Annotated in this window: 51 protein-coding genes (1 of these 51 cut by a window edge); 30 read left to right on the plus strand and 21 right to left on the minus strand. The window is 73.0% G+C overall.

The annotated features are described in order from the left end of the window. Positions 1–876 precede the first annotated feature (876 nt). The gene (locus tag ACWDYF_RS32570) at positions 877–1206 is read left to right on the plus strand and encodes a hypothetical protein (protein WP_037895017.1); all 330 of its coding nucleotides are present in this window, start codon (positions 877–879) and stop codon (positions 1204–1206) included. A 171-nt stretch (positions 1207–1377) separates the two neighbouring features. On the opposite strand, the gene ACWDYF_RS32575 is transcribed toward ACWDYF_RS32570, so the two are convergent. The 3 genes from ACWDYF_RS32575 to ACWDYF_RS32585 all read right to left on the minus strand — a co-directional run bounded on the left by ACWDYF_RS32575 (position 1378) and on the right by ACWDYF_RS32585 (position 4640). Next, complete coding sequence (locus tag ACWDYF_RS32575; RefSeq protein WP_389473628.1) at positions 1378–1911, minus strand: DinB family protein; 534 nt, start codon at positions 1909–1911, stop codon at positions 1378–1380. A gap of 61 nt (positions 1912–1972) precedes the next feature. After that, positions 1973–3265 (minus strand): cytochrome P450, encoded by a 1293-nt coding sequence (locus tag ACWDYF_RS32580; RefSeq protein ID WP_389473624.1) that lies wholly within the window; start codon positions 3263–3265, stop codon positions 1973–1975. A gap of 19 nt (positions 3266–3284) precedes the next feature. Continuing rightward, a complete protein-coding gene (locus ACWDYF_RS32585) occupies positions 3285–4640 on the minus strand; it encodes a glutamine synthetase family protein (RefSeq protein WP_389473622.1) in 1356 nt (451 codons plus the stop codon). A gap of 334 nt (positions 4641–4974) precedes the next feature. Here ACWDYF_RS32585 and ACWDYF_RS32590 point away from each other — a divergent pair, with 334 nt between their 5' ends. The 10 genes from ACWDYF_RS32590 (at position 4975) to ACWDYF_RS32635 (ending at position 15171) form a co-directional block, all read left to right on the plus strand. Then, positions 4975–5163, plus strand: a complete 189-nt coding sequence (locus ACWDYF_RS32590) for a ferredoxin (protein ID WP_018566121.1) — start codon at positions 4975–4977, stop codon at positions 5161–5163. A gap of 3 nt (positions 5164–5166) precedes the next feature. Then, positions 5167–6375, plus strand: a complete 1209-nt coding sequence (locus ACWDYF_RS32595) for an NAD(P)/FAD-dependent oxidoreductase (RefSeq protein WP_389474112.1) — start codon at positions 5167–5169, stop codon at positions 6373–6375. A gap of 12 nt (positions 6376–6387) precedes the next feature. Further along, positions 6388–7194, plus strand: a complete 807-nt coding sequence (locus tag ACWDYF_RS32600; RefSeq protein WP_389474110.1) for an acetoacetate decarboxylase family protein — start codon at positions 6388–6390, stop codon at positions 7192–7194. 32 nt (positions 7195–7226) lie between these two features. Beyond that, on the plus strand, positions 7227–8690 hold the full coding sequence (locus ACWDYF_RS32605) for an aldehyde dehydrogenase (RefSeq protein WP_389474108.1): 1464 nt from the start codon (positions 7227–7229) through the stop codon (positions 8688–8690). After that, a complete protein-coding gene (locus ACWDYF_RS32610) occupies positions 8683–9621 on the plus strand; it encodes a 3,4-dihydroxyphenylacetate 2,3-dioxygenase (RefSeq protein ID WP_389474106.1) in 939 nt (312 codons plus the stop codon). Before ACWDYF_RS32605 ends, ACWDYF_RS32610 begins: the two co-directional genes overlap by 8 nt. Positions 9622–9635: 14 nt before the next feature. Further along, positions 9636–10481, plus strand: coding sequence for a fumarylacetoacetate hydrolase family protein (locus ACWDYF_RS32615; RefSeq protein ID WP_381736977.1), 846 nt, complete (start codon positions 9636–9638; stop codon positions 10479–10481). 28 nt (positions 10482–10509) lie between these two features. Then, on the plus strand, positions 10510–11190 hold the full coding sequence (locus tag ACWDYF_RS32620; protein ID WP_381736976.1) for a TetR/AcrR family transcriptional regulator: 681 nt from the start codon (positions 10510–10512) through the stop codon (positions 11188–11190). A gap of 171 nt (positions 11191–11361) precedes the next feature. After that, positions 11362–12819 carry an APC family permease gene (locus ACWDYF_RS32625; protein WP_389474103.1) on the plus strand — a complete coding sequence of 486 codons (1458 nt, stop codon included), beginning with the start codon at positions 11362–11364 and terminating at the stop codon, positions 12817–12819. A 127-nt stretch (positions 12820–12946) separates the two neighbouring features. Next, positions 12947–14431, plus strand: coding sequence for an aldehyde dehydrogenase (locus ACWDYF_RS32630; RefSeq protein ID WP_389474101.1), 1485 nt, complete (start codon positions 12947–12949; stop codon positions 14429–14431). Then, positions 14428–15171 (plus strand): gamma-glutamyl-gamma-aminobutyrate hydrolase family protein, encoded by a 744-nt coding sequence (locus ACWDYF_RS32635; RefSeq protein WP_389474099.1) that lies wholly within the window; start codon positions 14428–14430, stop codon positions 15169–15171. Before ACWDYF_RS32630 ends, ACWDYF_RS32635 begins: the two co-directional genes overlap by 4 nt. 23 nt (positions 15172–15194) lie before the next feature. Here the strand turns inward: ACWDYF_RS32635 and ACWDYF_RS32640 are convergent, their stop codons facing one another. From ACWDYF_RS32640 to ACWDYF_RS32670, 7 genes are all read right to left on the minus strand, one after another. Beyond that, positions 15195–15767 (minus strand): MarR family winged helix-turn-helix transcriptional regulator, encoded by a 573-nt coding sequence (locus ACWDYF_RS32640; RefSeq protein ID WP_389474097.1) that lies wholly within the window; start codon positions 15765–15767, stop codon positions 15195–15197. Between the two features lie 160 nt (positions 15768–15927). Continuing rightward, entirely contained in the window at positions 15928–17652 is a 1725-nt protein-coding gene (locus ACWDYF_RS32645; RefSeq protein ID WP_389474095.1) for an amidohydrolase, read from the minus strand. 87 nt (positions 17653–17739) lie between these two features. Further along, complete coding sequence (locus tag ACWDYF_RS32650; RefSeq protein ID WP_389474093.1) at positions 17740–18720, minus strand: alpha/beta hydrolase; 981 nt, start codon at positions 18718–18720, stop codon at positions 17740–17742. A gap of 79 nt (positions 18721–18799) precedes the next feature. After that, on the minus strand, positions 18800–19873 hold the full coding sequence (locus ACWDYF_RS32655) for a phosphotriesterase family protein (protein WP_389474091.1): 1074 nt from the start codon (positions 19871–19873) through the stop codon (positions 18800–18802). Further along, the gene (locus tag ACWDYF_RS32660) at positions 19870–20988 is read right to left on the minus strand and encodes a phosphotriesterase family protein (protein ID WP_389474089.1); all 1119 of its coding nucleotides are present in this window, start codon (positions 20986–20988) and stop codon (positions 19870–19872) included. Before ACWDYF_RS32660 ends, ACWDYF_RS32655 begins: the two co-directional genes overlap by 4 nt. A gap of 219 nt (positions 20989–21207) precedes the next feature. Then, positions 21208–21891 carry a GntR family transcriptional regulator gene (locus ACWDYF_RS32665; RefSeq protein WP_381736968.1) on the minus strand — a complete coding sequence of 228 codons (684 nt, stop codon included), beginning with the start codon at positions 21889–21891 and terminating at the stop codon, positions 21208–21210. 112 nt (positions 21892–22003) lie between these two features. Further along, positions 22004–22777, minus strand: coding sequence for an alpha/beta fold hydrolase (locus ACWDYF_RS32670; protein ID WP_389474086.1), 774 nt, complete (start codon positions 22775–22777; stop codon positions 22004–22006). Between the two features lie 239 nt (positions 22778–23016). Between ACWDYF_RS32670 and ACWDYF_RS32675 the strand changes: the two genes are divergently transcribed. The 4 genes from ACWDYF_RS32675 to hpaD all read left to right on the plus strand — a co-directional run bounded on the left by ACWDYF_RS32675 (position 23017) and on the right by hpaD (position 28124). Next, the gene (locus ACWDYF_RS32675; RefSeq protein ID WP_389474084.1) at positions 23017–24453 is read left to right on the plus strand and encodes a fumarylacetoacetate hydrolase family protein; all 1437 of its coding nucleotides are present in this window, start codon (positions 23017–23019) and stop codon (positions 24451–24453) included. 132 nt (positions 24454–24585) lie between these two features. Next, entirely contained in the window at positions 24586–25506 is a 921-nt protein-coding gene (gene dapA, locus ACWDYF_RS32680; RefSeq protein WP_389474082.1) for a 4-hydroxy-tetrahydrodipicolinate synthase, read from the plus strand. A gap of 71 nt (positions 25507–25577) precedes the next feature. Further along, positions 25578–27077: a 5-carboxymethyl-2-hydroxymuconate semialdehyde dehydrogenase gene (gene hpaE, locus ACWDYF_RS32685; RefSeq protein WP_389474080.1), complete on the plus strand. Its 1500-nt coding sequence runs from the start codon at positions 25578–25580 to the stop codon at positions 27075–27077. Between the two features lie 21 nt (positions 27078–27098). Beyond that, entirely contained in the window at positions 27099–28124 is a 1026-nt protein-coding gene (gene hpaD, locus ACWDYF_RS32690; protein ID WP_381736963.1) for a 3,4-dihydroxyphenylacetate 2,3-dioxygenase, read from the plus strand. 72 nt (positions 28125–28196) lie between these two features. Here hpaD and ACWDYF_RS32695 read toward each other — a convergent pair whose 3' ends face one another. The 4 genes from ACWDYF_RS32695 to ACWDYF_RS32710 all read right to left on the minus strand — a co-directional run bounded on the left by ACWDYF_RS32695 (position 28197) and on the right by ACWDYF_RS32710 (position 32689). Continuing rightward, the gene (locus ACWDYF_RS32695; protein ID WP_389474077.1) at positions 28197–29474 is read right to left on the minus strand and encodes a multidrug effflux MFS transporter; all 1278 of its coding nucleotides are present in this window, start codon (positions 29472–29474) and stop codon (positions 28197–28199) included. Next, the gene (locus ACWDYF_RS32700; RefSeq protein ID WP_389474075.1) at positions 29471–30499 is read right to left on the minus strand and encodes an alpha/beta hydrolase; all 1029 of its coding nucleotides are present in this window, start codon (positions 30497–30499) and stop codon (positions 29471–29473) included. The genes ACWDYF_RS32695 and ACWDYF_RS32700 overlap by 4 nt, the downstream gene beginning before the upstream one ends. 2 nt (positions 30500–30501) lie before the next feature. Beyond that, the gene (locus tag ACWDYF_RS32705; protein WP_389474073.1) at positions 30502–31464 is read right to left on the minus strand and encodes an aldo/keto reductase; all 963 of its coding nucleotides are present in this window, start codon (positions 31462–31464) and stop codon (positions 30502–30504) included. Between the two features lie 115 nt (positions 31465–31579). Continuing rightward, positions 31580–32689 carry a zinc-binding dehydrogenase gene (locus tag ACWDYF_RS32710; protein ID WP_389474071.1) on the minus strand — a complete coding sequence of 370 codons (1110 nt, stop codon included), beginning with the start codon at positions 32687–32689 and terminating at the stop codon, positions 31580–31582. Between the two features lie 100 nt (positions 32690–32789). Here ACWDYF_RS32710 and ACWDYF_RS32715 point away from each other — a divergent pair, with 100 nt between their 5' ends. The 3 genes from ACWDYF_RS32715 (at position 32790) to ACWDYF_RS32725 (ending at position 35505) form a co-directional block, all read left to right on the plus strand. Continuing rightward, positions 32790–34247 carry an amidohydrolase gene (locus tag ACWDYF_RS32715; RefSeq protein WP_389474069.1) on the plus strand — a complete coding sequence of 486 codons (1458 nt, stop codon included), beginning with the start codon at positions 32790–32792 and terminating at the stop codon, positions 34245–34247. A 398-nt stretch (positions 34248–34645) separates the two neighbouring features. Next, entirely contained in the window at positions 34646–35158 is a 513-nt protein-coding gene (locus ACWDYF_RS32720) for a DUF6232 family protein (protein ID WP_389474067.1), read from the plus strand. Next, positions 35155–35505: a hypothetical protein gene (locus ACWDYF_RS32725; protein WP_381736957.1), complete on the plus strand. Its 351-nt coding sequence runs from the start codon at positions 35155–35157 to the stop codon at positions 35503–35505. The genes ACWDYF_RS32720 and ACWDYF_RS32725 overlap by 4 nt, the downstream gene beginning before the upstream one ends. Before the next feature lie 201 nt (positions 35506–35706). Here ACWDYF_RS32725 and ACWDYF_RS32730 read toward each other — a convergent pair whose 3' ends face one another. Further along, entirely contained in the window at positions 35707–36447 is a 741-nt protein-coding gene (locus tag ACWDYF_RS32730; RefSeq protein WP_389474064.1) for an SDR family NAD(P)-dependent oxidoreductase, read from the minus strand. Between the two features lie 92 nt (positions 36448–36539). Here ACWDYF_RS32730 and ACWDYF_RS32735 point away from each other — a divergent pair, with 92 nt between their 5' ends. From ACWDYF_RS32735 to ACWDYF_RS32780, 10 genes are all read left to right on the plus strand, one after another. Continuing rightward, a complete protein-coding gene (locus ACWDYF_RS32735; protein ID WP_026252252.1) occupies positions 36540–37508 on the plus strand; it encodes an aldo/keto reductase in 969 nt (322 codons plus the stop codon). Between the two features lie 68 nt (positions 37509–37576). Next, on the plus strand, positions 37577–38566 hold the full coding sequence (locus ACWDYF_RS32740) for a methyltransferase (protein ID WP_018566091.1): 990 nt from the start codon (positions 37577–37579) through the stop codon (positions 38564–38566). A gap of 262 nt (positions 38567–38828) precedes the next feature. Next, positions 38829–40340, plus strand: a complete 1512-nt coding sequence (locus ACWDYF_RS32745) for an ABC transporter substrate-binding protein (protein ID WP_381736954.1) — start codon at positions 38829–38831, stop codon at positions 40338–40340. 252 nt (positions 40341–40592) lie between these two features. After that, positions 40593–41534, plus strand: coding sequence for an ABC transporter permease (locus ACWDYF_RS32750; protein WP_381736953.1), 942 nt, complete (start codon positions 40593–40595; stop codon positions 41532–41534). Further along, the gene (locus ACWDYF_RS32755; protein WP_389474061.1) at positions 41531–43321 is read left to right on the plus strand and encodes a dipeptide/oligopeptide/nickel ABC transporter permease/ATP-binding protein; all 1791 of its coding nucleotides are present in this window, start codon (positions 41531–41533) and stop codon (positions 43319–43321) included. Before ACWDYF_RS32750 ends, ACWDYF_RS32755 begins: the two co-directional genes overlap by 4 nt. After that, positions 43318–44169: an ATP-binding cassette domain-containing protein gene (locus tag ACWDYF_RS32760; RefSeq protein WP_389474059.1), complete on the plus strand. Its 852-nt coding sequence runs from the start codon at positions 43318–43320 to the stop codon at positions 44167–44169. The genes ACWDYF_RS32755 and ACWDYF_RS32760 overlap by 4 nt, the downstream gene beginning before the upstream one ends. 8 nt (positions 44170–44177) lie before the next feature. Then, a complete protein-coding gene (locus ACWDYF_RS32765) occupies positions 44178–44774 on the plus strand; it encodes a TetR/AcrR family transcriptional regulator (protein WP_381736951.1) in 597 nt (198 codons plus the stop codon). 66 nt (positions 44775–44840) lie between these two features. Beyond that, positions 44841–46289, plus strand: a complete 1449-nt coding sequence (locus ACWDYF_RS32770; RefSeq protein ID WP_389474057.1) for an aldehyde dehydrogenase family protein — start codon at positions 44841–44843, stop codon at positions 46287–46289. A 28-nt stretch (positions 46290–46317) separates the two neighbouring features. Further along, positions 46318–46707, plus strand: coding sequence for a nuclear transport factor 2 family protein (locus tag ACWDYF_RS32775; RefSeq protein ID WP_389474055.1), 390 nt, complete (start codon positions 46318–46320; stop codon positions 46705–46707). 87 nt (positions 46708–46794) lie between these two features. Continuing rightward, positions 46795–47346, plus strand: a complete 552-nt coding sequence (locus tag ACWDYF_RS32780) for a GNAT family N-acetyltransferase (RefSeq protein WP_389474053.1) — start codon at positions 46795–46797, stop codon at positions 47344–47346. Between the two features lie 125 nt (positions 47347–47471). On the opposite strand, the gene ACWDYF_RS32785 is transcribed toward ACWDYF_RS32780, so the two are convergent. Together ACWDYF_RS32785 and ACWDYF_RS32790 are read right to left on the minus strand one after the other, a co-directional pair. Continuing rightward, positions 47472–48056 carry a lysozyme family protein gene (locus ACWDYF_RS32785; protein WP_389474051.1) on the minus strand — a complete coding sequence of 195 codons (585 nt, stop codon included), beginning with the start codon at positions 48054–48056 and terminating at the stop codon, positions 47472–47474. Positions 48057–48172: 116 nt separating this feature from the next. Then, on the minus strand, positions 48173–49846 hold the full coding sequence (locus ACWDYF_RS32790; RefSeq protein WP_389474049.1) for a beta-1,3-glucanase family protein: 1674 nt from the start codon (positions 49844–49846) through the stop codon (positions 48173–48175). Positions 49847–50210: 364 nt separating this feature from the next. Between ACWDYF_RS32790 and ACWDYF_RS32795 the strand changes: the two genes are divergently transcribed. Beyond that, positions 50211–51200 carry a L,D-transpeptidase gene (locus ACWDYF_RS32795; protein WP_389474047.1) on the plus strand — a complete coding sequence of 330 codons (990 nt, stop codon included), beginning with the start codon at positions 50211–50213 and terminating at the stop codon, positions 51198–51200. A 7-nt stretch (positions 51201–51207) separates the two neighbouring features. On the opposite strand, the gene ACWDYF_RS32800 is transcribed toward ACWDYF_RS32795, so the two are convergent. Together ACWDYF_RS32800 and ACWDYF_RS32805 are read right to left on the minus strand one after the other, a co-directional pair. Next, the gene (locus ACWDYF_RS32800; RefSeq protein WP_389474045.1) at positions 51208–51780 is read right to left on the minus strand and encodes a cysteine hydrolase family protein; all 573 of its coding nucleotides are present in this window, start codon (positions 51778–51780) and stop codon (positions 51208–51210) included. Positions 51781–51909: 129 nt separating this feature from the next. Next, positions 51910–53244: a M64 family metallopeptidase gene (locus ACWDYF_RS32805; protein ID WP_389474044.1), complete on the minus strand. Its 1335-nt coding sequence runs from the start codon at positions 53242–53244 to the stop codon at positions 51910–51912. A 267-nt stretch (positions 53245–53511) separates the two neighbouring features. Here ACWDYF_RS32805 and ACWDYF_RS32810 point away from each other — a divergent pair, with 267 nt between their 5' ends. Then, positions 53512–54738: a cytochrome P450 gene (locus tag ACWDYF_RS32810; protein ID WP_381736942.1), complete on the plus strand. Its 1227-nt coding sequence runs from the start codon at positions 53512–53514 to the stop codon at positions 54736–54738. A 137-nt stretch (positions 54739–54875) separates the two neighbouring features. On the opposite strand, the gene ACWDYF_RS32815 is transcribed toward ACWDYF_RS32810, so the two are convergent. Both ACWDYF_RS32815 and ACWDYF_RS32820 read right to left on the minus strand, forming a co-directional pair. Then, positions 54876–56138, minus strand: a complete 1263-nt coding sequence (locus tag ACWDYF_RS32815; protein WP_389474040.1) for a cytochrome P450 — start codon at positions 56136–56138, stop codon at positions 54876–54878. Continuing rightward, positions 56135–56695, minus strand: partial view of a GTP-binding protein gene (locus ACWDYF_RS32820; protein WP_389474037.1) — the 3' portion only. 90 nt of this gene lie beyond the right edge of the window; the window shows 561 of its 651 coding nt (coding positions 91–651); the start codon falls outside the window, past its right edge — the gene reads right to left on this strand; the stop codon is at positions 56135–56137. The genes ACWDYF_RS32815 and ACWDYF_RS32820 overlap by 4 nt, the downstream gene beginning before the upstream one ends.

The raw sequence follows: 56695 nt of genomic DNA on the forward strand, positions 1-56695 counted from the left end.
GCGGGGGGCCTTGACCTGGGGGCGGGGGGGGGCCCCCCCGCCGCCCCCACGCCGCCACGGCGCACCCTCGGAGGATGCGCCGTGAGTACGGTGCGACCGTGCGGATACCGGGCGCCGTCAGGCACTCAGCACTGAGGCCGCCGCCCGTGGTTCGCCCGGTGCTTGCGGCGGGCCTTCTTCTTCCGGCGACGCTTCGAGGACATGCAAACCTCCTGATGAGGCACGCGCGGGTGTTCCCCGGCCCATGCTTCCACAGCTCCCGGCGGTCCGCGATTCATGGAACGGGCCCAGCGTCCGGCCGACCGGGTCCGGTCGCCTCGGCAGTACGACCACGGGAAGGTACCGGCCACCACGGTGGACGCCTGGGACCGGGTCCTCTGGCTGGTCTGCCCCGACGCGGAGGTCCGCACGAGCCGGTACGGCCGGACTTCCCCCGACCGCGCACCGGCTCGTACGACGCGATCCCGGTCATCAGCAGTGGCTCCGCGGTCCGGGAGCATCCCCTGCACGGCATCACCCTGCGGGTGGCCCACCTGGACGCGCTGCCCGCTGCCCGCTGACCGCTGACCGAGGCCCGTGCCGATGGCCGGACGCGGCTACGGGGGACCCCTGTGGTCACTGGTCGTCAAGCCGCTGGCGACGGGGTGCCAAAGACGCGGGCCGCGGTGTACTGCCACAGTCGGGACCGGGCCGAGGGGATCCCGGGATCCTGGAACCGGAGCCACGGAAGCGACCTGGTGCAGGTCCGGCTTGCCGTGACCGGGGTGAGGCCCGTCAGAGCACACCCGACTTGGGGGAAACATGCGTTCACCGATCTCATGGCGCGGCAGGACTGTCCGGGCCGTAGGAATGACGGTCTTCGCGGCAGGTGCAGCCATGACGGCCGCCGGGCCCGCCAGCGCGTCCGACGTCGACTGGCAGATCCTGACGAGCGACTCCGGCCGGCCGGGAGGCATCGCCCAGTGGTCGGGACCGGACACCTTCCGGGTCTGCGACAACCAGGCCGACGGTCTGCGGGCCTGGGGCCGGGCGACCTGGGGAAGCGGCTCCTCCACGACGCTCCAGGACGCGAACGGCGCGGGCACCTGCACCACGGGCCACACCAATTCCCTGAAGGCGGGGGTGCCCCTCACCATGGAGATCTGCCTGCGCGACGGCCCGACCGGACCACTGCGGTACTGCGTGACCAAGACCGGCAAGGCCTGACGACACCGGGTGCCGGACGCCCCGTGGCCCGCCGCGGCGACCGCGGCGGGCCGCTGCGGCGCCACCTGCGGACGTCCGCCCGACCGCATACCGCGCGCCGCCCCTCACGAGTACCGCGTCCGCCGAACCCTCCGCGCGGCCAGAGCCGCTCGCAGGGGCCGCCGTGCCGCTTCAGCCGCCCGTTCTCCCGTCCGTGCGCTCGCGCAGGAAGTCCGCGTGTCCGTTGTGCCGGGCGTACTCCTGGATCATGTGCACATAGAGCCAACGCAGGCTGAGCGCGGTGCCACGCGCGGACGTGAACGTCTCGTCGAGGTCATGGCCGGCCGCAGCGGCGTCGGATGCGGCGATCTCGGTCCGGTATCGCGCGAAGTCCCTTTCCGCGTACGCCTCGTCGGCTCCTTCGATGCCCTCGTCGCCGTCTCCCGGACCGGTGAAGACGTTCCCGATGTCCTCGCCCGCGAAGCGCCGCCGGAACCAGGCCCGCTCCACCTCCGCCAGATGGCGGACGAGGCCCAGCAGGGTGAGGTTCGACGGTTCCACCGTGGTCCGCACCAGCCGGGCGGCGTCCAGTCCCGCGCACTGGGCGAGCAAGGTCTCGCGATGCCAGGTCAGCCAGCCTTCGAGCATCGCGCGCTCGGGCAGGGTCGTCAGATCACCGATCCGGATCGTGCGCTGCGGCTGCGGAGCTGTCCATGCCGTGGTCATGGACCCAGACTGCCCCAGGTCGGCCGTCCGGCGGAACGGGGCGAGAGCCCCGGCCGCGCCCTCAGGCGAGCGTCACTTCCACCGGCAGCCGCTTGACGCCGTTGACGAAGTTGGAGCGGACCCGGGGGACGGCGCCGGTCAGGTGGATGTCCGACAGGCGGGGGATCAGTTCCTCGAACAAGATGCGGATCTCGGTGCGGGCGAGCAGATTGCCCAGGCACAGATGGGGGCTGCCCTTGCCGAAGGTGACGTGGTCGTTGTCGCGGCGGGTGACGTCGAAGCCGTACGGGTCGGGGAAGACCTCCTCGTCGCGGTTGCCGGAGGCGAACCACATGACGACCTTGTCGCCCTCCTTGATGTGCCGGCCGCCGAGTTCGACGTCGCGGGTGGCGGTGCGGCGGAAGTGGTAGACGGGGGAGGCCCAGCGCAGGAACTCCTCGACCGCGCCGGGGATCAGGGAGGGGTCCTCCTGGAGGCGGGCCAGCTGCTCCGGGTGCTGGAGGAGGGCCAGCATCGCGTGGGTGATGGTGTGCCGGGTCGTCTCGTTCCCGGCGACGACCAGCAGCAGGAAGTAGTTGTCGAAGTCCTGCGGGGAGAGCGGCACTCCGTCGCGCGGGGTCTCGTTGACGAGCCGGGAGACCAGGTCCGTGCCGGTGCCGCCGCGCCGCCGCCGGGCCAGTTCGCGCCCGTAGGCGAACACCTCCAGCGAGGCGGGGGAGCGGAAGGGCAGATCGCGGTACCGCTCGCTCTCCGCGCTGTGCAGGAGCACGTCGGCGTAGTCCGGGTCGGTGTTGCCGATGATGCGGTTGCCCCAGTCGATGAGCCGCTGGTTGTCCTCGGGCGGCACGTCCAGGAGGCGGGCGAGGACGTTGATCGGGAAGTCGGCGGAGACCTCCTTCACGAAGTCGAAGGAACCCTTGGCCAGGGCCGCGTCCAGGGTGGTGGCGGTCAGGCCGCGCAGGAAGTCGGCGTAGCTGTTGATGACGCCCGCGCCGAACTGCCGCTGGAGCAGGCGGCGCAGCGCCCGGTGGCGGACTCCGTCCAGTTCCAGGAGGGAGGCGCGCCGGGCGATCTGGTCGTCGTCGACCTCCTCCAGATTGACGAACCGCGTGGAGGTGAACGTCTCGGCGTCGCGGTCGACGCGGGCGATGTCGGCGTGCCGGGTCACCGCCCAGAAACCGGAGTTGGGGGACTCCTCGGGCTGCCAGTGGACGGGGTCCTCGTGGCGCAGGGTGTGGAACATGCGCCAGGGGGTCACGCCGTCGGTGAAGTTGTCGAGGTCGGCGAGGTCGACGTCGGCCAGGGGCAGCGGCTCGCGGACGGCCTCGGACACGAGCGGGGCTGTCGGGGTCATGGGGTGGGCCTCCTCGGGGTCACAGGTGGTAGGCGTACTCGGTGAACTCCCAGTCGGTGACGTGCCGTTGGAAGCGCGCGACCTCGTCGCGCTTGTAGGTGAGGTAGGAGGCGGTGAAGTCCTTGCCGAGCAGGCCGGTCAGTGCCGTGTCCGCCTCCAGCGCGTCCAGGGCGGCGGGCAGGCTGCCGGGCAGCACGGCGGACCGGGCGGAGTCGTAGCCGTAGCCCTCCAGCGGGGCCGGCGGCTCCTCGCCCGCCAGGACGCCCAGCAGTGCCGCGGCGAGGGTTCCCGCGATCAGCAGATAGGGGTTGGCGCCCGCGTCGCCCAGGCGCAGTTCGAAACGGGTCGCCGCGCCGCGCTCGGGCGGGATCCGGACCATGGCGCTGCGGTTGTCCAGCCCCCAGTCGATCAGCCAGGGCGCGAGGGTGTCGGGGCCGAAGCGCTTGTAGGAGTTGACGGTGGGGTTGGCGAGCGCGGCGAGCGCGGGCGCGTGGGCGAGGACCCCGGCCACGGCGTGGCGCGCGGTCGCGGAGAGGCCGTACGGCGCCGCCGGGTCGGCGAAGGCGCTGATGCCGTCCTCGTCCACACAGGACAGGTGGAGATGGAACCCGGAACCTCCCGCGGAGTTGAAGGGTTTGGCCATGAAGGTGGCCAGCCGGCCTTCCTTGCGGGCGAGTTCCTTGACGGCCGCCTTGAAGCGGAAGGCGCGGTCGGCGGCCGCCAGGGCGTCGGAGTGGGTCAGGTTGATCTCGAACTGGGAGCCGTCGTACTCGTGGTTGCCGCCGCTGACGCCGATGCCGAGATCACGCAGCATCCGCAGCGTGCGCAGCAGGTGGTTGTCGCCGTCCGCGCGCAGCCCCGCGGTGTAGACGACGCCCTGGGCCTCGCTGTAGCGGCGCCAGCCGGACGCCGTCTCCGGGGCGGCGTCGCACAGGAAGTACTCCAGCTCGGGGCCCACCACCGGGCGCAGCCCGTGCTCGGCGCACCGCTCGACGACGGCGCGCAGCAGGTCGCGGGGGGACTCGGGCGCGGGCAGTCCGGTGGCCGGGTCGGTGACGTCGCCCAGGCAGGCGGCGACCCCGGGCTCCCAGGGCAGGGCGGTGAGGGTGTCGAGGTCCGGGTGGACGCAGATGTCGGGCAGTCCGGCGTCGAGGCCGCCGGGGACGGGGACCGTGTCGCCCTGGGGGCTGGTGTGGTAGACGGCGCGGCAGAAGGCGAGGCCGTGGTCGCAGGCGGCGGGCAGGTGGTCGAGCAGGACGTCCCGGGCCCGTTCGGTGCCGATGAGGTCGGGATAGGTCACCCGGACCACGTCGATGCCCTCGGCGGCCAGGCGTTCCAGGTGCCGGCGGACGGACGGTGCGTCGGATGCGCTCACCGGTGTCTCCTCTGGAGAAGGGGGGCGCCTGTGACGGCTCGGGCGCCGGGGGAGAAGGGGAAGAGGCGGTCTCGGACTGCGGGAGCGCAGGAGGCCACAAGCTTGTTTGACCGCAAACGGTAGGGCCGGGCGACGCGCTCCCGCAAGAGGGTCGTCCCGGAAATTTATCCATCCGGATAGCTATTGACCAGGGCTCTGCCGCTTCCTATCTTGTTTGAAGCCAAACGAGTTGGGGATCCGGTGTCCCCCCGTGTCCCTTGGCCGGGGCCCGGCCCCCGCGGCCGGGCCCCTTCTCCACCACTCCGACGCCCCCTCAGCCCCAGGAGGACCGGCCATGAAGGTCGTCGTCGACATGAACAAGTGCCAGGACCACGGCCAGTGCGTCTTCGCCGCCCCCGACGTCTTCTCCTTCGACGACACCGGACACCTGGCCCACGTCCCCGACCCCGACGAGACGCTGCGCGACGACGTCGAGGAGGCCGCCGACGTCTGTCCGCTCCAGGCCATCCGGATCGAGGACTGAGCCGTGCGCGCCACCGTCGTCGTGGCCGGCGCCTCCCTGGCCGGCCTGCGCACCGCCGAACAACTGCGCGCGGCGGGCTGGGACGGCCCGGTCACGCTCGTGGGGGACGAACCCCACATGCCCTACAACCGCCCGCCCCTCTCCAAGGAGGTGCTGGCCGGCCGGGCGTCCTTCGCCTCGCTCGCCCTCGGACCCCGCCCCGCCGTCCACGACGTGCGCTGGCGGCTGGGCACCCGCGTCGTCCGCGCCGACCTCGACCGGCGCACCGTCACCCTCGCCGACGGCGAGACCCTGCCGTACGGCGGACTCGTCGTCGCCACCGGCACCCGCCCCCGCCGGCTCGACTGCCCCGGTCCGCGCACCGGCCGGCACACCGTGCGCACCCTCGACGACGCCCGGGGCCTGCGCACGGCGCTCACCCGGCCGGGCGCGCGGGTGGTCGTGGTCGGCGCCGGGTTCATCGGCTGCGAGGTCGCCGCCACCGCCGTCGCCCTGGGCGCCGCCGAGGTCACCGTCGTCGACCCGCTGCCCCTGCCCATGGTCCGCCCGCTCGGCGAACTGCTCGCCACCGCGCTGCTGGCGCGCCACGAACGGCGCGGGGTGCGCTTCGCCCTCGGCACCGGCGTGACGGCGTTCACGGGCGACGACCGCGTCACCGGGGCCGTCCTGGCCGACGGCACGGTCCTCGCCGCCGACGTCGTGGTCGAATCGGTCGGCTCCCTGCCCAACACCGAATGGCTCGACGGCAACGGCCTGGACCTCACCGACGGCGTACGCACCGACGCGCAGCTGCGCGCCGGCGGCCGTCCCGACGTGATCGCCGTCGGCGACGTCGCCCGCTTCCCCAACGCCCGCTACGACGGCGTACCGCGCCGCGTGGAGCACTGGTCGATGCCGGGCGACACCGCCCGGCACGCCGCCCGCACCCTCACCGCCCACCTCACCGGCACCGAAGGGGCCCGCGCGCCGTTCGCGCCGCTGCCCACCTTCTGGAGCGACCAGCACGACCTCCGGCTCCAGTGCTTCGGCGCGCCCGCGCTCGGCCTCGACGACGTACGCGTCCTCGACGGCGACCCGGCCGGGGACCTGGTCGTCGGCTACCACCGCGGCCGTCGCCTGGTGGGCGTCGCCGCCCTCGGCGGACCGGCCGCCGCCGCTGCCGCCGCCCGCCACCGCGCCGCCCTGGCGCAGCCGCCCGCCCTCATCGCGTAAGGAACACCAGCCATGACCACCGTCCGCGGATTCCTCCACCCCAAGACGGCGACAGGTGCCTCGTCGCTGATCCCCGCGCCGCCCTGGCGCTACTCCGGCGACCTGCTGACCGTCGAGTACCGCACCGACCCGGACCGGGTGCGCGCCCTGCTGCCCGAACCGCTCGAACTCGCCGAGGAGGACCCCGGCGCTGTCGCGCTGATCTGGGCCGACTGGCAGTCCTGCGCCGCCTCCGGCGCGGAACTCCTCGACCCGGTGCTCGCCCAGTACAAGGAGGCGTTCGCGGTCGTCCGCTGCCGCTACCGGGGCCGGACCTACAGCCGCTGCGTGTACATCTGGGTCGACAAGGACTTCGCGATCGCCCGCGGCCTGCACCAGGGCTACCCGAAGAAGCTCGGCTCGATCCACCAGACCCGCCCCCACCCCTACGGACCCGCCCCCCGCATCGAGGCCGGGGCCCGCTTCGGCGCCACCCTCGCCGCCGCCGACCGGCGCCTGGCCCAGACCATCGTCACCCTGCGCGAACCCGCCCCGGCCAACGGCTTCGTCAACGCCCACCCGATGGCCCACCACCGCTGGCTGCCCTCCGTCGAGAAGGGCGGCGGCCTCGCCCTGGACGAGCTGGTCGAGTCCGGCGCCGCCTCCTTCGAGGGCGGCCGGTCCTGGGTGGGCGACGCCGACCTGGAGCTGTTCGCCTCGCCCACCGAGGAACTGGCCCACCTGGAGATCCGCGAGCCGATCGCCGCGTACTACCGCCAGGTCGGCGTGGTCTGGGACGGCGGCCGGCTGCTGGAGTCGCACACCTCCGGCGCCCAGTGACCGCACCGTACGACCCCGAGGAGCCCCACCGCATGAGCACACATCTCACCACCGTCGCCGGAGTCCCCGTCGACACCCGGCACTTCATCGGCGGCGAACGCGTCGCCTCCACCGAGACCTTCACCGACGTGTCCCCCATCGACGGCGGCGTCCTCGCCGAGATCTCCCGGGGCACCGCCATGGAGGCCGCGGCGGCCGTCGCCGCCGCCAAGGCCGCGTTCCCCGCCTGGGCCGCCACCCCGCGCGCCGAACGCGCCCGCCTCCTGCACGCGATCGCCGACGGCGTCGAGCGGCGCCTGGAGGAACTCTCCCTGGTCGAGACCACCGACAACGGCGCCCTGCTGCGCTCCCACCGCCGCGGTGTCATGCCCCGTGTCGCCCACAACTTCCGCTTCTTCGCGAACTGGTTGCTCGAACTGGACCACGAGGACTTCACCACCCGCGGCCACACCAACCACGTCACCTGGGACCCCGCCGGTCCCTGTGTGCTGATCACCCCGTGGAACGCCCCGCTGATGCTGGCCACCTGGAAGGTCGCCCCCGCACTCGCGGCCGGAGACACGGTCGTCCTCAAGCCCGCCGAATGGTCCCCGCTCACCGCCTCGCTGCTCGCCGACATCGCCGCCGAGGCCGGACTGCCCGCCGGTGTCCTCAACGTCGTCCAGGGCTACGGCTCGGAGGTCGGCGACCCGCTCACCGCGCACCCGGACGTGCGCCGCATCAGCTTCACCGGATCCGTGCCGACCGCCCGGCACATCGCCGCGTCCGCCGCCGCGAACCTCACCCCGCTCAGTCTCGAACTCGGCGGCAAGTCCCCCCTGCTGGTCTTCGCCGACGCCGACCTCGACCTGGCCGCCGGCCTCGCCGTCGAGCAGTACGACAACGCGGGCCAGGTGTGCCTGGCGGCCACCCGCATCCTGGTCGAGGCCCCGGTCGCCGAGGAGTTCACCCGACGCTTCACCGAGAAGGCGGCCGCGCTGAGGCAGGGCGACCCGAGGGAGGAGACCACCGACATCGGACCCACCATCCACCCCCGGCAGCTGGAGAAGATCGACGGCTTCGTGCGGCGCGCGCTGGAGGCGGGGGCCCGCGCGGTGATCGGCGGCCACCGGGGAGAGGGCCAGTACTACGTCCCCACCCTGCTCACCGATGTCCGGCAGGACTCCGAGATCGTGCAGGAGGAGGTCTTCGGACCCGTGCTGACCCTCCAGACGTTCGAGGACGAGGACGAGGCCGTACGCCTGGCCAACGACACCCGCTTCGGACTCGCCGCCACCGTCGCCACCGGCGACGCCGAACGCGCCGCACGGGTCACCGCACGCCTGGTCGCCGGCACCGTCTGGGTCAACTGCTTCTTCGTCCGCGACCTCAAGGCGCCCTTCGGCGGCTCCCGCCACTCCGGGGTCGGCCGCGAGGGCGGCACCTGGAGCTTCGACTTCTACTGCGACGTCAAGAACACCGTCACCGCGCCGAAGGGATTCAAGGACCATGGGTGAGATCGTCGGGGCGGGACTGCTCGCCCATGTGCCCACCATCGTGCTCCCCGAGAAGACCCGCCGGGAACTGAACGAGGGCAAGGAGGTCACCCTCGTCACCGGCCTCAGGCAACTGCGCCGGGACGTCTTCGAGCGCGACGACTACGACACCGTGGTCGTCCTGGACTCCCACTGGGCCACCACCGTCGAGTTCGTCGTCACCGCGCAGCACCGCCGGGCCGGCCTGTTCACCTCCGAGGAGCTGCCGCGCGGCATGTGCCGCATGCCCTACGACTTCCCGGGCGACCCCGAACTCGCCCGCAACATCGCCTCGTTCGCCGGGACCCACGGCACCTGGATCACCCCGATCGACGACACGTACCTGCCGATCTACTACGCCACGCTCAACCTGTGGAAGTACCTCGGCGAGGGCCTGCCCGACAAGTGCTGGGTGTCCATCGGCGTCTGCCAGACCGGCGACATGGAGGACCATCTGCGCCTGGGCCGCGCGCTGGCCGACGGCATCGCCGCCACCCCCGGCCGCCGGGTACTGCTGATCGCCTCCGGCGCGCTGTCGCACACCTTCTGGCCGCTGCGCGAGCTGCGCGACCACGAGGCCAGCGACCCGGCGCACATCTTCACCCCCGAGGCCCGCGCGGCCGACCTGGAGCGCATCGACTGGTTCCGGCAGGGCCGCCACGACAAGGTCCTCGACACCATGGACGCGTTCTGGAAGTACCGGCCCGAGGCGAAGTTCTTCCACTACCTGATGATGGCCGGCGCACTGGGCGAGCAGGCGTGCACCGCCCCCGGCCGCCAGTACGGCGAGTACGAGAACTCCGTCGGCACCGGCCAGGTCCACCTCTGGTTCGACCGTCCCGAGGACGGCTGGACCGGCGCGGGACTGCCCGCCCCCGCCTCCGCCGCCCGCACCCACCGCGACCGCGCCTAGAAAGGCCCCGCCCCATGCCCGAGTACCGCCGCATCCTCCTGGACGGCCAGGTGACGGAGACCGTCCGCGACGGCGACGAACTGGTCGCCGGGGACGGCCGCCGCGTCGCGGCCTCCGACGCGGTCCACCTCCCGCCGGTCGTCCCGTCCAAGGTCGTCGCCGTCCACCTCAACCACCGCAGCCGGGTGGAGGAGTTCGGCATCGGCCTGCCCGCCACCCCCACCTACTTCCACAAGCCGGTCTCCGCGCTCAACGCCCACGGGGGCGCGATCGTCCGGCCCGAGGGCTGCAAGTGGCTCAACTACGAGGGCGAGGTGGCGATCGTCATCGGCAGGACCGCGCGCAACATCTCCCCTTCCGAGGCGGGCGCGTACATCGCGGGCTACACCGTGGCCAACGACTACGGACTGCACGACTTCCGCGACACCGACGCCGGGTCCATGCTCCGGGTCAAGGGCTCCGACACCCTCTGCCCGCTCGGCCCCGGCCTGGTCACCGACTGGGACTTCCACGGCAAGCGGCTGCGCACTTATGTCAACGGCCAGGTGGTGCAGGACGGTTCGACCGACGAGATGCAGTGGGACATGCACTACCTCGTCGCCGACATCGCCCGCACCATCACCCTGTACCCGGGCGACGTCCTGCTGTCCGGCACCCCGGCCAACTCCCGTCCGGTGCGGCCGGGGGACGTGGTCGAGGTCGAGGTGGAGGGTCTCGGCCGGCTCACCAACCACATCGTGAGCGGCCCCACCGCGATCCGCGCCGACGTCGGCGCCCAGCCGACCGAGTCGGAGGAGGTCCTGTCCACCGCGCTCGGCGGCGACTGGGAGTTCCGCGGCATCAGGCCGCCGCGGCGCTGAGCGGGGCGCCGCCGGTAGGGTCGGGGGCATGACCGACCCCCAGGAGCCCGCGGACGGCCGCCGCGGCCGCAAGCGCGTGACGCACTACGGCACCGGACGGGTCGCCCTGCTGGACGCCGCCGTCCGCGTGGTGGCCCGGGTCGGTCTGCGCGGGCTCACCTACCGGGCGGTCGCCGAGGAGGCCGGGGTCACCCACGGTCTCGTCGTGCACCACTTCGGCTCCCGGGACGCGCTCATCGAGGAGGCCGTCGACCACGCGGTCCGCGCCTCGCTCGGCGTCAGCGCCCTGGAGGGCGGCACGGGCCGGGCACCGGACTTCGCCGCGGGCCTCGGGGAGATGGTGGAGGCCGGTCCCGACCTCCAGGCGTTCCAGTACGAGCTGATGCTGGAGGCCCGGCGCAGGCCGGAGCTGCTGCCGCAGCTGCGCGCCCTGTACGAGGGGTACTTCGAGACCGCCCGGAGCGAACTGTCCCGGATCCTCGGCCGCCCGGCCGACCGGGGCCTGTCCCGGCTGGTCTTCGCGGCGCTGGAGGGCCTCGTGCTGCACCAGCTCGTCTTCGGCGAGCGCGAGGTGACCGAGGAGGCGCTGGCGCGGCTGCGGGACCTGCTCGCCGGACTGGCCGCGGACGGCCGGGGCGCCGAAGGCACCCCCGCCGCCGACACCGGCACCACCAGCGGCACCACCACCGGCGACGCGGCCGGGAGCTGAGCGCGCCCGATCCCCGCCGTACCCGCGCCCGGGTGGCCGCGGGCGTGTGCCGCCGAGGACGGTCCGATTCCTGTCGTCCGCACCCCTTGTCAAACGGATAGTCCCGCACCACCATGGGGCAACTCGTTTGGGCCGAAACGACTTCCCCCTTCTTCTGGCAGGTGAATCCGAGTGGACAGTCACACGGTGCCCGCGGAGCGGACCGTACGGGACGCCCCCGCCGCAGCAGCGCTCAAACCCGACGCCCTGGGTGTCCTGGGCATCCTCTTCTTCGTCCTGTCCGGCCAGGCCCCCCTGACCGGCATCGCCGGGGCGGCCCCGATCTCGGTCGCCATCGGCAACGGCGCGGGCACCCCCGCCGCCTATCTGCTGGCGGGCGCGGTCATCCTCCTCTTCTCCGTCGGGTTCGTCGCCATGGGCCGCCATGTCGTCGACGCCGGTGCCTTCTACACGTACATCGGCAAGGGCCTCGGCCCGACCACCGGCGCCGGCAGCGCCGCCGTGGCGCTGTTCTCCTACTGCGTCATCCAGGCGGCCATGTACGGCCTGTACGGCGCCACCCTGAGCACCCTGGTCGCCCATGACACGGGCCTGCACCTGCCCTGGTGGGTGTGGACGCTGGCGACCATGGCCCTGGTCCAGGCACTCGCCGCCACGGGCATCGAGGTCGGCGCCAAGGTGCTGGCCCTGCTGGTGTGCGCCGAGTTCACCGTCCTGCTCGTCTTCGGCCTGGTCACCCTGGCCAAGGGGGGCGGCCCCGAGGGACTGGGCGCGGCCGCCAGCTTCTCCCCGTCCGCGGCTCTCCAGGGTGCGCCGGGAGTCGCCGTCATGTTCGCGGTGGCGTCCATGTTCGGCTTCGAGGCCACCGCCATCTACGGCGAGGAGGCCCGCGACCCCAAGCGGACCGTGCCGCGCGCCACCTACCTCTCCGTCGTGGTGGTGACCTGCTTCTTCGCCCTGACCTCCTGGATGCTGGTCGCGGCCCACGGGGCGTCCAGGGCACCGGGGGCGGCGGCCGCGGCGCTGGCGGGCGGGGACGCCTCGGACTTCGTGTTCGCGCCGATCGCCGCGCTGTTCGGCCACTGGATCGACGCCGTGCTGCCCGTCCTGCTCGCCACCTCGCTCTTCGCGGGCATCCTCACCTTCCACAACTCCGCCAACCGCTATCTGTTCGCGCTCAGCCGCGACCGGCTGCTGCCGCGGGGCCTGGGCAGGCTCAACGCACGCCACGCCCCCTGGGCCGCCGGTTGCGCGCAGACCGTCATCGCCCTGGCCCTCGTCGTCCCGTTCGCCCTGCTCGGCAAGGACCCCGTGGTGAGCCTCTTCTCCTGGTTCAGCGGACTGGCTGTCCTGGCGATGATGCTGCTCTACCTGCTGACGTCCGTCTCGGTGATCGTCTTCTTCCGCCGCACCGGCCTCGACCGCCGCCGCTGGAACACCGTGCTCGCCCCGGCCCTGGGAGCGGCCGGTCTCGCGGGCGCCGTCTGGCTGATCCTGGCCAACTTCACCACTCTGATCGGCGGCGACACGGGCACGGCCGTCCGGCTCGTGCTCTCGGTACCGGTGGTGATGCTGCTCGGCATCGGCGCCGACCGGCTGCGCCGCCGGGGCACCGCGGCCACCGGCTGACCCGCGGCCGCAGCGCACCGTCCCGCCCCCTCGCCTCCCCTCATCCCGCCCCTTCATCCTTCCGTCCCGCACCCCCGGTCCGCACCACACCCCCCGGTCCGCACCACCCACGAAAAGAGGACGCACGGTGGACGCCACCCACGACGACTGGATCCGCCGGGCCAAGGCGCTCCGGCCGAACGGCGCACATGTCATCGACGGCCGCGACCACGCGGCGGAGCGCACCTTCGCCGCCGTCTCCCCGAGGGACGGCCAGGTGCTCGCCGAGGTGGCCGACGCGGACGCGGCCCAGGTGGACCTGGCCGTCGCCGCGGCCCGCCGCGCCTTCGACGACGGCCCCTGGCCGCGCCTGGCACCCGCCGAGCGCGGCCGGACCCTGCTGCGCGTGGCCGACCTGATCGAACAGCGGCGGGCGGATCTCGCCCTCACCGTGAGCCTGGAGATGGGCAAGCCGATCAGCGACGCCCACGACATCGAACTGCGCGCCCTGATCAACACCTTCCGCTGGTACGGGCAGCTCGCCGACAAGCTCACCGACGAGTCCCCGCACACCGCGCCCGACGCCCTGGCCCTGGTCACCCGCGAACCGGCGGGCGTCGTGGGCGCCGTCGTCCCCTGGAACTTCCCCCTCACCCTGGCCGGCTGGAAGATCGCCCCCGCCCTCGCCGCCGGGTGCACGGTCGTCCTCAAGCCCTCGGAGCACTCACCGCTGTCCGCCCTGGCACTCGCCCGCACCGCCGCCGAGGCGGGCCTGCCGCCCGGTGTCCTCAATGTCGTCAACGGCGACGGACCGGGCGCCGGACGGGCCCTCGGCCTCCATCCCGGCGTCGACGTCCTCGCCTTCACCGGCTCGACCGCCGTCGGCCGCCACTTCCTGCGCTACGCCGCCGACTCCAACCTCAAGCGCGTCTGGCTCGAACTGGGCGGCAAGTCACCCAACATCGTCCTGCCCGACGCCCCCGACCTGGACCGGGCCGCCGCCACCGCCGCCTGGGGCATCTTCTTCAACCAGGGCGAGATGTGCACCGCGCCCTCCCGGCTGCTGGTGCACACCTCCGTCGCCGAACGCGTCACCGAGGCCGTCGTCGCCCGCGCCCGCGCACTGCGCGTCGGCGACCCCCTCGACCCGGCCACCGAGATGGGCGCGCTGGTCGGCCACGACCACCTCGACCGCGTACTCGGACACATCAGGGCAGGCACCGGCTCCGGCGCCCGGCTGCGCACCGGCGGAGAACGCACCCTGACCGGCACCGGAGGCACGTATCTCCAGCCCACCGTCTTCGACCGCGTCCCACCGGACAGCACGCTCGCACGCGAGGAGATCTTCGGGCCCGTCCTGTCCGTCCTCGCCTTCGACGACCTCGACGAGGCCGTGGCCCTCGCCAACGCCACCGACTACGGACTCGCCGCCGGACTGTGGACCTCCGACCTGTCCACCGCCCACCGCGTCTCCCGCGCCCTGCGGGCCGGCACCGTCTGGGTCAACTGCTACGAGGAGGGCGACCTCACCGTGCCCTTCGGCGGCATGAAGCAGTCGGGCAACGGACGGGACAAGTCCGTGCACGCCCTGGAGAAGTACACCGAACTGAAGACCACCTGGATCCAGCTGTGAACGACACCCGCGCCGCCCACCGGCCCCTCGTCGCCGTCCCGGCCCGCTTCTCCGCCTCCGCCTCGGCGCTGCGCCACGCGGCCGAGGTCAACGCCCGCGCCCTGGTCGAGGCCGTCTGGCGGGCGGGCGGCGAGCCCGCCACCATCCACCCCCACGCCCCCGGCGGTGTCTGCGACCCGGCCCAGGCAGCCGCCCGGCTGGCCCGCTTCGACGCAGTCCTGCTCCCCGGCGGCGGAGACCTCGCCCCCCACCGCTACGGGGCGCACGAGGCGCACGCGGCCGTCTACGACGTGGACGACGAACAGGACGCCTTCGACCTGGAGGTGGCCCGGCAGGCACTCGCGCTGAGGCTGCCGCTGCTGGCGGTCTGCCGGGGCCTCCAGGTGGTCAACACCGCCCTCGGCGGCACCCTGCACCAGGACATGGGCGGACCGGGCCGCGAGCACCGGCATCTGCGCCACCCGGTGTCCCTCACCCCCGGATCCGCCGTCGCCGCCGTCACCGGAGCCGACAAGGCCGAAGCCTCCTGCTACCACCATCAGCACGTCGACCGGCTGGGCAGCGGCCTGACCGCCACCGCGTACGCCGCCGACGGCACCGTGGAGGCGGTCGAGACGGCGGGCGGGACCGGCGGCTGGTTCCTGGCCGTGCAGTGGCACCCGGAGGACACGGCCCGCGAGGACCCCGCCCAGCAGCGGCTGTTCGACGCGCTGGTCGCGGCCGCGCGCGGCACCCGCTGACCGGGCGGCGCGGCGGGGGCGGTTCAGCCCTTGGCGCGCCGCCCGCCGCGCCGCGGCGCCAGCTCGGTGCCCGCCAGCAGCGCCCTGCGGCGGTCCTCGCCGTGCTGCTCCACCTGGAGGACCACACGCCGCAGGGTGGCCGCCAGGCCGCTGCACTCCTCGGTGGTCAACTGCGAGGTGACGAAGGCCTCTTCGTCGTTGAACGCGGGGAAGACACGGCGCATGAACTCCTCGCCTTCCCCGGTCAGGCTCAGCAGCACGAGCCGCCCGTCGGTCGGGTGCCCCGCCCGGCGCAGCAGCCCCCGCGACTCCAGGGTGCGGGCCACACCCGTCAGGGTGCCCTTGGAGATGCCCGCCTCCTCGGCGACGTGCCGGGTCTCCGACTCGCCCCACACCCACACCACCCAGAGCACCACGAACGCGGTCCAGGTGAGGTTCGAGCCGCGCAGTACGGAGTTCTCCAGGTGGTGGCGCACGGTGGAGGCGGCCCGGTAGATGTTGGCCACGGCCGCCATCTGCTCCCGCTGGACGGCGATGCCGCCCAGCTTGGCCTCCGCGAGCTTCTCCGCTTCGGTGATGGATCGCTGGCCGGGCAAGCGTGCTCCCTGGGTCTGGACAGCACCGGGCGGCGTGTCGGTCCGGCCGGTCGTTCGGGAACGAATTGTACGGGCGTGGCCGGCCCGGGGCCGAGGGAGACCGGGAAGGCCCCCGGCGCCGGGCCGGCCGTTCACGCGGGAGGGACGGCGCGCGGCGCGGTCACCGCTCCCGCTGCCGGGGCGTGCCCTGGTCGCGTTCGTACACGATCCGGCCGTCGAAGACGGTCAGGTCGATGTCGAGCCCGGGGATGTCGTGCGGATCGGTGGCGCGCAGATCGCCGCCGAGGACGCACAGGTCGGCGGCCTTGCCCGCTTCCACGGTGCCCTTCCAGGACTCGGCGAAGTCCTGCCGCGCCGCGTTGACCGTGTAGGCGCGCAGCGCCGTCTCCAGGGGGACGCACTGCCCGGGGCCGCTGACCCGTCCGGTGGCCTTGGACTCGCGCAGCATCATGGCGGCCACGCCCTGGCGCCAGTTGGGCGCGGTGATGGGGGCGTCGGAGCTGGCGCAGACCGCGATGCCCGCCTCGGCGGCGGAACGCACCGGCCACTGGTAGTCGGACCGCGCCCCGCCGACCACGTCGTCCATGAGGTCGGCGATGGTCCACTTGATGGCCGGGTTCATGTTGATGCCGTAGCCGTGCGCGGCCAGCTTCGCCAGGCTCGCCGGGGAGGCGAAGTCGCCGTGGATGACGTAGTGCCGGGCGTCGGGGCGCGGGTGGGCCCGGTCGGCGGCGACGAAGGCGTCGACCACCGCGTCGATGGCCCGGTCGCCGGTGACATGCACCCCGAGCTGGTGCCCGGCCGCGTGGGCGACCCGGATCATCTCGGCCAGTTCGGCCTCCTTCAGACCGGCGTCGGCGCCGTGCACGCACAGCCCGCCGTGGCCGCCGCCCGCGTACGGTTCGCTCATCCACGCGGTCTCGTTGGGCGGCACCCCGTCCGCGAACACCTTGACCCCGATGACGGCCAGCCGCTCCGGGTCCACGTCGTCCGGCACGGCGAGCCCGGCCAGTCCCTCGGTGACATCGGCCGCCGAACCGCCCATCGGCGCCGGGAGCAGCAGGACCCGTACGCGGGCGGCCAGTTCGCCGCCGCGGGCCAGTTCGACGTATGCGTGGAGCGTGCCGGTGTCCAGGCCGCCGCCGAGGATCTGGGCACCGCCCGGACCGAGGCCCGGCTCGGTGTAGCTGGTGATGCCCTCGGCGTGCAGGGCGGCCACGGCCGTCCGGATCGCCGTCCTGCGCTGGGCCACGGTCGCGGGCGGGATCAGCTCCTGCACCAGCGCCTGGGCCGTCTCCTTCAGGATGCCGGTGGGCTCCCCGTCGGCGTCGGTCTCGATGACCCCGCCGGCCGGCGGCTCGCCGCCGCGGGCGACCCCGGCGAGTTCGAGCGCCCTGGAGTTCACCCAGACCATGTGGCCGGAGAAGTCGGTCAGGCAGACCGGGTGGTCGGGGGCGGCGGCGTCCAGGTCACCGCGGGCGGGGCGGCGGGCCGGGTCGGCCAGGCACTCGGCGAGGTAGCCGACGTCCCAGCCGAGGCCGGTGATCCACTGCCCGGCGGGGGTGGTGGCCGCGGCCTGCCGTACGGCCTCGGCGACGTCGGCGATCGACCGGACCTCCGGATGCCCGAGGCTCAGCGCGAACGGCGGCCGGGTCAACGCCCAGGCGGCGGCGTGCAGATGGGAGTCGTTGATCCCGGGCAGCACGGTCCGCCCGGCGAGGTCGATGACCCGGGTGTCCGGTCCGGCCAGCGCGGCGATCTCCGCGTCGCTTCCCACGGCGAGGATCCGGTCGCCCGCCACGGCCACCGCCTGGGCCACGGAGAAGTCGTCGTCGATGGTCAGCACGTCGCCGCCGGTCAGGATGAGGTCCGCTGTCGTTGGCATCGGCGGCCTTTCTTGCAGAGGAGGAAGAGGGGGAGGGGAAGAGGGGGGAGGGGAGAGAAGCCGGAGGAGTGGGAGGAGCGGGAGGGGTCAGAGGTCCAGCACGCGCCGGAGCCAGGACCGGCGCGCGGCCAGGGCGGCACGGGTCACCTCGTGGCCGGGGGCGAACACGTCGAAGCCGTGGAACGCGCCCTGCCAGATGTGCAGTTCCGCCTGACCGCCGGTGGCCCAGATGCGGTGCGCGTAGGCCACGTCCTCGTCGCGGAACAGCTCCGCGCTGCCCGCCTCGACGAACGCGGGCGGCAGGCCCGACAGATCGGCCGCCCGCGCGGGGGCCGCGTACACCGACACGTCGGCCGCGCCGTCGCCCGCCTTCTCGCCGAGCAGTGCCCGCCAGCCCAGCAGGTTCATCTCCCGCTGCCAGGTGCCGAGCCCGTCGTACTGGTGGCTGGAGACGGTGGTGTTGCGGTCGTCGAGCATCGGGCACAGCAGCAGCTGCCCCGCCAGGTGCGGTCCGCCCCGGTCGCGTGCCAGCAGGGCCACACCCGCCGAGAGGCCGCCGCCCGCGCTGCCGCCCATGACGACGAGGCGGCGGGGATCGACGCCGAGTTCCGCGGCGTGCTCCGCCAGCCACCGCAGACCGGCGTAGCAGTCCTCGACCGGGGCCGGGTCCGGGTGCTCGGGGGCGAGCCGGTACTCGACGTTGACGGCGACCACGCCCAGTTCCTCGACGAGGGCGGCCAGACGCACGGTGTCCTGGTCGCGGTGGCCGCTGACCATGCCGCCGCCGTGGATGTTGTAGAGCCCCGGGACCGGCCCGGTGACGCGGCGCGGGCGCAGCACGGTGATGTCCAGGTCCGGCGCGCCGTCGGGCCCCGGGATCGTACGCTCCTCCGCGTCGATCTCGCGGCCGCCGATCACCTCGCCGACCGGCGGCACGGGGATGAGGGAGGCGGAGGCGCGCATCGCCTCGACGGTCGCGGGCGGTGCGGGTGCCTCGCCGGACCCCCGGGACATGGCGTCGAGCACCGCCTCCATGGCCGGGTCGAAGGGAACGGGCGTGACGGACATGGTGCTCCTGTCCTGGTGCGGGCTGACCGGTGGGGAAGGGGCGGCCGTGGCGACGGGGTGGCCGGGCGGGCGGCCGGGCTCACCCGGGGTGTGTGAAGGTGAGCGCGCGCGCCGGGTTGTCGACCATGATCGTGCGCAGGTCCCGCTCGCTCACCCCGAGGCCGCGCAGGGCGGGGAGGAAGTAGCGGGGGATGTAGTCGTAGCCCTTGCCGCCGTACTTCTTGAGCTGGATCTTCTGGCACACGTCGTGGCCGAGCAAGATCTGGCGGGCGTAGCCGCGTTCGACCAGGCCGGCGATGCCCCGGGCGACCTTGTGGTCACTGGTGAGGAACAGATGTCCCCAGGGGCTGCCGGGCGAGGCCAGGAAGTCGAACTCCACGAACACGCCCCGGGCCAGCACCCGTTCGCCGAACTCGGGGTCGGTGAGGACCTCGCCGCCGTGCCCCAGGACGATGTTGGCGGGGTCGACGCCCTCCTCGTCCAGGATGTCGAGCACCCGGAACTTGTCCTCGCCGACACCGCCGACATGGAAGGTGACGGGGGCGCCGGTCAGCCTGCTCGCCCGGCCGCTCGCACGGACGCTCTTCAGCTCGTTGCCGGTCAACGGCACGGAATCCGCGCCGACTTCACCGATGATGCCCGACCGTACGCCGGTTCCGTCGACGCCGAGGACGATGTCGCGCACGAGGGTGTCGCTGAGTTCGTCGACGGTGCGCTCGTCCATGTCGGAGGGATGGAACGTGGGGGTGTACCAGCCGCCGCCCATGACGACGTGCAGTCCGCTCGCCCGGGACAGCCGCAGCAGTGACCCGGGGTCGCGGCCGAGGCCGGCGGGGGAGACCTCGACCAGGGTGCCGCCGCCGCGGCGGGCGAAGGCCAGCACCTCGGTGAGCATCTCGTCGAAGTCGTCGCCCAGGATGTCGTTGTCGGCGTTCGGGCGGCCGTGGCGGGTGCGTGCGAGGGTGGCGAGCGTGAGCGGTTCGGCGGCCTCGGGCGCGTCCTCGCCCGGCCGGCGGAAGCCCGGCGGACGGCGCAGGTCGACGAAGACGTGCTCGTGCATGAGCGTCGGTCCGAGCACCGAGGGGTCCACCGGGCCCGCGACGGTGAGGACCTGTCCGGCGAGGTCGGGGATCTCGAAGGGGTGGCGGCTCACTGGTCCGTCCTCGGGGTCGTGAGGGTGAGCAGTCGGCGCGGGTTCGTCACGGTGACGGCCTCGATCAGGGCCTCGTCGGCTCCGAGCATGCGCAGACAGGGGACGAACTGCTCCAGGACGAAGCCGTATCCGCCGCCGCCGTAGGCGAGCAGCTGCGACTTGGCGCGCACGCCCTGGGAGAGCAGGATCTGTCCGGCACGGCCCCGGCGGGCGAGTTCGAGCACGGCCGCGGCGAGGTCCTGGTCGTCGCAGACGCTGCGCACCGAGGGCAGCCGGCCGAGCCGGTCGAACTGCACGAACACCCCGCGTTCCAGCAGGGGTTCGAGGTCGTCGGGGCGCGGGGCGAGCGGGTCGCAGTGTCCGACCGCCACCCGGGCGAGGTCCGCGCCCTGCTCGGCGATCAGGTCGAGCACGCGCTGCTGGTCGGCCGGGTCCGCGCTGCGGTCGATCGTCAGGGCGGCGCCGGTGGCCGCCGAGGCACGTGCCGCGGCGACGAGGACGGCGCGTTCGGCGCCCTCCCGTGGGTCGAGGGCGGCGAGCGCGCCGATGATGCCGGCCCTCACTCCGTCCACGCCCTCGGTGAGGTCGCGGACGATCTCCTCGGTGAGGCGGCCGGGGTCGTTCCCGGCCGGCTCGCCGGACCAGCCCGGGTGGTGGCATCCGCTGCCCATCACGATGTGCAGACCGCTCGCCTCGGCGATCCGGCGCAGACCGGCCGGGCGGCGGGCGAGCGCGTCGGTGGTGGCGTCCACCAGTGTGCCGCCCCCCGCGCGGCGCAGCGCGGTGGCCTCGGCGGTGGCCAGTTCCTCGTCGTCGAGCAGCCAGTCGTCCCGGTTGGGCGCCCCCATGCCCACCTCACCGAGCAGGTCCATGGTGAGCGGCGCCCGGTAGCGGGCGAGCCGTCCGGCGTCCGTGGGGCGCTCCCGTCCGGTGGCCGCCCAGGACGCGGGGGTGTCGTGGGGCGGTGCGAAGTCGCCCAGCAGGTGTTCGCGGGGGAGTACCGCGCCGAGCGCGTCCGGTGCGATCTCGCCGGTGACGGTGACGACCGTCTCCCGTGCTGCCCGCGCGGTTCCCGGCGGGTGTACCGCTGCTGCGGTCGGATCGGTGGTGGGCATGCGGTCAACGTAGCAGATGAGATCAGTAATCGTATACGATCCAGCATGGAAAAAGTCCCGCCGCCCGCGGAGTGTGCCGGGCGGCGGGACGATCAGCCGGGACGGTGGCCGATCCCGTACGGGCGGGCCGGGCGCGACAGCCGGGACACGCCGGTGGACCGCTGGACCGGTGGGTCGGAGAGCCGGAGGGCTGCTGGGCCGGAGGCCCGGTGGACCGGGTCAGTCGGCCCGGGGCGCGTCCTGGGCGTGGTGCAGCGCGTCGGCGGTGGCGATCTTGTGCGCGCACGCGACCCGTTCGATCTCCTGGGCCTGCGCGCCCGCCGCGATCAGCTCCAGCATCCGCTCGTGCTCCTCGACCGAGCGGCGGGCCCGGCCGGGGACATAGGTGAACGTGGAGCGGCGCATATGGTCCAGCCGCGCCCACTCCGCCTCCAGGAGCGCGACCAGATGCCGGTCCGGGCAGTGCTCGTACAGCGAGAAGTGGAACTCCCGGTTGAGCGCGGTGAAGGAGGCCGGGTCGAAGTCCTCCAGCGCCTTGACCATACGGGCGTTGACCTTCCGCGACCGCTCGATGTCCCGTGCCGTCATGTGCGGCGCGCAGATCGCGGTCGCGTACCCCTCCAGCCGGGCCAGCACCTGCAAGGAGTGCTCCACCTGCGCCGCGTCGAAGACCGCCACCCGGGCGCCGATGTTCCGCTCGACCTCGACGAGCCCGTCGGACTGGAGCCGGCGCAGCGCCTCGCGCAGCGGGATGGTGCTCACCCCGGTCTCCCGCGCGAGCTGGCTGAGGACCAGCCGGTAGCCCGGACCGTAGGTGCCGTCGAGGATGCGCGAGCGCAGCAGGTCGTAACTGACCTCGGCCTTCGACCCCTTGGCCCGGGTCTGCTTCTGCGTGACACTCATCGCTGTCCCCTCGTCCTGGTCCGGCCGGCCCTGGCGCGGCCCCGGAACTGTACGCGGTCGGCGGTCCCCGGCGCATCGGCACCGGCCGCGCCGCACCTGGTCCTGCGCTCGGTCACCGGGCGAGGACCTCCAGGACCGTACGGCGGAAGGCGGCGTCGGCCAGGGCGTCCTGGTGGCCGCCGGGCACCGTGGTCAGCTCCGCCCCCTCGATGCCGGCGACGATACGCTCGATCCCCCGGGTCATCACGTCGTCGGCGCCGACGACGAAGACCGGCGGGGTCGCCCCGGCCCAGCCCCGCGGGACGAACGGCGTACCGCGCAGGCCCTCGACGCACAGCGCCAGAGCGGCCGCCCGGTCCCCGTGGGCGCGGACCATGCCGGCGATCATCGCGGTGAAGGGATCGGCCGGTTCGGTGCCGTCGGCGACCGCGCGGTGCAGCGCCCGGACGTCGACCGCCTCGAAGGGCTCGGCCGGGCTGAGCCCGCCGAGCACCGCCCGGCGCAGCCGGTCGGGCGCCGCCCCGGCCAGCTCCCACAGCAGCCGCGCGCCCAGCGAGTAGCCGACGGCGTCGAACGCCGTGGCACCCGCCTCGTCCAGCACCGTCAGCAGGGCCGCGGCCAGCGCCGGAGCACCCGCCTCGGCCGCCGCCGACGGCGCGGGGCTGTCCCCGTGGCCGGGCAGGTCGGGCACGAGCACCGTCCGTCCGGCGTCGGTCAGCGCCCGGACGGTCCCGGTCGCGACCCAGTCCCTTTCCCCGTCGGAGCCGAAGCCGTGCAGGAGCAGCACCGGCGGCGCGTCGGCGGCCGGGCCGGGGGAGGAGAAGCCTTGAGTGCCGGGAGTGCCGGGAGTGAACGTACGGATGGCCGGACCGGTTCGACCTTGCATCGTGTGGGCGCCCCTCACTGAGAGTTCCGAAGGTGGTGTCACTGTCATCACAGTGCCTCTTCCACTCTAGATCATGCATGATAGCGTATACGATTATTGAGGCCGCCGCGCTCGCCCCGGCCTCCCGGTATCTCCATGAGCCGCCTTCCGGCCGGCCAACCCCGGTCACCCCGGCGGCGACCGGCACCACCCCCTCCTCGACCGGCCCCCGCCGCCGCTCACGCCCCAGGAGAACTCCCATGCCGCACCCGCTGGGAACCCAGCCGTCGAAGATCATCGCCGTCCATCTCAACTACCCCAGCCGGGCGAAGGAGCGCGGACGGATCCCCGCCCAGCCCTCCTACTTCCTCAAGCCGCCCTCCTCCCTGTCCGGCACCGGCGACCCCCTGGTCCGCCCGGCCGGCTGCGAACTCATGGCCTTCGAGGGCGAGATCGCCCTCGTCATCGGCCGCCACGCGCACCGGGTCACCCCCGAGCAGGGCTGGAGCCACGTCGCCTGGGTGACCGCGGCGAACGACGCCGGCGTCTACGACCTCCGGTACGCCGACCGCGGCTCCAACCTGCGCTCCAAGGGCGCCGACGGCTTCACCCCGCTCGGCCCCCGGCTGCTGGACGCCGCCACGCTCGACCCGGCCGCGCTGCGGCTGCGCACCTGGGTCAACGGCGAACTCGTCCAGGACGCCGACACGAGCACCCTGCTCTTCCCGTTCGGCACCCTGATCGCCGACATCTCCCGGCTGGTCACCCTGGAGCCGGGCGACGTCATCCTCACCGGCACCCCGGCCGGGGCCTCCGTCGTCTCGCCCGGCGACGTCGTCGAGGTGGAGGTCGGCGACCCGGACCGCGAACTGTCCACCGGACGGCTGCGCAACACGGTGACCGAAGCCGCCCTCGACCTGGCCGACTGGGGCGCCATGCCCCGCGTCGACACCGCGCTGCGCGCCGACGCCTGGGGTCCCGGGCACCTGCCCGGACCCGCCCTGGACCCGGGCCTCGCCGACGCGCTGCGCTCCGTCGCCACCGCCACCCTCAGCTCGCAGCTGCGCAAGCGCGGACTCCAGCACATGACGATCGACGGCGTGCGCCCCACCCGCCCCGGTGACACCCTCGTCGGCACCGCCCACACCCTGCGCTATCTGCCGCTGCGCGAGGACCTGTTCCAGAAGTACGGCAACGGCATGAACGCCCAGAAGCGCGCCGTGGAGGAACTGCGCCCCGGCCAGGTGCTCGTCATGGACGCCCGCCGCGACCCCACCGCAGGCACCATCGGCGACATCCTGGCCCTGCGCGCCAAGATGCGCGGCGCGGCCGGCATCGTCACCGACGGCGCCCTGCGCGACAGCGCCGCCGTCGCCGCCCTCGACCTGCCCACGTACTACGCCGCCGAGCACCCCGCGGTCCTGGGCCGCCGCCATGTCCCCTGGGACACCGGCGTGCCCGTGGCCTGCGGCGGAGCGCTCGTACAGCCCGGCGACATCCTCGTCGGCGACGCCGACGGCGTGGTCGTCGTCCCGCCCGACCTGGCCGGGCAGCTCGCCGCCGACAGCGCCGAGCAGGAACTCCAGGAGCGCTACATCGCCGAGCAGGTGGCGGCGGGCGAGCCCATCGAGGGCCTCTACCCGCTCGGTCCCGCCCGGCAGGACGCCTACCGGCGGTGGCGCGAGACCCGGTCCTGACCGCGCCCGCGTCCGCGTCCGCGTCCGCCTCTTCTTTTGTCCGCCACCCGCTCCACCCGCTCCACCCGCTTCACCGGCCCAGCCTGCCTGACCCGCCCACACTCATCGCCCTCCTCGCACCCGGAGCAGCACATGAAGTTCCGCACCGACCCCGCCACCATCCGCGGGTCCATCGCCCCCGTCGTCACCCCGTTCACCGACGAGGGCGCCCTCGACCACGACAGCCTGCGCGCACTGATCCGCTGGCAGCTGGAGTCCGGCTCGCACGGCATCTCGCTGGGCGGCTCCACCGGCGAGCCGTCCGCGCAGAGCACCGCCGAGCGCATCGCCGCGATGCGCACCGCGGCCGACGAGATCGGCGACCGGGTGCCGTTCCTGCCCGGCACCGGCTCGCACAAGCTGGACGAGACCCTGGAGATCACCGCCGCCGCCCGGGACCTGGGCGCGGACGCCGCCCTCGTCATCACCCCGTACTACGCCCGGCCCACCCAGGAAGCCCTGTACCAGTGGTACGCCACGGTGGCCCGTGAGTTCCCCGACCTGCCGCTGGTCGCCTACAACGTGCCCTCGCGCACCGCCGTCGACATCGCGCCCGAGACCGTCCGGAGGCTCTTCACCGACTTCGACAACTTCGTCGGCGTCAAGGAGACCACCAAGGACTTCGAGCACTTCTCCCGCGTCCTGCACGCCTGCGGCCGCGACCTGCTCGTGTGGTCCGGGATCGAGCTGCTGTGCCTGCCGCTGCTCGCGCTCGGCGGCGCCGGATTCGTCTCCGCGGTGGCCAACCTCGCGCCCGCCGCGGTGGCCCGCATGTACGAGCTGTGGGAGGCCGGTGACTTCGACGCCGCCCGCGACCTGCACTACCGGCTGCACCCGCTGGTCGACCTGCTGTTCGTCGAGACCAACCCGGCCCCGGCCAAGTGGGTGCTCGCCCAGCAGGGCCGGATCGCCTCCGCCCACGTCCGCCCGCCGCTCACCGGACCCACCGAGGACGGCCTGACCCGCATCCGGGCCCTGCTCGCCGAGGGCGGCGACCTCACCCAGCAGCTCTGACCCCGCGAACGAAGCAGCCCCGCGGACGAAGCAGCCCCGCGAACGAACCCCCGCGAACGAAGAGAGACGCCATGAGCACCGACACGCCGGCCCCACGCCCGGCCGACCTGCCCGAGCAGATCCAGCACTGGATCGGCGGTGAACTCACCGCGAGCGCCGACGGCCGCACCTTCCCGGTCTGCGACCCCGTGTCCAACGCCCCCTACACCTCCGCCGCCGCCGGTGCGTCCGCCGACGTGGACCGCGCCGTCGCCGCGGCCCGCGCCGCCTTCCCCGCCTGGTCGAAGCTGGGCAACCGGGAACGCGCCCGCATCCTGTACCGCGTCGCCGACGCCGTCGAGGCGCACGAGGAGCGCCTGGCCGCCTGGGAGACCTTCGACTCCGGGCTGCCCATCACCCAGGCCAAGGGTCAGGCACGGCGGGCCGCGGAGAACTTCCGCTACTTCGCCGATGTCATCGTCGCCCTCGGCGAGGAGGCGTTCCGGGCCGGTGACCAGCAGATCAACTACGTCGTCCGCACCCCGGTCGGCGTGGCGGGCCTGATCACCCCGTGGAACACCCCGTTCATGCTGGAGAGCTGGAAGCTGGCCCCGGCGCTGGCCTCCGGCTGCACCCTCGTCCTCAAGCCCGCCGAGTGGACCCCGCTGTCCGCGAGCCTGTGGCCGCAGATCCTCGACGAGGCCGGGGTGCCCGCCGGTGTGGTCAACATCGTGCACGGCATCGGCGAGGAGGCCGGACAGGCCCTGGTCGACCACCCGGACGTGCCGCTGATCTCCTTCACCGGCTCCACCGACACCGGCCGGCACATCGTGCGCAGCTCCGCCGACCGGCTGAAGACCACGTCGATGGAGCTGGGCGGCAAGTCCCCGGTCGTGCTCTTCGCCGACGCCGACCTGGACGCGGCCCTCGACTCGGTCGTCTTCGGTGTCTTCTCGCTCAACGGCGAGCGCTGCACGGCGGGCTCCCGCGTCCTCGTGGAACGTCCGGTGTACGAGGAGTTCACCCGCCGCCTGGCCGAGCGCGCCGAGCGGGTCAGGGTCGGCCCGCCCGCCGACCCGGCCACCGAGGTCGGCGCGCTCGTCCACCCCGAGCACTACGCACGTGTGCTGGAATACGTGGAGATCGGACAGCAGGAGGCCAAGCTGGTGGCCGGCGGAACACGTCCGGCACACCTGCCCGAGGGCAACTACCTCCAGCCCACCGTCTTCGCCGACGTCCCCCGCGACGCCCGTATCTTCCAGGAGGAGATCTTCGGTCCGGTCGTCGCCGTCGCGCCCTTCGACGACGAGGCCGAGGCCGTCGCCCTGGCCAACGCCACCCAGTACGGACTGGCCGCGTATGTGTGGACGTCCGACATCAAGCGCGGCCACCGCATCGCCCACGCCGTCGAGTCCGGCATGGTCTGGATCAACTCGCACAACGTCCGCGACCTGCGCACTCCCTTCGGCGGAGTGAAGGCCTCGGGCCTCGGCCGCGAGGGCGGCGCGCATAGTATCGACTTCTACACCGAGTCGAAGATCGTCCATGTGATGCTCGGCGAGGTGCACACACCCCGCTTCGGCGCGTCCTGACCGCGAAGGAGTAGCACCCCCATGAGTACACCTCCCGACGTCGTCCGCTCCGCCTACGCCCAGCTCGTCGTCACCGACCTGGCGAAGGCGCGCTGGTTCTGGTGCGACATGCTCGGCTTCCACGTCCAGTACGAGGACGAGGAGATGCTCTGCCTGCGCGGCACCGACGAACTCACCCACCACTCGCTCGTGCTCCGGCAGGGCGGGACGGCCGCCCTGGACCACCTCGCCTACCGGGTGCGCACCCCCGAGGACGTCGACCGCGCCGAGGAGTACTTCACCGCGCTCGGCCGCCCGGTCCGCCGCGTCCCCAGGGGACAGGGCACCCCGGGTGTGGGCGACGCCGTACGCGTCGTCGACCCGCTCGGCTTCCCGGTGGAGTTCTTCCACGACATCGACCGCGCCGAGCGCCTCATCCAGCGCTACGACCTGCGCCGCGGCGCCGAGATCGCCCGCCTGGACCACTTCAACATCTGCACCCCCGACATACCCGCCGCCTACGCCCACTACCAGGCGCTCGGCTTCGGCTGCTCGGAGACCATCGAGGGCGACGAGCACGAGCTGTACGCGGCCTGGATGTACCGCAAGCAGACCGTCCACGACGTCGCCTTCACCGGCGGCGCCGGACCCCGGCTGCACCATGTGGGCGTGGCCACCCACGAGTCCCACCACGTGCTGCGCACCGCCGACATCTTCGGCTCCCTGCGCAAGGAGCACCACATCGAGCGCGGCCCCGGCCGGCACGGTGTCTCCAACGCCTTCTACCTGTATCTGCGCGACCCGGACGGCCACCGGGTGGAGATCTACACCTCCGACTACTACACCGGCGACCCCGACCACGAGACGTACCGGTGGAACGTCCACGACGACCGCCGCCGCGACTTCTGGGGCAACGCGGTGATCGAGTCCTGGTACAAGGAGGCGGCCCCGGTCCTGGACCTCGACGGCAGGCCCCAGCCCGTCACCGAGGCCGTGCTGGACGAGTCCGCCGTCCAGGTCGGCGCCGACGGCCTCGGCATCGTCGACCCGGTCAGGCAGGACGACTGACACACGGATGTGCCGGGTGGCGGAACGCTCCGCCACCCGGCACACGTGTCTTCGCCCGCGCCCGGGGCGCCGTCAGCGCGGCACGCCGGGCCGCTTCACCGCGTTCCGGTCACCGGGCCCGCCGACGGGCGCGGTTTCCCCGGCGCTGCGCAGCCGGGGCAGCACGGTCGTCCAGACCAGCACACCGGCCACGGCGGTGGCCGCCGCCATGGTGACGGCCATGGTCGTCTCGGCGCTGCCGCCGAGCGAGACCAGGGGCGCCACCACGGGGCCCACGGCGAAGCCCGACATGCCGAGCAGGGCGGCCGCCGTCCCGGCGCGCTCACCGTGCCCGGCGAGCGCCAGCGCCGAGCTGTTCGGGCTGATGACGCCGTAGCAGAACAGCACCAGCGCGAGCAGGACCAGCACGACGGCCAGGCCCGCCCCGGCGAGCACCGCGAGCAGCAGTCCCAGGGCGGTCACGGCCGTCGCCGTCGTGCCCGCCGCGTACATGCGCACGGGCCCGGCCCGGCGCACCACGGCACGGTTGCACAGGGAGCCGAGCACCGCGACGACCGCGTTGGCCGCGAAGACCGCGCTGAACGCGCGCGGGCCGAGGTGGAAGCCGTCCTGGAGCACGAAGCTGATGGACGCCAGGTAGGTGAAGAAGGCCGTACCGGTGCACGCACCCACCAGCAGGTAGCAGACGAACAGGCGGTCGCGCAGCACCACGGCGAACCGCCGCCCGGTGTCGGCGAACCCGCCGGGATGCCGCAGCCCGGCAGGCAGCGTCTCCGGCAGCAGCGTCGCGGCGACCGCCAGCAGGGCGGCGCCCACGGCGGCGAGCACCACGAACAGCCCGCGCCAGTCCAGCACCGCGGTGAGCTGCCCGCCCGCGACCGGGGCCAGGATCGGCGCCAGCGCGCCGACGAGCCCCAGCAGGCTCAGCAGCCGCGCCAGTTCGATGCCCGAGGCGATGTCCCGCGCGGCGGCCAGCGCGATCACGACACCCGCCGAGCCCGTGACACCTTGCAGGAAACGTGTCACGAGGAGCACCTCGATCGTCGGGGCGAGCGCGCACAGCAGCGAGAACACCGTGAACAGCGCGATGCCCCACAGCAGCGGCCGGCGCCTGCCCAGCCGGTCGCTGAGCGGGCCCGCCACCAACTGGCCGAAGGCCAGCCCCAGCATGCACACCGACATCGACGCCTGGGCGAGGCTGTCGCTGGTGTGCAGGTCCCTGGCGAGCCGGGGCAGCAGCGGCATCGACAGGTCCATGGACAGCGGCCCGAACACCTCCAGCGAACCGAGCACGAACGCGGCGCGGCGCGCGCTCATCGGGCGCGCGCCGCTGATCGTGTCCGCCGTCATCGGGACCGGCCGGTGCCGCCGAGGACGCGCTCCAGCCACGAGTGGCGCACGGCCCCGGCCGCCCGGGACACCTCGGCGTCCGGGGAGAAACCGCTGAAGCCGTGGAAGCCGCCGGACCACACGTGCAGTTCGGCCTGCCCGCCCGTCGCCCAGATCCGGGTGGCGTAGTCGACCGCCTCGTCGCGGAACACCTCGGCGGCCCCGACCGAGACGAAGGCGGGCGGCAGCCCGGACAGGTCCCGCGCGCGCGAGGGAGCCGCGTACGGCGACACCGCGTCCGTGCCCCGGTCCGCGCCGAGCAGCGCGGTCCAGGCGGTGTCGTTGTTGGCGCGGTCCCAGATGCCGATGCCGTCGTACTGCCGGCTGGAGAGCGTGTCGTTGCGGTCGTCGAGCATCGGGCAGTCCAGCAGCTGGCCCGCGAGGGCGGGGCCGCCGCGGTCCCGGGCCATCAGCGCGAGCGCCGCGCTCAGACCGCCGCCCGCGCTCGCGCCGCCGACGACGACGCGGGCGGGATCGACGCCCAGCTCGGCGGCGTGCCCGGCGAACCAGAGCAGACCCGCGTAGCAGTCCTCGGCGGCGGCGGGCGCGGGATGCTCCGGGGCGAGGCGGTACTCCACGGTGGCGGCCACCGCGCCGTGGCGCAGGACGTCCTCGACGAGACCGGCGAGCCCGAAGAACCGGTTGCCGAGGACCATGCCGCCGCCGTGGACCGAGTAGAGGCCCGGCGCGCCGTGTACCGCGCCGCGCGGCCGCAGCACGGTCAGCTCCACGTCCGGCGCCCCGGCCGGACCGGGCACGGTGACATGTTCGTACGTGACGGGCAGGTCGCCGATCACCTCCTCGGCGGAGGGCACCAGTGTGGCGAAGTGCGCGCGGTTGGCGAGGATCGTCCCGGCGCGCAGCGGGATGCGTTCGATCAGCTCGCGGCAGTGCGCGAGGCCCGGTTCGAGCTCCGGGTCGTAGGGGACGGGGCGCGGGCGCGGTGGGCGCTCCCCGTCCGGAGTGCGCGGTGCGGTCGCGGTCACGGTCAGGGGCCTTCCGGGTCGACGGCGTCGCGGTCGGCCCAGAACGGCTCGGCCAGGGCGCGCAGTTCCTCGGCGCCCACGCGGCGCAGCAGTTCCAGGGCGCCGATGTTCTGCCGCACCTGCTCCAGCCGGCTGGCGCCGACCAGGGTGGTCACATTGGCCGGGTGGGTGAGGGTGAAGGCGACGGCGAGCTGGGCGCAGGTGGTGCCGAGCTTGTCGGCGAGCCGGGTCAGGGCCGGGACGGTGGCCACGATGGCGTCCCGGATGCCGCCGGGGTCGCGGCCGATCTCGCGCTCCGGGGCGGTCCGCCCGGCCAGGACGCCGCCCTCCAGCACATCGGAGGCCTGCATGGCGAACCCGTCGGCGAACAGCTCGGCGAACGGCTCCCCGTCGGGGATGGAGCGGCGCGCCAGGCTGTACTTGAGCTGGGCGATCTGCGGTCCGGGCACCCCCTGCTCGGCGGCGATGCGGCGCAGGGCGCGTACGTTCGAGGCCGACCAGTTGTTGACGCCCCAGGCCCGGATCAGTCCGGCCTCGGTGAGCGCGGCGAGGTCGCCGACCAGGTCCTCCAGGCGTACGTCGTCGCGGCGCAGGTCGCCGAGGATCACCAGGTCCGCGTGTTCGAGACCGGTGCGCAGGAACGCGTTCTCCAGCTGCGGGGCGAAGCCCTCGGCGCCGAAGCCCTCGATCCACAGTTTCACGGAGGCCAGGTAGTCGGCGCGGGGGACGCCGACCGCCCGCATGATCGCGCCCCACAGTACGTCGGTGAAGACAGGCGGCATGCCGGGCATGCCGTAGACACCGACGTCGAAGAGGTTGACGCCCTGGTCGAGCGCGTGGCGGACCATGGCGACGGCGTCGGCGAAGTCCATCCGGTCGAAGGTGTGCCAGGAGCCGAGGGACAGCTGCGACACCTCCAGGTCGCTGCTGCCGACGCGGCGGCGGGGGAGAAGCGTGGGGGACACGTGTGAGTTCCTCTCGTGGGCCCGTACGCGGGCGTCACGCGGGCGTACGGAGCGGTGCGGGTGTGCTGGCGGGTGTGCCGCGTGCGGGTACGGACCGCGGCAGGCCGGGGCGGCCTCAGGGCAGCCGGGGGTCGATGACGGCCTTGATCTCCTCGTGCCGGCTCATCGCCTCGATCCGGGCGGACGCCTGGGACAGACCGACGGGTGTGCCGAACAGCCGGTCCCACGGCATGCGGTCGCGGAAGGAGGTGAAGAAGCCGATCGCGTCGTGGTAGTCGGCGATGTCGCCGTTGAGCGAGCCGACGACGGTGAGTTCCTTGCCCATCACCGTGCCCAGCGCGAGGGCTTCGGAGCCCGGACCGGTGCTGCCGACGACCACGACGCGTCCGCGCTGCGCGGCCATCTCCACGGCCTCCCGGCCGACCGAGGGCGCCCCGGCGAAGTCGAGCACCAGGTCGGCGCCGTGGCCGCCGGTCAGTTCCCGCACCCGGTCCACGACGGCGGCCGAGCCCCCGGCGATGTCCACCGTCTCGTCGGCGCCGAACTCACGGGCCAGGGTCAGGCGGGAGGCGGGAGCGCCGACGGTGACCACGCTGCCCGCGCCGCTGATCCGGGCGACGGCGGTGGCGAACAGACCGAGCGCGCCCGAACCCTGCACCACGACACGGGAACCGGGGCGCACCCCGCCCGCCCGGGAGAACGCCCGGAGCACCGTCTTGGCCGCACACCCCGCCATCGCCGCCCAGGTGTCGGGTGTCTCGGCGGGCAGCAGCAGCTTGGCGGCACCGGGCACCACATAGGCGTACTCGCACAGACCCGCCGTGGCGTGCGGCCAGGCGTCGGAGCGCTGGAGGAACCCGTAGCCGCGGGCGGAGCAGGCGACCGGCTCGCGCAGCACGGTGCAGCCGCGGCAGGCGCCGCAGGTCGACTCGGACCACCCGATGCGGTCGCCGGGGCCGAGTGCGCGGCCCAGCGCGTCGCGGGTGTCCTCGCCGACCGCGACGATCTCGCCGACCATCTCGTGGCCGAGCACCATCGGCAGCATGCCGGGGAAGGTCATCTTCCCCGACCAGATCTCGATGTCGGTGCCGCACAGCGTCGTGCACAGGATCCGCACGAGGGCGGCGCCCGGCTCCGGTTTCGCCGGAAGTGGCAGGTCAGTGAGTTCCAGAGGGGCGCCGTGCGCGGTGAGGACGGCGGCACGTGTGGCGGAGGGAAGGTCCATCGGATGCTCCTTCGGATCGAGCACGCGGCGGCTCGACGATGCGTTAGTCTACGGTTGTCGACTCAAATGTCGAGACCCCCGAGAGCAATGAGGAGCACCCGTGCGCACAGCCGACGGCGACGCCCGCAACGCATCGGCCGACCTGATCCTGCGAGGCGGGGTGGTCCATTCCCTGTGCGCGGGCGGCGAGGAGGCGACCGCGATCGCCGTCCGCGACGGACGTGTCGCACGGATCGGCGACGACCGCGCGATGAGGGAGCTCACCGGCCCCTCGACCACGGTCGTCGACCTCGGCGGCCGGGCCGTCCTGCCCGGCGTCAACGACGCCCATCTGCACGCCACCTGGCTCGGCGCGCTCTGGCCGGACACCCTCTTCGGCGGGCACGCGGGACCCGGCCCCGGACCGCAGCGCCCCCTGCTCGACGCCGCCCAGCGCCGCCGGGCGATCCTGCGCGCCGGGGACCTGCTCGCCTCGCTCGGCATCACCAGTTACACGGAGCCGGGCCTCGGTCCCGGCGAGGACGAGGGCGCGACCGGCGCGTTCGGCACCTCGGTCGTGGGGGAGTACCGCGCGCTCGCCGCCGAGGGGCTGCTGCGGGCCCGGGTCACGGTGCTCTCGCTCTACGGCGAACTCGACGGCCCCAGCGACCTGGAGCACTTCCTCGCCGGGCTCGCCGCCACCGACGCCACCACGAGCGACCCGCGCTGGCTCCGCTTCGCCGGCGTGAAGATATTCGCCGACGGCATCCCCCCGATGAAGTCGGCCTACACGCACCACTGCTACACGGACGGCGTCCGGCCCGAGCTGCTGGTGGCGGGCGCCGACGACACCGAACGCGAGGCCAACCTGACCCGGATGATCCTCGCCGCCCACCGCCTCGGCCTCCAGGTGGGCGTCCACGCCACCGGCGACCGTGCCATCGATGTCATGCTCGACGCGATCGAACAGGCCCGCCGCGAGCACGACGTCGACCTCGGGCACTACGTCATCCACGGCGACCTGGTGACCGTGCCGCAACTGCGCCGCATGGCCGCCCTCGGAGTGGGCCTGGACACCCAGCCCGAGATCGCGCTGCGCACCCACCCCCTGGTCGACGCCGCGCTGGGCGAGGGCACGGCGACGGCGGCCTGGCCGCTGCGCGCCGTGCTGGACGCGGGCGTGCCGCTCTGCCTTACCTCCGACGCCCCGGTGCTCTCGCCGGACTGGCGGCGCCAGATCGCCGCCGCCGACGCGTGGATGGGCCCCGCCGCCGATCCGCGGCGGCGCATGGACCGGCTGCTGCGCTGCTACACGGTGGAGCCGGCCCGCCAGGACCGCGCCGCCTCGTGGAAGGGCACGCTCGCCGTGGGCATGGCCGCCGACCTGTGCGTACTGGAGACCGACCCGTACGCGGTCACACCGGCCGAACTCCCGCATGTCAGCGTCGAGTTGACCGTGGTGGACGGCAGGATCGTCTACGAGCGCGGGGCGGCGGGGGAGGCCGGGGCGGTCGAGGTGGTGCAGACGTCCGGGACGACGGGGGCACCCGAGACCGCCGAGGCGGCGGAGATCGCCTGACGGGCGGAGCGACCGCGAGCCCGTCATGGCCGGGGGAGGGGGAGGGGGAGCGAGCGGCGCCGCGCGACGCGGCCCGCCGCAAGCGGGGCGGGGCCGGGCGTACCGGCTCTGCCCCGCCGGGGTCCGGGCCCGGTTCCGTAGGGGGCCGGGCCCTTGCGTGCGTCCGGGAGCGCTTCGACCGGAAACTCGGCGAGGGGCGAGGACATTGGCCGTATCTCGCCTGCCGTCCCACGAGCCGCACAGGCTTAATGATGCTCCCGCGCCGTGCACTGCGCGGGTGGTGGTGACGACAGCACGGGGGGACCATGGATCACACGGGCGACACCGGCGTACCACCTCCCGGGCCTCCGCCGCAGCGTCCGCCCCGGCCACCGTCCCGGCCGCCGCAGATACCGCCGATGCCGCTGCCTCCACGCAGGGGAAAGCCGCTGGAACTCCGGGTCCGGCGGAAGATCCTGTGGGTGGGGTCGGCGGCGGTTCCGGTGCGCAATGTCAGCTGGGTCGAGGTGTTCAGGCTGAAGCCCGCCTGGGGCAAGGCCGGCCTCTACCTCCTGCTGCTGACGGGGATCGCCTTCTTCGTGTCCGAGCGGCTCGACTCCACGGAGGGGGGAGGCGGGGGCGGCGGCCCCGCCCCGGGCGTCCTGCTCCTGGCCGCCCTGGTCGTTGTCTGCGCCGTCCTGCTCTCGTCGAGGAAGCCGGTGCTGGTCGTCGAGCTGAACAGCGGTTCCCGGGTGGTCCTGACCCTGCCGACCATGGATGAACTGCGGGCGATCGCCGGTCAGGTCGTGTACGCGATCGACCACCCGGAGTACGAGTTCTCCGCCGTCCTGGAGCAGTACAACACCACGAACAACTTCGGTTCCGTCGTCAACATGAACGGCGGCAGGGGAAACACGGGGATCAAACTGTGAGCGACACGTCGAACTACTACGGAGAAGTCGTCAACGTGAACGGCGGCGAGAAGGTCGTCGGCATCAACCACGGCACCGTCGTCCATAACGACGGCACCGCCCAGGACGCCCGGCTCCGGGCCGCCGTGACGGACCTCACCCGCCTCCTCGGCGACCTGCGCCCGGTGCTCACCGCGGAGCAGGCCCGGACCGTGGACGACGCGCTGCCCGCGCTCACCCCCGACCGGACCGCCCTGCGCGAGCGCGGCATGATCCTGGCGCATGTCTCGCAGATCGCGGCGACCGTGGGCGAGGTGGGCAGGCCCGTCATGGAGGCGCTGGGACGGCTGCTCGCGCTGCTGAGCTGACGGGCCCGCCCCGGGGCGGACACGGTCCGGCCCACGCCGTGGGCGGAACAGCGGACCCGGGCCCCGCGACAGCGGCCGGGTTCCCGCGGCGTCCCGGCCCGGAGTGCCTCACCGCCCGCCGCCCCGGTGCGGGCGGCCTCGCGGCCTCGGCGTTCGCCTCCGCCGAGGGCGCGGGCATCCGGCCGGGGCCCGCGCCGCCCTTCAGGTGAGGAGCTGCCCGCCGTCCACCGGCAGGCTGGTGCCGGTGATGTGGGTGGCGGAGTCACCGGCGAGGAAGACCGCGGCGGCGGCGACGTCGTCGACCGCCGCGAGCCTGCGCAGCGGGATGCGGCTCTCCCACGCCTGGCGCTGCGGCGACCCCTCGGGCATCCCCGTGGCCAGCATCTCGGTCAGGACCGGGCCGGGCGCCACCGCGTTGACGCGGATCCCGTGCTCGGCCAGCTCGATCGCCGCCCACCGGGTGAGCGCGTCCACCGCCGCCTTGCTGCTCTCGTAGCCGCCCATGCCGGGTGTGGGCTGGCGGCCGCCGATCGAGGAGATGTTGACGATCGCCCCGGCGACGCCCGCGCCGACCATCCGCCGGGCGACATGCTGGGTCATCAGGAACGTACCGAGCACATTGGTCCGCAGGATCGTGTCGAGGTCGGAGCCGGGCAGCTCCAGGAGCGCGCCGTGCACGGTGAGCAGCCCGGCGTTGTTCACCAGGACCTCGACCGGGCCCGACTCGGCCTCGATCGCGTCGAGTTCACGGCTGATCGCGGCCGCGTCGGTGATGTCGAGCACCCGGCCGTGGACGCCGAGTTCCGCGGCTGTCCGCGTGACGCGCTCCGCGTCCCGGTCGGCGACGACCACGGTGTCGCCCGTGGCGGCGAAGGCCGCGGCGACGCCCCGGCCGATCCCGCCCGCCCCACCGGTGACGAGCACGGTGCGTGTCTTCTTCATCGTCCACTCTCCTCACAGCGTGACCCGCGTCACGGCGTCGGCCGTATAGTATACGGTTGTAGACGAAAAACCCGAGGCTTCCGGGAGGAACTTTGAGTGCTGCGAAGACCGTTCCCCGCCGCCGGCTCGGACCGGGTGGACCCGAGGTTCCGGTGCTGGCCCTGGGATCGTGGAACACCTGGGACCGCATGGAGTTCGACGACGCCGTGGCGCTGATCGCACGGGCCGCGGAACTCGGCTGCGCCTTCTTCGACGTCGCGCACTACAACATGGGCCCGCACGCGGAGAACGCCCGCACCGACCTGATCTTCGGGCGGGCCGTACGGGAGGCCGGGCTCGCCCGCGCCGACTGGCACTTCTGCGGAAAACTCTGGCTCTGGGACTACCCCGCCACCGGGTTCACCCGGCAGCTGGAGACCTCCCTCGAACGCGTCGGCACCGAGCGGGCCGACTCGGTCGTCGTCGGCGACTACTTCGGCGAACTCGACGTCGAACGCGTGGTCACCGATGTCGCCGAGCAGATCGAGGCGGGCCGCTTCGACACCTGGGGTGTCAACAACTGGCGCTACGACGACCTGCGCCGGGCGATCGACGTCGCCCGCGCACGAGGACTCGTACCGCCCTCGTTCGCCCAGCTGAAGTACGGCCTGGTCCGCCGGTCCATGGCGGAGGGCGGCTACTACGCGCCGCTGTTCGCGTCCGGGGAGATCGCCCTCCAGGCCTCCGACGTGCTGGAGGGCGGCATGCTGGCGGGCAAGCTGATCCCGGACCGCAAGATCGGCGCCGATGTCGGCGGCATCCGCGAACGCGTCGCCGCCTCCTACGGCACGGTGCGCCGCCTGGCCGACGAGTTCGGCGCCTCGCCCGCCCAGCTCGGCATCGCCTTCTGCCTGGCCAACCCCGCCACCGCCAACGTCCTGGTCGGCGTCTCCCGGCAGAGCCAGCTGGAGGACAACGTCGGCGCGCTGGCCCTGCTCGACCGGGTGGGCGCGCAGGCCCTGCGCCGGGCCACCGCCGACCTCTGGCTCGACCGCGACGTCGCCGCGGACGGCACCTGGTGACACCGGCCGGCACCGGCCACCGCACGGCCCCACCCCCGACAGCCGCACCACACCCTCAGGAGAACACCATGACCGCATCCGGCACACCGGCCACGCCCGACCGCATCGTCGGTATCGCCACCGGCTACATGGGCGCCAAGCAGCTCTTCGCCGCGGCGCGCACCGGTCTCTTCCGCGCCCTCGCCGACGGTGAGCGCGACATACCGGCGCTGGCCTCGGCCACCGGCCTGAGCGAGCGGATGGCGCGGATCCTCGCCGACGCCATGAACGGCCTGGGGCTGCTGGAGCGCCGCGACGGCCGCTACCGGCTCGCCCCGGACGCCGCCGCGTACCTGACCGGCGACGGCGACCTCGACCTGCACCCCTTCCTCGCCTTCCTGAACGAGATCAGCTACGGCCACTGGCTCCAGTTCGACACCACCGTCGACACCACCGAGCCCGGCGAGCTGAAGATGGACGACGACCGGTGGAAGGCGTTCATGGCCGGGGTCATGCGCTACAACACCCTGCACGCCGCCATGCTCGCCCGCTCCTTCGACTTCACCCCCTTCCGCAGCCTGCTCGACCTCGGCGGTCTCTCGCCCGACTTCGCCATCGGCGCCCTGAAGGCCAACCCCGGTCTCACGGCCCGCTTCGTCTTCGACCCGGCCTCCACCGACGCCGTCACCGGGGCGCTGGCCGCCGCGGGCGTCGCCGACCGGGCGACGGTCGAACCGGCGCCGACCGACACGGCCGACCCCGGCGGGGAGCACGATCTCGTCATGGTCAACCACGTCATCCACCGCTTCACCGCGGAGCAGAACCGGGCGATCCTCACCGCCGCGCGCGCCGCCGCGGCGCCCGGGGCCACCCTGCTCCTGCTGGACTTCCTGCTGGACGACGACGAGCGCCAGCGCTCCATCGACGCGCTGCACGCCGGGGAGTACTTCGTCATCGACGGCACGGTGGTGTACCCGGCGTCCGAGGTGGAGGAGTGGCTGACGGCCGCCGGCTGGCGTCCGCGGGAGGTTCTGGCGCTGCCCGGAAGCCCCCGTGTGGTCGTCGCGGAAGCTGTCTGACCTGCGGTGACACCCCCGGCCTGACCCTCCGGCCACGACATGGCCCCCTCGCTCGCCAATCGGCTGCGACGGGGCCATTGTCTTTTTAGCCGACATCCGTAGACTAACGGCCACGACACGTGAGGTGGCGTGCGGGGGAACACTGGCCCGCGCACCCGCTCTCGTCGATCGATGGGCCGAGCGCTGCGACGGCGACGAGAACCGGCGATCCTCTCCCGGCTCGATCTGGCATCAGCGCCCCTCTTACCCGAGAGAAGATTCCATGCAGAGGATCTGGAGAGCCGCACTTGTCGCGGTCGTCGCGCTCGCGCTCGCCGCCTGCACGAACGCCGCCGCCACGTCCGGCAGCACATCGACGGACCAACTCAGGATCGGCACGCTCCTGGACGTCACGTCCTGGGACCCGGCCAACGCCGACATCGGCTTCGACGGTCCCTACCTGTCCGCCGTCTACGACCCGCTGGTCGCCCTGGACAAGAACTCCCGCCCCGTCCCCGCACTCGCCACGTCGTGGTCCTACTCCCCGGACTACCTGACCCTCACCATGCACCTGCGCACCGGGGTCTCCTTCAGCGACGGGCAGCGCTTCGACGCGGCGGCCGCGGTGCAGAACCTGGAGCACCTCAAGTCCGGGGTCCGCTCCGGCCAGACGTACGCCGACGTCACGAGCGTCACCGAGGTGGACCCGGACACCATCGCCCTCCACCTCAAGAAGAAGAACGACTCGCTGCTCTACTACATGGGCCTGGGCCGCAGCTGGATGGCCTCACCCGCCGCCATCAAGGCCAAGAGCCTCACCGCCGCACCGGTCGGCTCCGGCCCGTACACCTTCCGGGCCGGCGAGTCCACACCCGGATCGCAGTACGTGTTCACCGAGAAGCCCCGGCACTGGGACCGCGCCACCTACCCGTACCGCACGGTGAAGGTGTTCCCGATCGCCGACCCGACCGCCAGCTTCAACGCCATGCTCTCCGGCCAGCTCGACGTCAACTACGCCAACGCGGCCGACATCCCGTACGCCGAGCGCAACGGCTGGAACGTCGCCTCGAAGGTCGCCACCTGGGTCGGCATCCAGTTCACCGACCGCACCGGCAAGCAGCTCAAGCCGCTCGGCGACGTCCGGGTGCGCCAGGCCATCAACCACGCCTTCGACGGCGCGGCCATCCTCAAGTCCGTCGGACAGGGCTCCGGCGTGGCCACCAACCAGGTGTTCCCGGCGGGCGACCCCGCCTACGACGCCTCGCTCAACGACCGCTACCCGTTCGACATGGACAAGGCCAAGCGGCTGCTGGCCGAGGCCGGCTACCCCGACGGCTTCCGGGTCACGATGCCGATGTCGTCGATCTTCCAGGCCTGGCAGCCCGCCGTACAGCAGATTCTCGGCCAGCTCGGCATCAAGGTGACCTGGAAGAACATGTCACCGGCCGACTACCAGAAGAACGCCTCCACCTTCCCGATGTTCGTGGCGGTCGTGGCCCTCGACTCCAACTCGGCGGCGTCGGTGGACGGCCGGATCGCCTCCCGCCAGTGGTTCAACCCGAACCCCTCCACCGAGGCGTTCCCCGAGATCCAGTCGCTGCTCGGCAGGATCCAGGCGGCCACCGGCGACCGGCAGACCGCGCTGATCCGCGAACTGGACGCCAAGGTCACCGACACGGCCTGGCAGGACGTCTGGTACCAGGCGAACAACACCTACTTCAGCATGAAGGGAATCACGGTGACCCCCATCACCGGCATGATGTTCCCGACCCTGCGGTTCATCCAGCGCGGCTAGGGCCGCTCGTCGGGTCATGCCGGGCTCGCGTGCCCTGGCACCGTCCTCACCGCGTCGCCGTCGGTTGCCGTGGCTCCGCCATACCGCCCGCCTCCGCCTCGCGATCCTCCCCCACCGCCTGAACAGCGTGGAAGGTGCCCCCACCACCAGACCCCGCTCCCTGCCCCGGCCTGATCCAGACGAAAGACCCTAGCTCCCGTCCCGGCGGCGGCCCGCCCCGACAGCCGGCCGCCGCGCCCAGAGGGGTCCCACATGATCAAATTCACCTTGCGGCGCCTGCTCTCAGGAGCCGTCCTCCTGGTGGTCGTCACCTCGGCCTCCTTCTTCCTGGCACATCTGGCCATCGGCGACCCCACCGCCGCCCTCCTCGGCGACAGCGCCACCCCCGTCCAGCGGGCCGCGCTGCGCCATCAGCTCGGCCTGGACCGGCCCCTGCTCGTCCAGTTCTGGGACTGGTTCTCCCACGCGCTGCACGGCGACTTCGGCACCTCCTGGCGCAACTTCCAGCCGGTCTCCGACCAGATCTCCATCCGTGTCCCGGTCACCCTGTCCGTCGTCATCGCCGCCACCGTCCTGGCCGCCCTCATCGGCCTGGCCGTCGGCATCGCCACCGGACTGCGCCCCCGCGGCGTCCTCGCCCGCGTCCTCAAGGTCGCCTCCGTCGTGCTGTTCGCCCTCCCGGGCTTCTGGGTCAGCCTCATCCTCGTCCTGACCTTCGCCATCAAGCTGCGCTGGTTCCCCGCCGTCGGCTACGTCCCCCTCGCGCACTCCGGCACCGAATGGCTGCGCTCCATCACCCTGCCGTCCATCGCCCTGGCCCTCGGCGCGATCGTGATGATCGCCGAACAACTGCGCAACGGCTTCCTGGAGGTCACCCACCAGGACTTCATCCGCACTCTCAGGGCCCGCGGCCTGTCCTCGCGGCGCGTCACCCTGCATGTGCTGCGCAACGCCTCGCCCGCCGCGCTCACCGTCCTCGCCGTGATGTTCGTCGGACTGCTCGGCGGCGCCATCGTCGTCGAGATCGTCTTCAACCTCCCGGGCATCGGCAGCCTCACCCAGTCGGCCAGCCAGATCGGCGACATCCCGGTGCTGCTCGGACTGACCGTCGTCACGGTCGTCTTCGTCGTCGTCGTCAACTTCCTGCTCGACCTCGTGCTCGGGTGGGTCAACCCGAAGGTGCGCGAGAAATGACCGAAGCCGCGTTCCCCGCCACACCCGAACCCGTCCAGGCCAGACAGCGCCTCTGGTCGCGCTATCTGCGCCGCCCCGTCGGCGTCGCCGCGCTCGCCGTCTTCCTCCTCGTCGTCCTCGTGGGCCTGTTCGCGCCGCTGCTCGCCCCGCACGACCCCAACTTCGTCGACTTCAACCTCACCCAGGCCCCACCCGGCCACGGCCACCTGATGGGCGGCGACTCCGCAGGCCGCGACATCTTCAGCCGGCTCCTGTACGGCGCGCGCACCACGCTGTACGGCGCCGCCGTCGCCTGCCTCGCCGGAGCCCTGCTCGGTGTCCCCGCGGGCGTGGCCGCCGGGTACTTCGGCGGCCCGGCCGACCGGATCTTCTCCTGGATCAGCGACGCCGCGCAGTCCGTGCCCGGCATGATCGTCCTGCTCATCGTCGCCGCGGGCACCGGCGCCGACTTCACCGTGCTGATGATCACCGTCGGCGCCTTCATGGCACCCGGCTACTACCGCATCTCCCGCTCCAGGGCGCTCGCCGTGCGCAAGGAGCCGTACATCGACGCGGCCCGGGTCGCGGGCCTCACCCACACCCAGATCCTGCGCGCCCACATGCTGCGGGCCGTCTACGCACCCGTCATCATCCAGTCCGCGCTGACCGCCGGCATCGCCATGGGGCTACAGACCGGATTGCAGTTCCTCGGCATCGGCACCGCGTCGAACCCCGACTGGGGCCAGATGATGAACGACGGGTTCCGCACCATGCTGACCCACCCGCTCATCCTGCTGTGGCCCTCGGCCGCCCTCGGCATCACCATCGCCGCCCTCGCCTTCATGGGCTCCACCCTCGCCGACCTGGTGAACTCGCGCACCGCACCGGCCCCCCGGCGCTCCCGTGCGGCCGCGGCGCCCCGCCAGGAGGGCGGCGCCACCGGCGAGTTGCTGCACTCGGCGGCGGACAGCGCGCTCAGGATCGAGAACCTCCGCGTCAGCTACCGCACCCCGCACGGCGACAAGCAGGTCGTGCACGGCGTGAGCCTGGACGTCGCACCCGGCGAAGTGCTCGGCATCGTCGGCGAGTCCGGCTCGGGCAAGTCGCAGACCGTCTTCTCCGCGCTGGACCTGCTCCCGGCCGACGGCACCGCCACCGCCGACGGCATCTGGGTCGGCGGCAGCGAGGCCGGCTCGCTCCCGCGCGCCAAGCGCCACGCCCTGCTCGGCACCCGCATCGGCTACGTGCCCCAGGAGCCGATGAGCAACCTCGACCCCTGCTACACCATCGGCCACCAGCTGACCGAACCCCTGCGCGCGGTGCACGGGCTGTCCAAGGCCGAGGCGGGGGAGCGGGCCCGCGCGATCCTCGAACGCGTCGGCATCACCGACCCCGACCGGGTGCTGGCCTCCTACCCGCACCAGATCTCCGGCGGCATGGCGCAGCGCGTCCTCATCGCGGGCGCGGTCTCCGGCAACCCCGGCCTGCTGGTCGCCGACGAACCGACCACCGCCCTGGACGTCACCGTCCAGGCAGAAGTCCTGGAACTGCTGCGCGAGTTGCAGGCGGAGTACGGAATGGCCCTGGTCATCGTCACCCACAACTTCGGTGTGGTCGCCGACATCTGCGACCGCGTCGCCGTCATGAAGGACGGCCGGATCATCGAGACCGGCCCGGTCGAGCAGATCTTCGGCGACCCCGGCGACCCGTACACCGCGGAACTCATCCGCGCCTCGCAGGACGACACCGAGAGCCGCGCCGACCTGGACGCGGCCTGGAACACGGCCGGACGGACGGTGCACTCATGACCACGGACACCCACGGGGACGCGCTGCTCGAAGTGGACGACGTCATCGTCGACTACCGCCGCGGACGCAGCACGTTCCGGGCGCTCAAGGGCATCTCCATGAAGATCGGCGCGGGCGAGTGCGTCGGCCTGGTCGGCGAGAGCGGCTCGGGCAAGTCGACCCTCGGCAAGGCCATCCTCGGCCTCGCCCCGGTCACCTCCGGCACCATCCGCTTCGACGGCCGCGACATCACCCACGCCAAGGGAGCCGAACGGCGCCGCCTGGCCGCCGACCTCCAGGTCGTCTTCCAGGACCCCTACGGCTCACTGGACCCCACCCTCACCGTCGGCCAGATCCTCGCCGAACCCCTCACCGCGTCCGGCACCGGCCGCGCCGAGGCACGCAAGGCGGTGGCCGAGATGCTCGACCACGTACGCCTGCCCGCGGACACCGTCACGCGCTACCCCAGCGAGTTCTCCGGCGGCCAGCGCCAGCGCGTCGCCATCGCCCGCGCGCTGGTGCGCCGCCCGCGCCTGATCGTCTGCGACGAACCGGTCAGCGCGCTCGACCTGACCACCCAGGCGGCGGTGATCGACCTGTTCATCGACATCCAGCGCGAGACCGGCGTCTCCTATCTGTTCGTCTCCCACGACCTGGGTGTGGTCCGGCGCATCTGCCACCGGGTCTCGGTCATGTACCAGGGAGAGTGCGTGGAGTCCGGACCCAACGAGACCGTCACCCGCGACCCCGGACACCCCTACACCCGCCGACTGCTGCTGGCCTCCCCGGTGGCCGACCCGGCCCGGCAGGCCGAGCGCAGGAGAAGCTGGCTCGGACTGCGGGCGGTGAGCACCTCACCCGTACCGTAGGCGCGACCATGCCGAAGATCATCGATCATGACCAGCGGCGGCGCGAGATCGTCGCGGTCGCCAGGAAGCTCATCGTCCAGGGCGGGTTCGAGGCCGCGACGATGAGGAGCATCGTCGCCGAGGCGGGCTTCGCCAACGGCGCGCTCAAACGCTACTTCCCCAGCAAGGACAGCATCGTCGCGGCCACCTTCCAGAGCGTGCTCGCGGAGATGAACGAACGGATGACAGAAGCCGGCGAACCGGCCCCCGACCCCGAGGAGGCACTGCGCCACGACATCGAGGCGACCCTGCCGCTCGACCGGTACCGCATCGACGGCGCCCGTGTGCTGCTCGCCCTGTGGGAGCACTCGGTCGCCAACGAGGAACTCGCCGAGCTGTACCGCGACCACCTGCGCCGGTGGCGTCGGCTGCTCGCCGCCCGCATCGCCGCGGCACGCGGCCGGGGAGAGCCGCCCGACGACCCGGCCGTGACCGGTCTCGCCGGGGAGGTCATCGGCATGACCATCGGGGCCAACGTCACCGCCCTGATGTTCCCCGACGGCGCACTCGTCCCCGAACACCGCGCCCACGTCGACCGGTTGATGCGGAACATCACCGGCGACTGACCCACGGGGGTGCGGAGCCCGCCGCGCCCCGCACCCCCGTACGCACCGCCCAGAAAAGGATCGTTCATGAATGTGCGAGGCCAGCTCTACATCGACGGGGAGTGGACGGCCGCCGCGGACGGCGCGGAGTTCACCACCCATGACCCGGCCACCGGGACGGCCCTGGGCACCTGCGCCCAGGCCGGACAGCCGGAGGTGGACGCCGCCGTCGCCGCCGCCGCGCGGGCGCTGACCGACCCCGCGTGGGCCGCGCTCACCGCGGCGGACCGCGCGAGACTGCTGTGGCGCGTCGCCGAACTCATCGAGCGCGACGCCGAGTTGCTCGCCGAGCTGGAGACCCGCGACCAGGGGCAGCCGCTCCAGGTCGCCCGCGGGGTGAGCGTCGCCGGGGCGGCCGAGCACTTCCGCTACTACGCCGGCTGGGTCACCAAGATCCAGGGCGCGGTCAGCCCGGTCTCCTTCCCCGGCACCCTGCACTTCACCCGCCGCGAACCGGTGGGCGTCTGCGCGCTCATCACCCCCTGGAACTTCCCGCTGATGATCGCCGCGTGGAAGCTGGCCCCCGCGCTGGCCTGCGGCAACACCGTCGTCCTCAAACCGGCCGAACAGACCCCGCTGACCGCCCTGCATCTGGTGCGGCTCTGCGCGGAGGCCGGACTGCCCCCGGGCACGGTCAACCTGCTCACCGGCGGTCCCGCCACCGGCCGGGCCCTCGTGGCCCACCCCGGCGTGGACAAGGTCTCCTTCACCGGCTCCACCGAGGTGGGACAGGAGATCGTCCGCGCCTCGGCGAACGACCTGAAGCGGGTCACCCTGGAACTGGGCGGCAAGGCACCCAGCATCATCGCCCGCGACGCCGACATCGACGCCGCCGTCCAGGGCAACGTCCAGGGCGCGCTGCTCAACAGCGGCCAGGTCTGCGCCGCCTACTCCCGCTTCTACGTGGACCACCGCCGCGCCCAGGAGTTCACCGAGAAGCTCGCCGCCGCCGTCGCCGCGCTGCGCCTGGGGCCCGGCATGTCCCCGGACACCCAGCTGGGGCCGCTGGTGACCGAGGAGCACCTGCGGCGGGTGGACACCATGGTCAAGAAGGGCGTCGCCGCCGGCGCCGAGGTGGTCACCGGCGGCGAGCGCGCCGACGGCCCCCTGGAGCACGGCAACTTCTACCGGCCCACCGTCTTCGCCTCGGTACGCGACGACATGGCCGTGGCCCGGCAGGAGATCTTCGGTCCCGTACTGCCCGTGCTCACCTACGAGGACGAGGAGGAACTGGCGGCACGCGCCAACGACACCCGCTACGGCCTGGCCGCCGCGGTGTGGACCCGGGACCTGTCCACCGCCCACCGGCTGGCCGGGGACGTCCGCGCGGGCGCGGTGTTCGTCAACATGCCCCCGGTCCCGGACCCGGCGGCACCCTGGGGCGGCTTCGGCTCCAGCGGCTGGGGCCGCGAGATGGGCTCCCACGCGCTGGACGTGTTCACCGAGACGAAGGGTGTGTGGATCCACCATGGCTGACACACCCGCCACCCGAGAGGAAGACCGCATGACCGACTCCACCACCGCGCACGACGGTGTCCGGGCAGCCGTGGAAGCGTATGTCTCGGCGGTGTGCGCCGGGGACCCGCAGGCCGTACGCGAAGCCTTCCGGCCCGAGGCGTACATGTGGGGCTACCTCGGCCGGGAACTGGTGTCCGCCCCGATCGGGGCGTTCTGCCAGGTCGTCGCGGCCGACTCGGGCGAGCGCGCCTGGACCCGGACGTACACCTACGACATCCGCTCGATCGAGGTGAGCGGCGAGGTGGCGGTGGCCGTGCTCGACGAACGCGGCTACCAGGGCGAGGACTTCACCGACCACTTCTCCCTGGTCCGCGAGGACGGACAGTGGCGGATCGCGTCGAAGACGTTCTTCCGCACGGCGGGCCCGGCGGAGTGACCCACCCCGCTCGCCCGGCACGGTCGGCGGGCGATCACCACGAGTAAGGGGTTGCCGCCGTCCGGCCCGGTCGGATAGGAAGCTCGCATGCTGAAGGGCGGCAAGGTCGGGCTGCGGGCCCGGCACGAGGACGACATACCGGTCCTGCGGACCGAGCTGTACGACGACGTGGTCAACGCCTCACGGGCCGAGGGCGGTCCGTGGCGGCCGCTGTCACCCGGCACCAAGGACCCGCGGCTCGTGGTGGACGGCACGGAGCAGAAGCACGTCCCGTTCTCCGTGATCGAACTGGACGGCGGCACCCTGGTCGGCACCGCGACGCTGTGGGGCATCGACACCCACAACCGCACCGCGCACATCGGACTCGCGCTGCTGCCCGCGTCCCGCGGCAAGGGCTACGGCACCGACGTGGTCGCGGTGCTGTGCCACTACGGGTTCGTCGTGCGCGGCCTGCACCGGCTCCAGATCGAGACCCTGGCGGACAACGACGCGATGCTGCGCGCGGCCGAGCGCAACGGCTTCGTCCGCGAGGGCGTGCTGCGCTCCTCGGCCTGGGTGATGGGCGAGTTCCTGGACGAGGTGCTGCTCGGACTCCTCGCCCGGGACTGGAAACCGGCGCCCCGGCCCGCCGGACGCTGAGCACCTTCCCCGTCCTGGCCACGGACCGGGGCTTGGCCCCGGCGAGCCGGGAACGCCGGTCCCGGCCGGACCGGAGCCGTGCCGTCCGTACCGGGGCCGTGCCGTCTGGGGCCGCGCCCGCTCGCTCAGTGCTCCCCGTCCGGCTCCGCCACCGCCCCGGCGGCCCGCGGCCAGTGCTCCCGCAGACGGCGGAGGTAGGACCGCGCCATCGGGCCCGGCGGCACGCCCCGGGCGAAGGCCCGCATATTGCGTTCGCCCGCGTTGTAGCCGAGGGCGAGCAGTTCGTCGCGCCGGTAGCGGCGCGCGTACCGCTGCGGCAGGACCCGGTCGAGGTCCCTGAGGTGGAGGGCCGCGGCGTGGACGGCGAAGGCGGGGTCGTCCCGGAGGTCCTGCCAGCGGCCCGTCAGCGCGTGCGCCCGCCGGACCTTCTCGAACGTCGCCCGGTGCATGTTGCCGACACCGAACGACGCGTCGCGCTTCCACCACTGCCAGACCCGTTCGAGCAGGGGATGGTGCGGCTTGTACGCCTCGTTGTGCAGCACGGCCATCAGCAGCACCGGTGAGATGCCCGCCTGCCGCGCGCTGCGCACCACGGTGGCGGCGTAGTCGGCGGGCTCGTAGCCGCCGGGCCGCAGCGGCGGGGTGGGTACGCCGTCCTCGGGGCCGGGCCCCGTTCCCTGCTCCCGCGCCGCTCGCGGTCCCTCGCTCATCCTGTCCCGTCCTTCCTCGTCCCGGCCGCCGCGGCGACCGCCGTGTGCAGGAGCACGTGCCCCCGCCCCACGGCCTCAATCCGACGGCTGCCGCCGGGCGGACGGCCGGGCGACGGTCAGCGGGTGAAGGTGAACCAGTTGACGTTGACGAACTCGACGGTGCTCTCCTCGAACGTCAGATAGACGTCGTGGACGCCGGTCACGGCCCGGGTGACGTTGGCCGGGACGGTGCGCCAGCTCTGCCAGCCGCCCGTGTCCCCGAGGTCGATCTCGGCGATCTGCGGCCCGGTGACGCTGTCCACCCGCACCCGGATCGCGCCGCTGACACCGGCGCCCACCCCGGAGGCGACCCGGGCGAGGAACTGCGCCGGGGCGGCCGGGCCGAAGTCCAGCGACGCGTACTTCAGCCAGTCCCCGGCGGCGAGATACCCGACGTCACGGCCGCCGCCGGTGTCGGAGCACGCCTCCGTCTGCGTGCCGCTCTGCGCGCTGTGGTCCTCGGCCTGGACGGTGGAGTAGGCGCTCGTGCCGCCTCCGCCCGGCGGGGTCGTCCCGCCGCCGCCCGGTCCGAGGGTGACCGTCCAGGAGGCGGGCGCCGGATCCTGGAGGTGCCCGTCGACCGGGGCGGAGCCGGTGGGACCGACGTCGTCGTACGGGAAGGCGTAGCCGATGCTCGCGTACCGGTGCACCAGCCGGGCGTAGTGGTTGGTGACCGACTCCGTGTAGTACTGGGCGGGGGTGACCCCGCTGGGCTGCGACGCGCCGCCGGAGACCAGCAGGCTGGAGCGGTTGAGGGCGGCGGCGAGACGGGCGGCGACGGCGGAGCGCGCGTCGGCGCCGGAGTTGTACAGCGGGCCGCTCGCGCAGCCGAAGATGTCGGCGGCGGAGGGCTTGGTGAAGGGCACCCCGTTGGTGTTGAGCCCGGCGAAGGTGAGCACGTCACCGCTGACGGTCCCGGAGTACGCGCCGATCGAGCCCTGACCGTCCACGGTGAGGGTGTGGGTGCGGTAGTAGTCCCACACCCGGTCCAGGTAAGGCCTCCAGTACGCGCCGAAGTCGACCGGCGCGTGCGAGGGCGCCAGGACGCGCAGGACCGTGCCCGCGGAGTCGGTCGCCACCAGCTGGTCCCAGGGCGCGCCGTCCGCCGCGTGCTGGTCCCGCAGCCCGGAGGCGATCGAGGCCAGGGCACCCGAGGGCAGCGCGGGCACCGACTGGTTCCCGGCGGCCCCGGTGGTGGCCATCGAGACGGGCAGGGCGACCATGTCGACGTAGCTGATGTTGGCGTACAGGTTCGCCGAGTTGTAGGTGAACTCGCAGAACGTCCAGCTCGTGGTCCAGTTGGGGTCGGTGCCGGTGAAACCGGGCTGCACCAGGCCGGGCACGCCGCCGTTGCCCCCGGGCGGGTTGACGAAGAACTGGATCTTGCGGCCGGCCGAGAACCAGACCCGGCCGCCGATCACGTAGTCGCGGAGCGTCAGCCGGGTCGGTGCCGACCCCGAGGCGCCCAGCGGGATCGCGTAGTCGGGTATCGGGGTCAGTACCGAGGACGGGCTCGGCAGCCGGTGGAAGACACCGTCCGCGGTGACGAAGCCGGGCCAGCCGGCGGTGTCGGCACCGGAGATGTAGGCGTAGACCGGCGCGGAGCCGCCCGAGTTGTTGGCGAGCGCGACGGGGAGCGCCGCGGCGAGGGCACGCGGAGCGGAGCGGGCCGCGGCGGTACCGGCGGCCGTCAGGGGGAGGGCGGCCGCGGTGGCCGCTGCGGTGGCGAGAAGGGCACGGCGGGAGAGCACAACGGCCTCCGGGATGGGTGTGGGGGTGGTCGCCTCGGGGAGACAGGGGAGAGTGGGAGCGGTACCACTACGGGACCACTATTGGACTGTGCCAATCTGCGGGTCAAGGGGCGTGCGGGAAAGGGGGGTTGGACGACCGGAGGTCCCGGTCCGGTTCGTCCCGTCCGTGGCTCGGGCCGCCGCTGTCCGCTCGGCACCGGGACGCCGCCCGCCGTGGCCCGGTGGCCGGGAGCCCCCCGAGAAGAACGCCGCAGGAGTCTTGGGAGACACTTTGCGAGGTACCCGGAACCCGGCGGCCGCGACGGGCCGTCTGACAGGGGAGTGAGCCCCTCGGGGCGCGAGAGTTGAGAGAGTGGGGCAGGTCATGGGACGGCGCAGGGGTGGCATACGGATCGCACTCGTCACGGGCGCGATACTGGTGGGCGTGAGCGCCTGCGGCCACGACGGCGGCAGCGACCGGGCGGGCGGGGACGACGCGAAGGCCCCGGCGAAGCCGAGCGCGACCGCCTCGCCGTCGCCGACGAAGCCCGCGGGGCCGCCGATGCTGCTGGACACGATCATGCCGCAGTCGAAGGCCACCGTCGGTGTCGCCATGCCCGTCTCGGTGGTCTTCAGCAACCCGGTGGCGGCCAAGGCGCGGGCCACGGTCGAGAAGCACATGAAGGTGAGCGCCTCCCGGCCGGTGACCGGCGCCTGGCACTGGTTCGGCGACAAGCGCGCCGACTGGCGGCCCAAGGACTACTGGCCGTCCGGCACCGAGGTCAAGGTGGACGTCGACATGCGGGGCGTCGCCAACGGCAACGGGCGCTACGGCGTGCGCGAGTACACGCACACCTTCAAGGTCGGCGACGATGTGCGCGCCGATGTCTCGGTGCGCGGCCACACCCTGAAGGTGACCCGCAACGGCCAGGCGGTGCGCACCCTGTCCATCAACGCGGGCAGCGCCCAGTACCCGACCTGGAACGGCACCATGGCCGTCATCGACAAGGAGAAGACGGTCCACATGACCTCATGCAGCGTGGGCATCAGCTGCACCAAGGGCGCTCCCGACTACTACGACCTGACGCTGCCCTGGGACATCCACCTCACCCAGTCCGGCACCTACGTGCACTACTCGACCGGCGACCCGAACCCGGGCAGCGGCAGCGCCCGCGGCTCGCACGGCTGCGTCCACCTCTCCCTGTCCGACGCCGAGTGGTTCTACGGACAGGTCAAGCAGGGCGACCCCGTGACCATCACCGGCTCGCCCCGGGCCAAGGCGGACCCGGACAACGGCTACGCCGACTTCAACCTCGGCTGGGACCAGTGGCTCACGGGCAGCGCGTCGGGCGAGGGCACGACCGCGGCGCTGTGAGGCGCGGCTAGGGCGTGTCCCGACGAGCCGTGAGGCCGTCGGCCCAGTCGTCGACGCCGAGGACCCGCGCCCACTGCGGGAACAGTCGCTCGGTGAGGACCCGGTGCACCTCGGGATCGGGGTCCAGGCACGCGTCGGCGAGGACGGTGAGGCCGAAGTCCAGGTCGTTGGCCTGGCACAGGGTGGACAGCACCACGGCGCCGGTGGCGATGCCGGTCAGCACCAGGCTGTCGATGCCGCGTGCCCGCAGCACCACATCGAGGTCGCTCCCCGAGAAGGCGCTCGCCCGCCGCTTGGTGACCACCACCTCGCCCGGCAGGGGAGCGACCTCGGGGTGGATCTCGGTACCGGCGGCGCCCTCGACGTAGAGCCCGGCCCGCGCGATGGCGCTGAGCGCCCTGTTGTGCGTGCCGACCTCAGGGAAGCCCGGTCGCAGGGCGATGGTCACATGGATCACGGGGATGCCCGCGCTCCGAGCGCCGTCCATGGCCCTGCGCACCCGGTGCAGGAACTCGGGTCCGGCGTCGGTGAGGTCCACGACGGACCGCTGGACGTCCATCACGAGCAGGGCGCTTTTCATGGCATCTCCAGGGTCGGGGCCGGTCCGGCATCGTAGCGGGCCGGCCCCTCCGGTCCCCGCGCGGGTCCGGCGTGAGCCGCCGACGGGCGGCGGCTCACGGCCCGCAGGCGCGGACGGGGCCATGTCACCTCATCGCACCGTCCAGGTAAGGGAGTTGGACGCAGCCTGCCGGACCCGGGGGTCCCGTACGGCGCCGGTGCGGTCGCTCACCACCGCCGTGACGCGGTGGGCGGAGCGACGGCCGGCCAGCTCGCGCGGGGTCACCGTCATCCGTCCGGCGGCCCACGGTATCCGCCTCCCGTCGACGTACCAGTCCAGGCGCAGCCGGGCGAGACCGGTGAGCGGGGCGAGCCGCACCGTGATGTTCCGGGCGGAGGCGATCGGGCGCGCGGTGTCGAGCGGCGAGGTCAGGGCGTCGGCGTCCGCGTAGAAACCGGCGATCATCGCCTCGCGGCCCACGACGTTGAAGTCGGTCGAGGACAGGTCGCGCATGAGGGACGTCTCGGTGGGACGGTAGACGCCCGTCTCGTAGTAGCCGCCGCCCTCGTAGGTGCCCACGGCCCAGCCGGTCGGGTCCTGGGCGCCGAGCCAGCGGTGCCACTTCGCGGCGGCCGGATCGCGTCGCAGGGTCAGGTTGGCGGCGTCCGGCTCGTCGGCCGAGGGGTAGGGGCCGTATCCGGCGTACTGGTACTCGTCGGCCAAGTGCCCTATGGAATGCCCCAGTTCGTGGGCGCCGATGAGGTAGGAGCGGTCGTTGTCGGACGACATCGTCGCCACGCCGTGGAAGGGCGTGCCCGGCGGCAGGTCGACGGCGGAGTAGCCCGCGCCGCCGTACTTGGCGGAGTTGGCGATGACGAAGACGATGTCCGCGGCGGGGGCCGCGGCGGCGTAGCGGGTGACGCTGTCCGGGTCGATGCACAGCAGGCGTTCCAGGCCGTCGCAGAAGAAGTAGGAGCCGAGGGCCGTGGTCCGCCTGACGTCCGCCGTCGGATCGCCGGAGACGCCGGACTCGGGGGAGGGGGTGTCGACGAGCCAGATGTTGAACAGGCCGCGGTAACTGCGGTACGGCTCGATCCGGAAGATCTGGTCGAGCTTGTCCTCGGCGTCCGCGGTGAAGTCGTCCTGCTGGGCGGCCGTGTAGCCGTCGCCGAGCACCACGAGGTCGAGCCGGCCGGAGACCGGCCCGGTCTGCTGGAGGGCGCGCACGGTGGGCGCGGCACCGGCCGCGGGCGACGCGGTGCGGGCGTGCGGGGCCGTGGTGCCGGCGGTGTCCGTGGTCACCGTCACCTGACGCGGGGCGGACCAGGGATCGGGGAAGTACTCGACGTTCTGGCGGTGCCCGGCGGAACCGGTCGCGGCCCCGGCGGGGGGCGGGTCCACCCCCACGACCAGCGCGGCCGCGCTCACCAGGGCGGCCACGACGGCGGCGGTCCAACGCGGATACGGCTTCCTGCGATGCGGCACGGCGACCTCACTGGAGTTCCCGATTAACCCATGAAGTAAATGGAGTTAAAGCAGGGATTAACTTAGGGGTTCGCGCGTCGGTACGCCAGAGTCTCCGCGCCGCCGCCGTGCTCGTCGTACGCGAACCGTCCGGCCGGGGCGAGCGGTTGGGGCACTTTTCGGCCAACGGCGGTGTCCGGAGCGACCGCGCCCGCTCCGGGGGTGTCCCCCCGGACAGATGATCAATAGCCTGGGAGGAACAGCCGGTTCCTTATCTGAGGGAGCATCATGTCCACCGCGCAGCAGGTGCCCGACATCCTCTCGCCGGAGTTCGCGAAGGACCCCTATCCGGCCTACCGTGCGATGCGTGACACCGCGCCCCTCATCTGGCACGAGGCCACCCGCAGTTACATCGTCTCGCGCTACGAGGACGTCGAACGCGTCTTCAAGGACAAGAACAACGAGTTCACCACGGACAACTACAACTGGCAGATCGAGCCCGTGCACGGCACCACGATCCTCCAGCTCAGTGGGCGGGAACACGCCGTGCGCCGCGCCCTGGTCGCCCCCGCCTTCCGCGGCAGCGACCTCCAGGAGAAGTTCCTGCCCGTCATCGAGCGCAACTCCCGCGAACTGATCGACGCGTTCCGGCACACCGGGTCCGCCGATCTCGTCGGCGACTACGCCACCCGCTTCCCGGTCAACGTGATCGCCGACATGCTCGGCCTCGACAAGGCCGACCACGCGCGCTTCCACCGCTGGTACACGGCCGTCATCGCCTTCCTCGGCAACCTCTCCGGCGATCCCGAGGTGACCGCGGCGGGCGAGCGGACCCGGGTGGAGTTCGCCGAGTACATGCTGCCGGTCATCCGCGCGCGCCGCGACGACCTGGGCGAGGACCTGCTGTCCACGCTGTGCGCCGCCGAGGTGGACGGCGTACGGATGAGCGACGAGGACATCAAGGCGTTCTGCAGCCTGCTGCTCGCCGCCGGCGGCGAGACCACCGACAAGGCCATCGCCAGCATCTTCGCCAACCTGCTGAGCCACCCCGACCAGCTCGCCGCCGTCCGCGCGGACCGCGCTCTGATCCCGCGGGCCTTCGCCGAGACGCTGCGCTACACCCCGCCCGTCCACATGATCATGCGGCAGTCCGCCACCGAGGTGCGGCTCAGCGGCGGCACCGTGCCCCCCGGCGCCACCGTCACCTGCCTGATAGGCGCCGCCAACCGCGACGACAACCGCTACCGTGACCCCGACCGCTTCGACATCCTGCGCGACGACCTCACCACGACGACCGCGTTCTCCGCGGCCGCCGACCACCTCGCCTTCGCGCTCGGCCGGCACTTCTGCGTCGGCGCGCTGCTCGCCAGGGCCGAGGTCGAGACCGGTGTGAACCAACTCCTCGACGCGATGCCCGACATGCGCCTGGCCGACGGCTTCGACCCGGCCGAACAGGGTGTCTTCACCCGCGGGCCGCAGTCCCTGCCGGTGCGTTTCACCCCCGTGGGCGGCTGAGCCGCCTCCCGGCCGGAGCGGCGGGCCCGGCGACCGCACCACGGGCCCGCACCGCGCCACTTCGCCGCACCACAGCACCGGACCGGATCGGCGCACCACGGGCCGTACCGCACCGGCCCGCCTACCTCACGGTCCGGCTACCTCACCACCGGTGTGAACGCCACCAGAAGCGACACCAGCCCCCGCATCCAGATCGACGGACGCCAGCGCAGTTCCCCGGGCTCCACCGCGAGCACCAGGTCCGGCAGTTGCTCCAGCAGCGTCTCGACGGCCGTACGCGCCATCACGTCCGCCAGCAGCGGCGCCGGATACGGGCAGCGGTGCTCGCCGTGACTGAACGACAGATGCGCGGAGTTCTCCGCACCCACATGCGACTCCGGCCAGATCTGCGGATCGGTGTTGGCCGCGGCGAGACCCAGCACCACGCAGTCGCCCGCCCGGATGTGCCGCCCGCCCAGCTGGGTGTCGCGTACGGCCCAGCGCCCGATGAAGTTCTGCGTCGGAGTGTCCAGCCACAGCGCCTCGTTGAGCGCCTCGCCCACGCTGAGGCGGCCGCCCGAGACGTTCACCGCGAACCGCTCGTCGGTCAGCAGCAGCCGCAGCGTGTTGCAGATCCAGTTCGCCGTCGGCTGCTGCGCGGCGGCGATCACCGAGATCAGGTCCTGGACGATCTCCTCGTCCGTCAGCTCCGCCGGGTGCAGCAGCATGCGCGAGGTGACGTCCGGACCGGGATCGGCCCGCTTGTCCTTCACCAGCTGCCGCAGCCGCTCGCCCACCCGGCCGTACGCCGCCACCGGGTCGTCGCCCTCGGCCGCGTCCAGCGAGATTCGCAGGTCGTCGACGAGCTGCTGGGTGTCCGCGCCCGCGGTCGGCATCCCGCACATCTGCACCACGGCCCGCATGGGCAGCGCGTGCGCGTAGCCCGTCATCAGCTCGGCCTGCCCGCTGCCCGCGAAGCCGGCGATGAGCCGGTCCGCGATCAGGCGGCAGTCGCGGGCCAGCCCGAACTGGTCGACGCCCTCCAGCGCGTGGGTGATCACACCGGCCCGCCGCCGGTGCTCCTCGCCCTCGGTGAACAGCACCGACGGCTGGTACCCGACGAACGGCAGCAGCGGCCAGTCCGGCGGGATGTTCGCCCACTGGTTCCACCGCCGCGAGTCGCGGGCGAACAGCTCGTCGTGCCGGGTCACGTACGTGACCTCGGGATAGCCCAGCACCAGCCAGGCCGGGATGCCCCCGTCGAGCAGCACCGGCGCGACCGGCCCGTGCTCCCGGCGCAGTTCGCGGTAGAGCTGCGACGGCGTCTGCTGGTACTCGAGACCGGCCAGCGGGACCGCGTCCTCGTGGGCCGGGCAGCCCGGCGGAGCCGGATGGGCGGAAGGGGTACCGGTGTCGGTCACGGTGTCGTCTCCTGGGCCATGGCGATGTCGTAGAGGTGGTCCACGAGGGTGATGAGCACGTCCTTGCCGGACTGCCGGACCCGTGCGTCGCAGTCGATCATCGGCACCCGCTCGGGCAGGGCGAGCGCCTGGCGGATCTCGTCCAGCGAGTGATGGGTGGCGTCGTCGAACCGGTTGACGGCGACCACGAACGGCGTCCGGTGGTGCTCCAGCCGGTCTATCGCGTACCAGGAGTCGTCCATCCGCCGGGTGTCCACGAGGACCACCGCGCCCAGCGTGCCCGAGAACAGCCGGTCCCACAGGAACCAGAACCGCTCCTGCCCCGGCGCGCCGAACAGGTACAGCACCATGCGCTCGCTGAGGCTGATGCGTCCGAAGTCGAACGCCACCGTGGTCGTCGTCTTCGCCGACACCGCGCCGATCTCGTCGACCCCGACACCGGCCTGCGTCATCACCTCCTCGGTGTTCAGCGGCCGGATCTCGCTCACCGAGCGGACCAGGGTCGTCTTGCCGACACCGAACCCGCCCACGACGACGATCTTCAGGCCGGTCTCCGC

The sequence above is a fragment of the Streptomyces sp. NPDC003284 genome (genome assembly GCF_053589675.1).

Bases quoted from the DNA above. Each gene is read 5' to 3' on its own strand.
- ACWDYF_RS32570 (WP_037895017.1), top strand. From the start codon at position 877: ATGACGGCCGCCGGGCCCGCCAGCGCGTCCGACGTCGACTGGCAGATC.
- ACWDYF_RS32575 (WP_389473628.1), bottom strand. From the start codon at position 1,911: ATGACCACGGCATGGACAGCTCCGCAGCCGCAGCGCACGATCCGGATC.
- ACWDYF_RS32580 (WP_389473624.1), bottom strand. From the start codon at position 3,265: ATGACCCCGACAGCCCCGCTCGTGTCCGAGGCCGTCCGCGAGCCGCTG.
- ACWDYF_RS32590 (WP_018566121.1), top strand. From the start codon at position 4,975: ATGAAGGTCGTCGTCGACATGAACAAGTGCCAGGACCACGGCCAGTGC.
- ACWDYF_RS32600 (WP_389474110.1), top strand. From the start codon at position 6,388: ATGACCACCGTCCGCGGATTCCTCCACCCCAAGACGGCGACAGGTGCC.
- ACWDYF_RS32605 (WP_389474108.1), top strand. From the start codon at position 7,227: ATGAGCACACATCTCACCACCGTCGCCGGAGTCCCCGTCGACACCCGG.
- ACWDYF_RS32610 (WP_389474106.1), top strand. From the start codon at position 8,683: ATGGGTGAGATCGTCGGGGCGGGACTGCTCGCCCATGTGCCCACCATC.
- ACWDYF_RS32615 (WP_381736977.1), top strand. From the start codon at position 9,636: ATGCCCGAGTACCGCCGCATCCTCCTGGACGGCCAGGTGACGGAGACC.
- ACWDYF_RS32620 (WP_381736976.1), top strand. From the start codon at position 10,510: ATGACCGACCCCCAGGAGCCCGCGGACGGCCGCCGCGGCCGCAAGCGC.
- ACWDYF_RS32645 (WP_389474095.1), bottom strand. From the start codon at position 17,652: ATGCCAACGACAGCGGACCTCATCCTGACCGGCGGCGACGTGCTGACC.
- ACWDYF_RS32650 (WP_389474093.1), bottom strand. From the start codon at position 18,720: ATGTCCGTCACGCCCGTTCCCTTCGACCCGGCCATGGAGGCGGTGCTC.
- ACWDYF_RS32660 (WP_389474089.1), bottom strand. From the start codon at position 20,988: ATGCCCACCACCGATCCGACCGCAGCAGCGGTACACCCGCCGGGAACC.
- ACWDYF_RS32665 (WP_381736968.1), bottom strand. From the start codon at position 21,891: ATGAGTGTCACGCAGAAGCAGACCCGGGCCAAGGGGTCGAAGGCCGAG.
- ACWDYF_RS32670 (WP_389474086.1), bottom strand. From the start codon at position 22,777: ATGCAAGGTCGAACCGGTCCGGCCATCCGTACGTTCACTCCCGGCACT.
- ACWDYF_RS32675 (WP_389474084.1), top strand. From the start codon at position 23,017: ATGCCGCACCCGCTGGGAACCCAGCCGTCGAAGATCATCGCCGTCCAT.
- dapA (WP_389474082.1), top strand. From the start codon at position 24,586: ATGAAGTTCCGCACCGACCCCGCCACCATCCGCGGGTCCATCGCCCCC.
- hpaE (WP_389474080.1), top strand. From the start codon at position 25,578: ATGAGCACCGACACGCCGGCCCCACGCCCGGCCGACCTGCCCGAGCAG.
- hpaD (WP_381736963.1), top strand. From the start codon at position 27,099: ATGAGTACACCTCCCGACGTCGTCCGCTCCGCCTACGCCCAGCTCGTC.
- ACWDYF_RS32695 (WP_389474077.1), bottom strand. From the start codon at position 29,474: ATGACGGCGGACACGATCAGCGGCGCGCGCCCGATGAGCGCGCGCCGC.
- ACWDYF_RS32710 (WP_389474071.1), bottom strand. From the start codon at position 32,689: ATGGACCTTCCCTCCGCCACACGTGCCGCCGTCCTCACCGCGCACGGC.
- ACWDYF_RS32720 (WP_389474067.1), top strand. From the start codon at position 34,646: ATGCCGCTGCCTCCACGCAGGGGAAAGCCGCTGGAACTCCGGGTCCGG.
- ACWDYF_RS32730 (WP_389474064.1), bottom strand. From the start codon at position 36,447: ATGAAGAAGACACGCACCGTGCTCGTCACCGGTGGGGCGGGCGGGATC.
- ACWDYF_RS32740 (WP_018566091.1), top strand. From the start codon at position 37,577: ATGACCGCATCCGGCACACCGGCCACGCCCGACCGCATCGTCGGTATC.
- ACWDYF_RS32745 (WP_381736954.1), top strand. From the start codon at position 38,829: ATGCAGAGGATCTGGAGAGCCGCACTTGTCGCGGTCGTCGCGCTCGCG.
- ACWDYF_RS32750 (WP_381736953.1), top strand. From the start codon at position 40,593: ATGATCAAATTCACCTTGCGGCGCCTGCTCTCAGGAGCCGTCCTCCTG.
- ACWDYF_RS32755 (WP_389474061.1), top strand. From the start codon at position 41,531: ATGACCGAAGCCGCGTTCCCCGCCACACCCGAACCCGTCCAGGCCAGA.
- ACWDYF_RS32760 (WP_389474059.1), top strand. From the start codon at position 43,318: ATGACCACGGACACCCACGGGGACGCGCTGCTCGAAGTGGACGACGTC.
- ACWDYF_RS32765 (WP_381736951.1), top strand. From the start codon at position 44,178: ATGCCGAAGATCATCGATCATGACCAGCGGCGGCGCGAGATCGTCGCG.
- ACWDYF_RS32770 (WP_389474057.1), top strand. From the start codon at position 44,841: ATGAATGTGCGAGGCCAGCTCTACATCGACGGGGAGTGGACGGCCGCC.
- ACWDYF_RS32775 (WP_389474055.1), top strand. From the start codon at position 46,318: ATGACCGACTCCACCACCGCGCACGACGGTGTCCGGGCAGCCGTGGAA.
- ACWDYF_RS32780 (WP_389474053.1), top strand. From the start codon at position 46,795: ATGCTGAAGGGCGGCAAGGTCGGGCTGCGGGCCCGGCACGAGGACGAC.
- ACWDYF_RS32785 (WP_389474051.1), bottom strand. From the start codon at position 48,056: ATGAGCGAGGGACCGCGAGCGGCGCGGGAGCAGGGAACGGGGCCCGGC.
- ACWDYF_RS32795 (WP_389474047.1), top strand. From the start codon at position 50,211: ATGGGACGGCGCAGGGGTGGCATACGGATCGCACTCGTCACGGGCGCG.
- ACWDYF_RS32800 (WP_389474045.1), bottom strand. From the start codon at position 51,780: ATGAAAAGCGCCCTGCTCGTGATGGACGTCCAGCGGTCCGTCGTGGAC.
- ACWDYF_RS32810 (WP_381736942.1), top strand. From the start codon at position 53,512: ATGTCCACCGCGCAGCAGGTGCCCGACATCCTCTCGCCGGAGTTCGCG.